Origin of the sequence: Antarcticibacterium flavum (assembly GCF_006159205.1) — a bacterium.
Taxonomy (GTDB): Bacteria; Bacteroidota; Bacteroidia; order Flavobacteriales; family Flavobacteriaceae; genus Gillisia; species Gillisia flava.
The window spans coordinates 2,306,854-2,364,524 of record NZ_CP040812.1 but is presented as its reverse complement, the minus strand read 5'-3'; the positions used below and the strand labels follow the sequence as shown (position 1 = coordinate 2,364,524).

The window sequence follows — 57,671 nt, the reverse complement described above, 5'->3', positions numbered from 1 at the left end:
CCTTCCCGCGAAAAACTGGCAGCCGATATTGATAAAGAAGAACTGTATGTACTGGAAGAGAAAAAGGAAATTCTGGGCATCGTTGTCCTTACAGCTCATATGGATGAAGAATATATTCCAATTGAGTGGTTAACCCAAAGCGGCAACAACCTTTACATTCACAGGCTGGCAACTCACCCAGGGGTTTGGGGACAGGGCTATGGCCAAAGTCTTATGGATTTTGCCGAAGATTTCGCCCGCCGGAATAATTATGATTCAGTAAGACTGGACACCTTCAGCCAGAACAAAAGAAACCATAGATTTTATGAAAGCAGGGGCTACAAACGCCTGGGGAATATCTTTTTTCCCAAACAAAGCGAAGATCCCTTTCATTGTTATGAACTGGTACTATAGCAGAAAGATTTCGGAAACCCGAGGAAAAGCCTCTGCCTCCCAATAAAAAAGCCCCGGTCACAGCGGGGCTTTTTCTATTTAATTAATTGATCTCTTCTCTCAATTCCAAAATAACAGGTCCAGACTCTAGACTCTAGCTTCTTTTTATAACCCAGTCTTGTCTCTTGTCTCTTGTCTCTTGGTTCTTGCTTCTTGATTCTTGTTTCCTGGCTCCTGGTTCTAACCCAATCATCCTCTCCACTCAGCCGTTCCTCCTTTGGCAGAATCTACATTGATCCTGTATTTTCCGTTTCCGGAAACTATCCAACGCACCTTTACTGCTTGCATTCCCGGGATGTTTGCTACTTTGATCGTTTCAGGATTGTGTTTTTGTTCTTCTACCTTATTAAAATCCTCGTCATTCACTACCATCCCTGTTACGACCCTGGCTCCGGAAATCGTAACAAAATCCGGTCTCTCTATTTTGTATTTCAAATCCTGGCTGGAGTGAGTTGGCATAAGTCTCTCATTGTAAATGGTAGCGGTAATTTGCTTTAATCCCCCTCCAATGTTTTCCTCCTTCACATCTGTAATACTCAATTTGGGAGTGTGAAAAGCATGATAGATGGTGAAAGCCATATTCCTGTGGGCATCCTGCTCCAGCAGGAATCCCGGGTGAGCCCTACCGAAGTTCTTTTTAAATCCGCCAATTTCAATCTTTCCGTATTGTGGATGGTCATATTCCTCCCAGGGCGCAAACGCATCTCCAAAGGTTAGGAACTTATCCACATCCATTTCCTCATCCTGGTTGCCGCGGCCCGCGTTCTTGTTGAAATAAAGATAGGACACCATAAGCTCATTAGTATATGTATAAATACCTCTTCCTCCGTAAAACCAATCCAGTTCCCCTCCAAAAACCGAGTAGAGGTCCTTATAAACCACCAGGTACCTGTAGCCGGGAATAAGTTCCTCACCTTTTTTTCCAATAGCATCGTAGATCTTCACATCCTCTGCATTATAGGTATCCTTATCCTCCTCTGCTCCGGGGCCGCGCAGGATCATCCCGCCGTAGTTGTGATAACTTTGTGCACCTGCAATATTGGGGTGCTTCATTACGAATTCCATTACCGCCCTATTCTCAGGAAGACTGAAGGGATATTTATAGGCTCCACGTTGAATATAATCCGGCTGCCATTTCCAGCCCCAGTCGCGGTTAGGGTCGTAATATCCTATCCCATCCTCATTTACCTCGCCATCTCCATCTGTGTCCTTTCCTTCATAGCCCAGCATTTCATATTCTCCTTTTTCCTCGGCGGCCACTCTTATAAGCTTTCTTGGGTCCATAGGGTCTTTGATATACCTCCCGGTAGGAGACTTCCTCACCATCATGGTAATGTGATTATCTCCATTAAGATCATCAAAACCGTCTTCTCCTGCTTTCCCATCCCCGTCGTTATCCAGCACCAGCATTCCCGAACGTGGTGAATGCGGAGTATTCGGCTCGTTCATGAAATTATTGCGGGCATCGGGGTTAATCGTAGGATTTATGTAAAAAGTTTTATCTGCCAGCAGTTCCTTAATAAAATCCAGTTCTTCAAACATCTCTGTTAAATACCAGGCTGTGTAAAGGGAAAATTCTGCCCCCTGTATCTCATTGGAATGTATATTCCCGTCAATATACATTGCCGGTTTTTTATCGGGATCACCGGTTTTATAATCTGAAATGGTTAAAAGAAAAATATCCTTTCCTTCATAGGATTTTCCAATGCTTTCCATCCTGGCAAGATCGGGATGGGCCTTTGCGATCTTTTGCATGATATCTACTATGCCTTCGTAGGTATAATACCTGTTCCAGCTAACCTGCACTTCGGGTTTATGTGGAGTCCCAATTGCGCGGAAGAATTTTTCCTGGCCCTGCATCACGCTAACGTTCATCAAGAAACTTAAAATTCCCAGAATTGCTGTAGTTCTTATATTCTTTAAATTCATCTTCTAAAAATTAAAGTTTTACATTCATTGTAGCATAACCTGTATGTGGTGCTCCTGCCCTGACCTCCAACGTACCTGAGCCGCGTACGATCCAGGAAACCGTTTCCTTCTCATAGGCACCAAGTTTTTCTGAAAGCTTGATGGTATTTCCTGCCAGGATATCTTTCTTATCCTTGTTAACGGTGATTTGCAACTTTTGTAACCATCTGGAACGCTCTCCAATTTCTGAATGAGTTGGCAAAGGAGAATTATTTAAGACATCAAGTGTAATACGGGTGAGACCACCACTTAATTTTTCTGTCTTTACATTATGAAACTCTATAGCAGGCTTCATTTCTGCCAGTTTTACCACGAAGTTTGTATGATTTATAGCTATGCTGTCTACCATGCTGTAGGGAGGATTTGTCATAAGAAAGGGCTTAATTCCTCCCACCTCAACGTTTTGATTTGGGAAATCCGGATGGCTCACAGTTGTCCAGGGGATAAATACATCATTTATTCCTTCATGCTCTGCCCAGTTGAGAAAATTAGTTTCAGGAGTTAGCTTCCCATTTTTGATTTGTGTTGAATCTTCTTTTGCCTTTACTTCGGGAACCCACCAGCCCGGGGTACTAAAACTTAGCCTGCCAAAATGGAAATATGCCCACTGGAAGAAATCCCCTCCTCTTCCCTGGTTGTCCTGGTTATAAGCTTTTTGGGAAATGGTTTCATTGTATATTTCAGAAACCATTCTATTGAGCTCCACATCTTTTTCCAACATTGATGATACCACACGTTTTTCTGCCCCGCTTTTATTGTATTTAAGAGGTGAGGACAGGTTATTCTCGGGTGCAAAAGTCACAAAAGCGAAGATATTCCATCGTTCAAATAAATAATCAAGAAGAGCCCTGCTCTCCTTTTGAGAAACCGGAAATTCCCCGGCGTAAGCTTCAAAAGCCGGGAATTGATAGGTAAGGCTTTTATTAAAAGCTATTCCTTCTGCAGGATCCTCATTAAAATCCCCGTCCTTGTCATTATCAATCCCTTCAGAATATTTAAGGAATCTTTTTTCTCCGTTTCTATTGCCTTCAGCTTTTACTAATAATTGCGGATAATCCTTATGAGCCACATAATTTCCCGTGGCGCTTTCAATGCGCATATCTGTTATATACCCATCCTTATTAAGGTCTTCATAGCCATCTTCACGTTTTTCTCCATCCCTGTCATTATCTACAACTGCTGCATTCCCACGACGTTCATATTTAAAATTGCTGTGGTACTGTGAATAAGCATCGGGTGACATATTTGGAAACACATAAAATGTATTGGTATCCAGTAATTCTGAATGCTCCCGCAGCAATCTCTGAGCCACCTGCAGCGCCAGTTCCACGCTTAGTACGTGATATCCCTCTACTCCCCCGGTGATGGCGATCGCAGGTTTATTTTCCAGGTCTCCCCTCCCAAGTTGCAGAGCCCAAATATCCTGCCCTCCTTCGGTTTTTGTAAGGGAGATCAATTGCGCATCTTTAGAAGAAGCTATTTGTTGAAGCCGCTGTGTAACCTCGCGGTTTGTAGGATAATCTTCCTGTGCAGCAGCAGGAAATGCTCCCAGGGAAATGGCTGCCAACAGGCATAAAAACTTATTTTTCATAAACTATTTACTTTGGTAGTATGTAATTTTCCAAAAATAAGACTTAAAACGAGCTTATAAGGGATTTCCCCTATTTTTTAAGACTCACTACTATTGAAATACTAACTTTGCTTTTTTTTAATAATTAGCCTTGAGTACAGCAGTAAGTTTCAGGAATATAAACAGGATCGCAATTCCCGCAATTATAGCAGGGATAGCAGAACCTCTCATTTCCCTTACAGATATTGCGATTATTGGGAATGTACAGGAAAATCCCATTGAGGCCCTCGCTGCGGCAGGGATCGTGGGCTCTTTCCTCTCTGCTATCATCTGGATCGTGGCACAAACAAAAACTGCCATATCAGCCATTGTTTCCCAACATTTAGGAGCAAGCAGGCTTCACGCGGTTAAAACCCTTATTCCTCAGGCCATTTATTTCAACCTGGCTTTTAGTCTGGTCATATATGCCACCACTGCTTTTTTTGCTGAAGCCATCTTCCGCGCCTACAATGCAGAAGGTCTTATCCTGGACTATTCCAGGGATTACTACCGGATTAGAGCGTTAGGATACCCCCTTACCCTGGTGACCTTTGCCATATTCGGGCTTTTTCGCGGACTGCAGAACACCCTGTGGGCTATGAAATGCAGCTTAACAGGTGCTTTGGTTAATGTGGGTCTTGATTTTCTACTGGTTTACGGGATAGAAGGTTATATTCCTGCTATGCACCTCAAAGGAGCCGCTTATGCCAGCCTTGCAGCCCAACTGGTCATGCTTTTGATGGCTTTATGGTTTTTTTTCAAAAAGACACCATTTCACCTGAAATTAAGTTGGAATGTAAATCCGCAGTTACGGGGACTGTTGCTTATGGCCGCCAATTTATTTGTTCGTACAGCCGCTCTTAATTTTGCCATCTACCTGGCTAATGCTTATGCCACAGATTACGGAAGGAATTACATAGCTGCCCAAAGTATCCTTATGAACATCTGGCTGTTCTTTTCTTTTTTTATTGATGGTTATGCCAATGCCGGGAATGCTATTGGCGGCAGGCTGCTTGGAGCAAGGGATTATATGAACCTTTGGGAGTTAAGCAAAAAAATAAGCAAATATGCCGTGCTTATAGCTCTCATTCTTATGGGAATTTGTGCGCTTTTCTATAATGAGATCGGCCTTATCTTTAATAAAGAAGGAAGTGTGCTAATTCTGTTCTCATCCGTTTTCTGGCTTGTGCTTTTAATGCAGCCTGTCAATGCCATCGCTTTTATGTTTGACGGGATCTTTAAGGGTCTGGGAGAAGCTAAATACCTGCGGAATCTTTTGGTTGGTGCTACATTTCTTGGATTTGTTCCAACTCTTTTAATTGCAGATTATTTCGGCATGAAACTTCACGCCATCTGGCTCGCATTTTTTGTTTGGATGCTTATAAGGAGTAGTGCGCTGGTGATACAATTCCGAAGGAAATATTTGAAGAAGGAGGTTTGATTTTCTATGGAGGGTGATGGTTTTTTTAGCCACGAATGCACGAATATTTTTTAGTTCTTCAGTTCCTTAAAAACAACTTGACCATAAATGATTCTCTTCTTTAATTCACTGGGTTCTTTATTGTTCTGCCACTTATTTGAGATGCCCGCAGTTCTTCGAAGATTGCACCTTACCAGCACGTTAGATCCTGAAACAAGTTACCATTGACGTATTCTATTTTTCTTACATTATCCAGGCGAGTTTATAGGCATTTCATAGGACCGCTTGTTCTTTTTTCCTGCAATCCTCTCCCTCTGGTCGTCGGTTGCAAGAAAAAGAACCAAAAAAGTCTAGGCTTACGAAAGCTTCTCTAAATTTTTCATTCGGTGGCTAAATTTTAGGAACTCGCGGGCAAATCCATTCTAGCGAGGTTATTCCGTTTCGCTCAAACAGCCTAAAATTCTTAACGCCCCTCTCATTTCAAATTTTACGAGAAGTTTTCGTAGGCCGGAAAAAACCTTCAAACAAAAATATTGACTCGCATTGATGATTCTAAAACGTCAACAACTAACGCTAATAAAAAAAAAATTATCAAGGTCTCAGGATGACGTCAAATTGAAGAGGTATAAAACTCTGTGTCGTACTCCCTTTAACTCCGTGGTTAAAACCGCCACAATTATAAAGTCATTCGTGCATTCGTGGCTTTTATAACCCGCCGGATCATTAGAATCTGCCATTATTTGAGATATTAAATACCGTGTATCCCTTTCTCGTACTCCAATTAACTCCGTGGTTAAACCCGCAACTATATTAAAAAACCATTCGTGCATTCGTGGCAATTGACACGTAATAAATTTTAAATCAGCTTCTCAGAATAACGTCATTTTGAAGAGATATAAAACTCCATGGAACTCCGTGCCGCACTCCTTTATAACTCCGTGGTTAAACCCGCAACTATATTAAAAAACCATTCGTGCATTCGTGGCTAACCTTTTCTATGAGCATACCCCAAATAGAAGATTGATAATCCTCCACAATATCTTTATCTTTGAACAAAACCAACTATTATGAGTACCAACCGCGAAAACGGAAGTTTATATACCAAGATTGAAAACAGGATCGCCACTGTTGAATTTGGGCACCCAGCCAGCAATTCTTTCCCTTCTGAATTATTGGAAAGACTGGAAAAAGAGATTGACAAACTCTCTGGTGATGACAGCGTAAGTGTGATCATTTTAAGGTCAGAAGGAGAGAAAGCCTTTTGTGCCGGTGCATCTTTTGACGAATTAATGGCAATTGAGAATATGCAGCAGGGAAAAGTCTTCTTCTCTGGATTTGCAGGGGTGATTAATGCAATGAGAAGATGCAAAAAAATCATTGTGGGCCGTATCCAGGGGAAGACCGTGGGTGGAGGGGTAGGACTCGCCGCAGCCTGTGACTACGCTCTTGCTACAGAGGCCGCTGCAATAAAATTATCTGAACTTTCCATAGGAATTGGCCCTTTTGTAATTGCCCCCGCCGTAAAACGCAAAATGGGTGTGGCAGCCCTGGCAGAACTCACTCTTGCAGCGACCGACTGGAAAAATGCCTATTGGGCAAAAGAGAAAGGACTCTATGCCCGGGTTTTTGATTCCATTAAGGAGCTTGACCGCGAATTAGAGCTCTTTACCGAAAAGCTAGCATCTTATAACCCGCAGGCCCTATATGAAATGAAAAAGGTTCTTTGGGAAGGAACAGATTCCTGGGACAACCTTCTTCAGGAACGGGCAGCAATTTCAGGCGAACTGGTACTATCAGACTTTACAAGGAATGCTCTTAACAAATTCAAAAAATAGAACCGGTTGGTTTGAAAATAAGTATCTTGTAAAAAAAGCAGGTTATGAGTTTTCAAATTCAGCATTTACCACAAGATAAAGATGCCACCAGGGAACAGGAATGGGGCTATACCTTTTGGGAGTTCATTAGCGGGAATATTTGGTACCTGCTGGGTATCCTAATAGTTTTGGGAATCTTTCTCTACGCCAGGTATTATTTTAAAAGGAACAACAGGTAATGGTACAGGACGATATCCCGGTGAGTGAGAACACCTACACAATTTTTAGTTATTTAAGCGGTATGGGTCTTTGGCTCATCATTGCAGTAATACTTATCGCTGTTGTTATTTACAAGAAATTCAAAAAATAATTAGCGGGTCTTCAACCAGCCGGTAATGCTGAGACGGGTGGTTTTGACAGGTTTCACCTCGTGCTCCAGTAACTGACTCTCAAAGATCACTACCCGCCCTGGAAATGGATATATGCTTTTTGCTGTCTCCACTCCATTCTCCTCCTTGTAGATTACCAGTTCCCCGCCATTTTCCGGTGCCCAGTCCTCATCATTGAGGTAACAAACCAGGGATAGTTTTCTCCTGTCGTCGTTCTGGAAGGTATCCAGGTGTCTTTTATAAAAAGTGCCTTCGGGATACACCGCGTAATGAAATTCCTTTTGAAGGATTCCCAGGAAACAGGTTTTATTAAGGTAGGAGACAAGGGAATTTATTTTATTAAAAAAGATTCTTTCAGCTTCCCCTGCATCGGCCTCATTGATCCAAAGTATAAAATCCCCGCGAACCGCCTTTTCGATGGTCTCATTCAGTTTGTTCCCAATCGCCGCTTTTTTAAAATTATCCTCCTCGTACTTTTGAAGCAGGGATCTTCTTAAGACCTGGATCTCTTCAGCATCAAAAAAATCTTCCACGATGCAATACTGGTCTTCCAGCAATCCAGATATTATTTTTTCGTAGAGGGGGTTCTCCTGAAATTCCAATTGCTCGAACAACTCTACATTTGCATCCATAGTTTGGGTTTTAAAAGCCGGCAAATATACATAAGCAAGCTTTTGTTCCTACTGAAAGCTGACGTTAAAAATCTATTATCTTTGCAGTAAATTTAAAGTTATGAATAAGATCCGGATCACCAAACAATTCTCTTTTGAAACAGGGCACGCCCTTTATGGATACGACGGGAAATGTAAGAATGTTCACGGCCACAGCTATAAACTCAATGTTACGGTAATTGGTACTCCTATAACCGATACTTCAAATGTAAAGTACGGGATGGTGATAGATTTTGGAGACCTTAAGCGAATCGTAAAGTCTGAGATCGTGGATAAGTTTGATCACGCCACAGTGTTTAATAAAAACACGCCCCACATAGAACTCGCGAGAGAGCTGGAAAGCCGGGATCATAGTGTTATTCTTGTGGATTATCAACCTACCAGCGAGAATATGGTGGTGGATTTTGCTGAAAAGATCAAAAGGCAATTACCCGCCAATATCCAGTTATTTTCCCTTAAACTGCAGGAAACAGAAACTTCATTTGCTGAATGGTTTGCGAGTGATCAAGCCCCCCGGCATAATAAATCCCCCAACCCCGAAGGGGGAGTAAAAAGGGAGTTGAACTACTTTTTTTCAAACAAAAGAGTTTTTTACAATTCAGCAATAAATACCAGCTCCTTTTTTCCTAAAAATGTCTTTCGGAAAAAACTTTATATTTACATCACACAAGTCTTCTATGAACATCCCGCAAGGTAAAAAGATCTATTTTTCAAGCGATAATCACCTTGGTGCCCCCACTATGGAAGAAAGCAGGCCCCGGGAGGCCAGGTTCGTGAAATGGCTGGATGAGATCAGGGAAGATGCAGCGGCTATTTTTCTTTTGGGAGACCTCTTCGATTTTTGGTTTGAATATAAGCATGTGGTACCAAAAGGATTTGTTCGCACTTTGGGAAAACTTGCAGAAATTAAGGACAGCGGTATTCCGGTTTATTTTTTTGTGGGGAATCACGACCTGTGGATGAAAGATTATTTTGAGGAGGAGCTTAATATCCCCGTTTACCACCATCCCCGTGAGTTTCAATTCAACGATAAGAATTTCCTGGTTGGCCATGGGGATGGCCTGGGCCCCGGAGATAATGGTTATAAAAGAATGAAGAAGGTTTTCACAAATCCTTTTTCAAAATGGCTTTACCGCTGGTTGCATCCTGACCTTGGAGTACCTCTAGCCCAATATTTTTCAGTCAAGAACAAGATGATCTCGGGAGAGGAAGATCAGGAATTTCTGGGAGAGGAAAAGGAATGGCTTATTCAATACTGCAGGAGGAAGCTGGAAACAAAACATTATGATTACTTCATTTTTGGTCACCGCCACCTGCCACTGGAAATTAACCTCAACGATAGCTCCACGTATATCAACACGGGTGACTGGATAAGCCACTATACTTTTGCAGTCTTTGACGGGGAGAAAGCAGTGTTGAAAAAATTACATTCTTCAAGTGATTAAATGCCTAGGCACTTACATCCTTCAATTTGAGCTGCAGACTTATATTCCCGTTCCATTCATTTTCATCTATGGTATAAACAGCTTTGAAAGTACTTCCCGGCCCTATAACATTTAGTTTGGGTCCAAGATTAAACCCAATAGCATCAATAGCAGCCGGTTTATTTCCCTGTTTAAGCCTGCATTTAAGATGAAGGTCATCCCCCCCAACACATTTTCCAAACCCGCAATCCTTTAAATTCCTGGTAAGGAATACAGGCGTCATATTGCCGGGACCAAAGGGTGCAAACTGCTTTAAAATACGATGAAACTTAGGGGTAATATCCTCCAGGTCGATCTCCTCATCAATAAGGATCTCTGGCGTAAGCAACCGGCTATCAATACTCCCTGCAACCACATCTTCAAATTTTTGCTTAAAATCCTCATACTGTGATTCCAGGAGAGTAAGGCCTGCTGCATATTTATGCCCGCCAAATTGTTCAATATATTCCTTACAGGCCTCGAGGGCATCGTATACATCAAAATCCCTGACAGATCTGGCAGAGGCTGCAAGTTTTTCCCCGCTTTTGGTAAAGACCAGAGTGGGCCTGTAGTAAGTTTCAGTAAGGCGGGAGGCTACTATTCCAATCACGCCTTTATGCCAGCTCTCATTGTAGACTACTGTAGTGAACCTGTCCTGCTCCTGCAATTCCTCAATTTGGGCCAGTGCCTCCACGGTAATGACCTTATCTGTATCCCTTCTTTCTGAATTATAGGTTTCTATCTCTGCTGCAAAGGCCTTGGCAGTCTCCTCGTTTTCCTCCACCAGCAGGTTCACGGCGTGCAATCCATGTTTCATCCTTCCGGCAGCATTGATACGGGGGGCAATAATAAAAACAACATCTGTTATGGTGAGGGTTTCTTTTTTGACCTGCTCAAGTATGGCTTTAAACCCCTGTCGCGGAGCGATATTTATCACCCGTAGCCCATGATAGGCCAGGATCCTGTTCTCTCCGGTTATAGGAACAATATCGGCACCAATAGCCGTAGCAACCAGGTCGAGGTATGGAAGCAGCACATCTATAGTCTTTCCTTCCTTTTGGATCCACGCCTGCATTAATTTAAAACCAACCCCGCAACCGCACAATTCTTTATAGGGGTACTTGCAATCTTCCCGTTTTGGATCCAGGATTGCGACAGCCTTTGGTATTTCTGCTCCCGGGCGGTGATGATCACAAATTATAAAGTCGATCCCTTTCCCGGTGGCATAGGCAACTTTTTCTATAGCCTTTATCCCGCAATCCAGAGCTATGATAAGGCTCATATCATTATCTGCCGCGAAATCTATTCCTTTATAGGAGACGCCATAGCCTTCATCATAACGATCTGGTATATAAGTAGCCACATTAGGGTAAAAAGTTTTAAGCCAGGAGGAAATAAGGGCGACGCTGGTAGTACCGTCTACATCATAATCTCCATACACCAAGATATTTTCATTTGTTGCAATCGCTCTCTCTATGCGCTCTATGGCCAGGTCCATATCCTTCATAAGAAAAGGATCATGAAGATCATCCAGGCTTGGCCTGAAAAATTTCTTTGCCTCTTCAAAAGTCTCTATTCCTCTTTGTACCAAAAGAGATGCAACAGGGGCTTCCACTCCCAGGCTTGAGGCAAGTTGAGCAACTTTAAGGCTATCTGGTTTTGGTTTTAAGGTCCAGCGCATATTCATTATTTCTTCCCGCCTACCACTACTACTATTTCCCCTTTTGGAGGTTTTGCAGTATAATGTTCGAGAACCTGTGTGGCAGTACCGCGAATTGTTTCTTCATGCATTTTTGTGATCTCCCTGGAAACCGAGACAGGCCTGTCTTCCCCAAAGTATTCTACAAACTGTGATAGTGTTTTCAACAACTTATGAGGCGATTCATAGAAAATGATGGTTCGTTCTTCTTCAGCCAAAAGGTTTAATCTCGTTTGTCTTCCTTTTTTGACCGGAAGAAAGCCTTCAAAGACGAATTTATCATTTGGGAACCCGCTGTTTACCAGGGCCGGCACGAAAGCCGTAGCGCCCGGCAGGCAATCCACTTCCACCCCTGCTTCCACACAGGCACGGGTGAGTAAGAATCCAGGGTCGCTTATTGCAGGGGTACCGGCATCACTTATGAGCGCGAAAGTTTCTCCTGCCTGGATGCGGTGCACTATCCCCTCTACCGTCTTATGCTCATTATGCATATGATGGCTGTGCATTGGGGTGGAGATGTCATAATGCTTAAGAAGCTTTCCGCTGGTCCTAGTGTCCTCAGCAAGAATATGATCTACTTCCTTTAAAATACGTATAGCCCGCAGGGTTATATCCTCCAGATTTCCAATGGGGTGGGTACCAGGTAAAGTTTTGACATGAAGGATCCTTATTGGCTGAATTTATTCTCTACAAGTTCCATGAATTTGTTCTCATATTCCTCCTTACCCTGCCAGTGTTTATAATCTGGTTTCACGACGAGCTGAATGAATTTCCTGGCCTCTTCGAGGGAATTAAATGTATTGAGTTGAGAAATCACCCTGTTATAGTCGGCCGTATTTCCTTCAAACAGATGTCTTATAAAAGCAAGCCTTTCATTAAGCCCTATATTAAAACCTTTCTTAAGCCTGTCGTTAAGAGACCTTGGGCGTTCCTTTTCCTGTTGCCTTTTAACAGGTTCAAAGGAGGGCAGGTTATCATAATCCACTCCAATATCCCGGAAGTCTTTCTTCTCCTCTTTCTTCTCCTCTTTCTTCTCCTCTTGCTTTATTTCGGGATTTGGTTCCTGCTTTGGTTCCTCTTTCTTTTCCTCTTGTTGCGTCTCTTCTATTTTCTGTTCCTGCTTTGCCGGCTGCTCCTGTTTAGGCTCCTCTCTTCGTGCTTCTTCTTTTTTAGGCTCTTCCTTAACCGGTTCCGGACTATGCTTTTCTTCTTTTGGGGAAACTTTCTCCTGTGAGAAAATATCCTGTACCAAAAAGTCCAGCTTTTGGGTTTCGGGAGGCATTTGTGCAACTATATCCTTGATCTTTTCTGTATTGGGTTCGGTGATGGCATCACTGTCATTATATTCGGTTCCATCGGGTAAATAATCATCCCTTTCAGCCGAAGCTCCATTGGAATATGCCTGGAAAGGTGACGGTTGTTTGGTTTTTGAAGCTGCCTCCTTCATATGGACAGGTTCTTTTTCAGAAGAATAGGCGCCGAGGTTTTCTTCTGTAAAGGCAAGAATGGTCAATTTCTCATATATTTCCCTTGCCTGTTTTTGAAGTCCTGCAATGGAAGAATCATCGCTTTCCTGTATTTTTTTCGCCAGTTCTTTAAGTTCGGCTTTCAGTTTATTTTTCATCACAGCGTATTTTTTAATTATGGTTATTCCCCCAAAGCCTTTAATTGCGCCCTATTGAATTAACACAAACTTTATTTTTCCCGGTTCACAAATTTAAACAACCAGCCTCCTGCCGGGGTTGGAATTTTAATAAATTTGTTCCAACTTTATGCGGAAGGGGATTTTTCCTTTTCGGCACTGAAAATTACAAAATGTTTCTCGAAAATACAGTAAATCATAAAGAGCAATTTGGCTGGATTGAAGTTATATGTGGCTCAATGTTCTCCGGTAAAACCGAAGAGCTTATAAGACGCCTTAAAAGAGCCAAATTCGCCAGGCAAAAGGTAGAGATCTTTAAACCGGCCATAGATAAAAGATATCATGAGGAAATGGTGGTCTCTCATGACTCCAACGAGATACGTTCTACCCCGGTGCCGGCTGCCTCCAACATCAGGTTGCTGGCAGATGGCTGTGATGTTGTGGGAATAGACGAGGCGCAATTCTTTGATGATGAAATTGTCACTGTTTGTAACGATCTTGCAAACCGTGGGGTAAGGGTAATTGTTGCCGGCCTGGACATGGATTTCAAAGGCAATCCTTTTGGGCCAATGCCCAATTTAATGGCCACTGCAGAGTATGTGACCAAGGTACACGCTGTTTGCACCCGCACAGGCAATCTGGCACAGTTTAGTTACAGGAAATCTGTGAATGATGACCTGGTATTCCTTGGGGAGAATGAAGAATATGAACCTTTAAGCAGGGGTGCTTATTATAAGGCAATGCTTCGGGAACGGGTAAAAGCTTTCCCGGTGACTGATGCCCGGCAAATAAAACCTTCTGAAAAAGAAGAAAAAGAATAGATGTTTAAAACAGGAGAGACCATACTTGAGATTGACCTTGAAGCACTGGCACACAATTACCATCATTTAAGATCCCGGGCAGCTGCAAATGTGAAATTCATGGCTGTGGTTAAAGCTTATGCATATGGAAATGAAGCCTCTACCCTTGCCAAAAAATTATCCAGCCTGGGAGTAGATTATTTTGCCGTTGCTTATACAGATGAAGGAGTGGCTCTAAGGGAAAAGGGAATTGAAGAACCTATTCTTGTCCTGCACCCGCAATCGGCAAATTTTGAGCGCATTATTGACCATTGTTTGGAACCCAGTATCTACAGCAGGTTCGTCCTGAATGAATTTGTAAAGACGGCTACAGGTAAAGCCCAAACAGATTATCCCGTACATCTTAAACTAAATACCGGGCTTAACAGGCTGGGTTTTGCTGAGGATGATATGGAATTCCTTCTGGACACCCTGCAGCAAACCAATACGATAAAACTCAAAGGTATTTTTTCTCATCTTGCTGCAAGCGAGGACTGGAGGGAACGCGAGTTTACCCTTAAGCAGCTTGACCGGTTTAGAAAAATGACTTATCATTTAGTTGAGACCATCAAGTATAAACCGCTGTTACATCTTTGCAATACCAGCGGGATAATCAATTATCCCGAAGCTCATTTTGATATGGTGAGAAGTGGGATAGGCCTATACGGTTTTGGGAATGACCCCGAACTCGATAAACAGCTTAAGCCAATTGGAACATTAAAAACCCTCATCTCCCAGATCCACCATCTTGACAAGGGAGAGACTGTAGGATACAACCGTGCTTTTAAGGCTAAGGAGAAAATAAAGATGGCTACCCTTCCTCTTGGGCATGCAGATGGGATCAACAGGCAATACGGCAATGAAAAGGCCGGGGTGTGGGTCAATGGGAATTATGCTCCAATCATAGGCAATGTATGTATGGATATGTTAATGATAAACATTACGGGAATAGACTGTGAGGAAGGGGATGAAGTGATCATTTTTGGAGAACCACAGCATGCGACAGATTTTGCAAAAAAGGGAAATACTATTTCCTATGAACTCATCACAGGGATCTCCCAACGCGTAAAACGCAAGTTTATAAACGAGAATTAATCTTACACGAATAAATTTATGTATATTAGACTCATACTAACCCCTCACATTTCAAAAAATGTCATTTTTTAAAGATTTTAAAACCTTTCTTATGAAAGGTGATATCATAGCCCTTGCAACGGCTGTGGTAATTGGTGCTGCCTTTAATAAAATAGTCTCCTCTGTAGTTTCAGATATTATTATGCCCATTATTGGCCTGCTCACCGGGGGAGAGGATTTTTCACAAAAGTTTATTTCCCTGGATGGCAATTACTATGAGACCCTGGAAGCAGCTATTGAAGCAGAGGCTGCAATTATAACCTATGGAAATCTCATTGATGCAATAATTCACTTTATAATAGTTGGATTTTTTATATTTCTTGTACTGCGGGCCTATGAGAGAACTAAAAGAAAGAAAGAAGAAGCACCTGCCGCACCAAAAGGGCCAACTCAGGAAGAATTACTTGTTGAAATTAGAGACGAATTAAAACGACAGAACAATAGAGGAACTGTCTAATGAAGAAATTGTCAATATATTATATAGCTCTATTCTTTCCTTTACTGCTTTTGGCAGCCGTATTTCAAAAGAGTTTATTACCGGCGTGGCTATCCATTTCTCTGTTGCTCTTGTATGTTTTATTGTACAGGACATGGCTGGACGGGCAAAGATTAATTGATAAAGGTTTAATAAATAAGCAGGAAAGGTGGAAGGTCATAACCCACGGGCTGCGGGCAAAATATTTCAGGGAACTTTACCTTGATAAATAAGAAGTACGCTTACCGCTACACTACATGTTTTAACCCTAAACCCCTCGATTTTCGGGGGGTCTTTTTTTTAACAAAAAAAACAAAGGTGTTCAATTATGGACATCCCTTTAAATTTAGCTTTTAGAAGCCTATTATTATAGTTTTGGTATAATACATTTGCAAAAAAATATAGCCTTAAGGGCAAAAATAAAATAATATGAGAATAGCAGTAGTTGGAGCAACGGGAATGGTAGGTAGAGTTATCCTGCAGGTACTGGAGGAAAGGAATTTCCCTGTTTCTGAATTATTCCCTGTAGCTTCTGAAAGGTCTATAGGCACAGAGATCACATTTAATAAAAAAAATTATAAGGTAATTGGCCTGGAGGAAGCGGTGAGCTTAAAACCAGATATCGCTTTATTTTCAGCCGGAGGGGAGACATCTCTCGAATGGGCCCCAAAATTTGCAGAAGCAGGAACAACAGTGGTGGATAACTCTTCTGCCTGGAGAATGGATCCTTCAAAGAAGCTGGTGATCCCGGAGATCAATGCCTCTTTGTTATCTTCAGAAGACAAGATCATAGCAAATCCAAACTGCTCCACTATACAACTTCTTATGGCTCTAAAGCCCCTGCACGACACCTACAGGATTAAAAGGGTAGTCGTTTCCACATATCAATCCATTACCGGAACCGGGGTAAAGGCGGTACAGCAGCTCGAAAATGAGTACAGGCAGGAAAAAGGAGAAATGGCCTATCCTTACCCTATCCACAGGAATGCCATTCCCCAATGTGATGTTTTTACAGAAAATGGATACACTAAAGAAGAAATGAAACTCACCAATGAGACAAAAAAGATCCTTGGAGATGACAGTGTACAAGTAAGTGCCACGGCTATCAGGATCCCGGTTGTAGGTGGACATAGCGAATCTGTAAACATAGAGTTTGAAAGGGATTTTGAAGAAAATGACGTTCGCAGGATCCTCCAGGACTTTCCCGGGGTAACAGTACAGGACAATACAGATGTTAATACCTATCCAATGCCAATTTATGCTGAAGGCAAGGATGATGTTTTCGTAGGCCGCATTAGAAGGGACTATTCCCAACCAAACAGCCTCAACATGTGGATTGTCGCAGATAATCTTCGAAAAGGCGCAGCCACCAATGCTGTCCAAATTACAGAATACCTGGTAGGTAAGAATTTGGTGTAATTATTGTTGCACAGATGTTAAATATAGGGAACGGGACTTGGAAATGTAAGCTTGTTCCCTATTTTTGCCATTAATGAAATTATTAAGCGCCCATATAAGCGGTCTTTTAGGCCTTATAATGATTGCAGCGACGCTGTTGCCCTCGTTGCATGCGCTGGGTCATGATCTTTCTACAAACGATAATGTTCAGGAGGCAAAAGTGATTCCTGTTACTGTTGACTGTGACCTTTGTGATTTTCATTTTTCTTCTTTAGACATCCCGGGATATAATAATTTCGACACCTTTATTCCCTTTAAGGAATTTGTACATAATTTGCCGGTTAAGGCGAACGTATATACTTTACCACAAAACCTGTTTTCCTTACGGGCACCCCCTGCAGTAATAGCCTAATTTGGCTACCTAAAAGAATTCCACTCTCTTGTTTAAAGCAAGAACAAAGAGTTTCCACCTTTTATTTAATTACTGCAATATGAAGCAAACCTTTTTTGTTTTCTTAGTTTTCTTAGCCATTCCTTCGCTGAGCCTAGCCCAGGATTTTGACCTGGAAGGGGAAATAAGAGACGCGCAGAATTCTCCATTGGAAGGGGCACATGTGCACGTAGAAAACAGTTTCACCTTAACCAATGCAGGAGGTTATTTTAGGATTGCCAATTTACCACGAGGCACATACAGGATGACGGTTACTTATTTAGGTTTTAAATCTATAGACACCCTTATCACTATGGATGAGGATAAAAAAATGAATCTTCGCCTGGAGGAGGACACCTCATCATTGACAGAGGTAGTGTTAAGTTCCACGGCGAGAAGAAGCAGCTCAGAGAACAGGGAAGTTGTGTCCCAGGCGTATATACAGGAGCAGTTCACAGGCTCCCTTGCCAAGACGCTCGAAAGGTTGCCGGGGATCAATTCCAGTGAAATTGGTGCAGGTACATCCAAGCCTATTATCCGGGGACTGGGATTTAATCGAGTGGCGGTAAGTGAAAACGGAATTAAACAGGAGGGGCAGCAGTGGGGTGCAGACCATGGACTGGAGATAGATGCCTTTTCTGTAGAAAACCTGGAGGTTATAAAAGGAGTGGGGGCTATTGAGCATGGTAGTGATGCCATTGCCGGGGTAATAAAGATCATCAATGACCGTATTCCAATGGAAGGTTTTAGCGGCGAAGTGATCGCCCTGGGAAAGACAGTGAATAACACTGTTGCAGCATCCACCAACCTCGCCTACAAAAAGGATAAGTTCTTTTATAAGATAAAAGCTACGGGTAGTGAATTTGGTGATTACTCTGTACCCACAGATAATATTGTTTATTTAAATTTTAATATACCGGTATATAACCAGCGCCTCAAGAATACCGCAGGAAAAGAGGTGGATCTGTATGGGCAAATTGGTTTTATAGACCATAACTACAAAGGTACTTTAAGCCTTAGCAATGTTTTTTTTAAAGGTGGTTTCTTTCCCGGTGCACATGGGGTACCTTCAATTAACAGGGTGCAGGATGACGGGGACCAAAGGAATATAGACCTACCCTTCCAGCAGGTTAATCATTTTAAGCTTATTAATAAAAATGAATGGTTTTTTGATAAATCCTCCCTCGATGTGATCTTAGGTTTTCAAAATAATCACAGGCAGGAATGGAGCAGGTTTCACACCCACTATGCAGGCCAAACCCCACCTGCAACAAATCCCGACCTCGAACTGGATTTCAACCTGAATACTTTTGATGTCCAGGCAAAGTATACCTATAATTTTTCCCCAAACCACACCTCTGCCATTGGTATACAAACCCAGATCCAGGATAATACAATAGGGGGATATAACTTCCTTCTTCCGCAGTATTTCAGGGCTGCTACAGGAATTTACCTTACCCACGAATACCAGGCATCCAATAAAATTAAATTAAACATTGGTGGGAGATTTGATTACAGCAGTATTGCAATAGAGGAAAATTATGATGATCTCCTGTTCTCCTACCTGGTGAACCGGGGTCAAAATGAAGTTATCGCGGCCCGGTATGCTACAAGAAGTGAGGAAATAAACCGGGATTTTACCAATTTCAACCTTATGGGTGGATTTTTGTATAATATCAACAGTAATTGGGATTTTTCTGCAAACGCGGGAACTAGTTTTCGCCTTCCCACTGCCATTGAACTGGGAGCCAATGGTATTCATCACGGCTCCTTTAGACATGAACAGGGGGATGCAACCCTGGATCCTGAAAAGGGATATGTTATAGATACCAAGGTAAATTATTCAAATAATGGCTTTAAGGCTTCCGTGAGCCCATATCTCTATTATTTTGACAACTATATATTTCTAAATCCCAGCGGTGTGTTCTCTGTACTGCCACATTCTGGACAAATCTATAAATTCACTCAAAGTGAGGCTGTTTTGACGGGAGTAGAACTGGAGATTGAGAAGACCTTTTTTGAAAAATTAAGGACCCTGGCCGTCTTTGAATATTTATATAACCGGCAGGTGACCTCGAGTCGCTCGAGGAACTATCCACTTCCTTTCTCCCCACCGGTGAATGGATTTGGAGAGGCAGGTTATTTATTTATGGAAAATTCAAAAACTTTTAATAATACAGAATTTTTCATAAATACCACTTTTGCCCTTGAGCAGGATAGGATCGCGCAAACCGAAGAGATCACCCCCGGCTACATGATCTTTGGAACGGGATTAAGGACAGGTATTACTGCAGGAAAATTTAAAGCCAGTTTGAATCTCCAGGTAAGCAATCTTTTTAACACCAAATATTTTAATCATACGAATTTTTACAGGGCATTGGAAATTCCTGAAATGGGAAGGAATATCCAGCTAATGATAAAGATCCCTTTAAATAAATGATGAACAGGTTTAATTTATATATAGCATATTTTCTTCTTACGGGATTTCTCTTCCCGCAGGCGGCAAATGCTATGCATTACCTGCTCATCCCCCATTCCTCACAGGATTCCACAGGGGAGTCTTACGAGCTTGCCAGCCCGCCCTATGATTATCATACTTGTGATTACCAATTCAACAGCTTAAAATACTTTTTAAATTTTGATCAGCCTTTTGATATCCCGGCTGTTCCATTAAATAAAGAAGAAGAAAAATATTTTTATTCTATTAGTTTTATTAATGAATTAGCCTTTCATTATTCCCTTAGAGGCCCACCACTGTTTAGTGATTAGTCCAAAGAATAATGCCTATTTATATTAAACACAAAAAAGTAATTAAAATGAAAATTAAATTAAATTCAATCCTAACATTATTGGTAGCAGCCTTAATATTCACATCTTGTAGTAGTGATGATGATGCTACTCCAGACACTCAAAAGCCTACAATTGCCATAATCGAACCTCATAACGATGATGAAATTGCACCGGGAGGAGAAATTCATTTTGAAGCCTTGTTTTCAGATAATGTAGAACTGGCTTCTTATAAAATTGAGATACATGATGACTTTGATGATCACACCCATGCGCAGCTAAAAAGCAGCCATGATCTAAACCCATGGAGTTTTGAGCAGGTATTCCAAATCCCTGCCGGTCAAAGGAGTTTTGAAGCAGAACAACATATTGATGTTCCAACTACATTTAACGGGGAACCAATAAGTGAAGGCATATATCATTTAGGGGTGTATGTTACCGATACTTCTGGAAATGAAGAGCAGGCCTTTCTTTCTATCCACATTGAAGGTGATCACGGGGACGAAGATCACGATCACGGTCACGACCACTAGATTTCATCAATTTTAGTATCTATAAAGGCTGCCTGTAAAGGCGGCCTTTTTAATTTCACACCTATTCTAATAATGCGGAAAAAATCCCTATTTTTGGGCGATTACCCTATAAACCCCTAATAATGAAAAAAATAATACCCGGAATTTTTGCAGTTGCGATCCTATTCTCCTGCGACGACGATTCCAAAAAAGAAAAAATGGCTTTGAATTACCCCGACACAAAAAAAGTAGATACCGTTACCAATTACTTTGGAACAGAAGTTAAGGACCCTTATCGCTGGCTGGAAGACGACCGCAGTGAGGAAACAGGGGATTGGGTTAAAAGGCAAAATGAAGTAACCTTTAATTACCTCGAGAACATCCCTTACAGGAAAGACCTTAATGACCGCCTCACCAGGCTTTGGAATTACGAAAAACTGGGAGCTCCCTTTAAGGAGGGAGATTACACTTATTTCAGCAAAAATGACGGTTTACAAAACCAGTATGTAGTGTATAGAAAAAAAGGAGAAAATGATGAGGCAGAGGTGTTTCTTGACCCCAATAAATTTAGTGAAGATGGAACTACCTCCCTTGCAGGTCTAAGCTTTTCTGAAGATGGCACGCGGGCAGCATATGCTATTTCTGAAGGTGGAAGCGACTGGAGAAAGATCATCATCCTTGATACCGAAACTAAAGAAGCTATAGAAGACACTATTAAAGATGTAAAGTTCAGCGGAATTTCATGGAAGGGAAATGAAGGCTTTTACTACTCGAGCTATGAAAAGCCGGAAGGAAGTGAACTTTCAGCAAAGACAGATCAGCACCGTTTGTATTATCATAAACTGGGCACTGCTCAAAGTGAGGACAAAGTGATCTTTGGCGATACTCCGCAACAAAAACATCGTTACGTAGGTGGTGGTGTTTCTGAAGATAACCGTTACCTGTTCATCTCTGCCAGGAATTCAACTTCAGGAGGAAAGCTCTTTATGATGGACCTCTCAAAGGAAAATCCAGAATTGGTAACTATTCTGGACAATGAGGATACAGATACCGGGGTGATGGATAATGAAGGAAGTAAATTATTCCTTGTTACAAATCTTGATGCCCCAAATATGAGGGTGGTAACTGTAGACGCTGCAAACCCTGCACCTCAAAACTGGAAAGACCTTATACCTGAAACCGAAAATGTACTTAGCCCTTCTACGGGTGGCGGTTACATCTTTGCCAAATATATGGTGGATGCTGTTTCACAAGTTAAGCAATATGACTACAATGGTGAGCTTGTAAGAGAAATAGAATTACCGGGTGTGGGAACTGCAGGAGGCTTTGGTGCAAAGAAGGATGACGATCACTTATACTATTCTTTTACCAATTATGTAACACCAGGGACTATTTATAAATATGATATCGAGGCTGGAACTTCTAATCTTTATAACAAGCCGGCTATAGACTTTAATCCGGAGGATTATGAAAGCAACCAGGTATTTTATACTTCCAAAGACGGCACTAAAGTTCCAATGATCATTACTCACAAAAAAGGTATCGAGTTGAACGGAAAGAATCCCACTTTACTGTATGCCTATGGTGGTTTTAACATTAGTCTTACTCCTTCATTCAGCACGGCAAATGCAGTCTGGATGGAACAGGGAGGTATTTATGCGGTACCAAACTTACGTGGAGGTGGAGAATATGGAAAGACCTGGCACGATGCAGGAACAAAGCTTAACAAGCAAAATGTGTTTGATGACTTCATAGCTGCAGCAGAATACTTGATTGATAACAATTATACCTCAAGTGAATACCTGGCCATAAGGGGAGGTTCGAACGGTGGACTTCTGGTAGGAGCTACAATGACCCAGCGCCCTGAACTTATGAAAGTAGCATTGCCGGCAGTAGGGGTAATGGATATGCTTAGATATCATACTTTCACAGCAGGTGCAGGATGGGCTTATGACTATGGTACTGCAGAGGACAACCCGGAAATGTTCGAATATCTTAAAGGCTATTCTCCTGTTCACAACGTCAAAGCCGGAGTGGAATATCCTGCAACAATGGTTACCACCGGAGATCACGATGACCGGGTGGTACCCGCACATTCTTTCAAATTTGCAGCTGAACTGCAGGAGAAACAGGCAGGAACAAATCCTACACTTATTAGAATTGAAACCAAAGCAGGACACGGGGCAGGAAAACCTACTTCAATGATCATAGATGAGTATGCAGATATTTTTGCATTTACTCTATATAATATGGGTTATGAAGTATTACCTGAGAATACGAACAAGAAGATCAAAGGATAAGAATAATTCTTTCCATTGAAAAAATCCCCCGGCTCCCCGGGGGATTTTTTGTTGGAATAATTCTGATATCAAATTAATTAAAAAACATTTGTGCTTTTGCGGCTTAATATCTGCCACTAATGCACGAATAATTTTTTATTGCATTTATTAAAACATAACCGTAGATCAATAGGAATCCAAAAAAACTCTCCCTTACAAATACTACCTTTTTATATTCATCTCTAAGGGAACGACCCAAAGAAAACATTCGTGCATTCGTGGCTAAATTTTTTCACCCTCTTAATTACCGAAATTGAAAGACATTTGATTCGTGGTAAGAATAACTATTCAGATTTTCCCATAGAAAAGTCCGCCCTCTTTTTTTCTTTGTAACTTTACCAAACCGCATTTCCTTATCTATGCTAAAGCTTAAAAATGTCACCTTTGCTTACGACAAAAAGCCCATTCTTCGCAATATTAATTTTAAGCTGGAAAAGGGAGAGCAGCTATCGATCATAGGAGAAAGCGGATGCGGCAAAAGCACCTTACTGCAGCTTATATATGGTTTACATCACACCCCCGGAAGGATATTTTGGGAGGAGAAGGAACTTCTGGGCCCTAACTTCAATTTGGTACCGGGAGAACCTTTTATAAAATATCTTGCTCAGGATTTTGACCTTATGCTCCCTTTAAGTGTAGCAGATAATGTAGGCAAATACCTTAGCAACATGTATCCCCGCAAAAAGAATCAAAGGATAAAGGAGCTCCTGGAGGTGGTAGAGATGAGTGAACTCTCTGCAGTTAAGGCGAAGCATCTTAGTGGGGGCCAGCAACAAAGGGTAGCACTTGCCCGTGCTTTGGCCCGTGAACCGGAAATACTGCTCCTTGATGAACCCTTTAGCCATATTGATCATTTCAGAAAAAACAATTTACGCAGGAGGATTTATTCCTATTTAAAAGAGAATGATATTACCTGTATTACGGCCACCCACGACAGCACAGATGCACTTTCGTTTGCCGACAGGACGATGGTGCTAAAAAATGGGAAGATCTTTGCAGAAGCCCCTCCTGCTGAATTGTACAAAAATCCGCCGAATAAATATGTAGCATCCCTTTTTGGGGATATTAATGAAATTGAAATAAGATTGTTAAGGCCTGCAGAAGAAAGCAGGAAGAAAGTGCTGCTTTATCCACATGAATTAAAACTATCATCCTCCAGCGGAGCAAAAGCGACCGTGATAGAAAGTTTTTTTAAAGGAAAGGACTACCTTATTAAAGCACGGCTAAATGGCCAAGTGATTTTTTTTGAACATCATATGCGGCTGGAAAAAAACATAGACGTTCTTGTTAACGTAGCAGATGATATCCTTAAATCCCGTCAAAAGCCTATAAAAAAAGGAGATTAAAATATTTTCTTGATTGTCGAGGTTTTCCCATTGATATTAAAAGCATCCCCTTCTTCCTTTCCCATAAGTTCCCTGGCTACCGGGGAATTGACACCTACCACATAAAAACTTTCTTCCTCCACCTTAATTTCTCCCGCAGGAATAGCTATAAAATAATTGGAAGTTGTGGTCTTAACCACACTCCCAAATCCCACTTTGGATAACACCGGTTGTTTGTCAATAAGGCTGGCGGTTTTGCGAAGCGTATTGAACTGTTCCATCTGTCCAGATACTTTTTCAAATTCCAAATGCAGCATGGCCCTGCTGGTTTCATACTTATCACCCATACAACTCCGGCTCTCAGGCTTAAGTGCCTCTTCCAGTTCCCGCATGGTTTCATTAAACCTTCCAATACGGCTTTCAACATACTCCACACTGGCTTTTATAAGCTTGCTTTTTATTTCTTTCATTACCTGCAGGGCTATTTTAATCTTATAGGTCCCATATTATTCATTTGCCTTACGATCCAGGACTTCCTGCCCTCGATATAAGAACTTGCAGGATTCGCCCTGTATTGTCTTGGGTTTGGCAAAATAGCTGCTATTGCTGCAGCTTCATAAGGTGATAATTGCGAGGCCGATTTCTTGAACCAGAATTGCGAAGCAGCTTCTGCCCCGTAAATTCCCTTTCCCATTTCTATACTGTTAAGGTAAACTTCCAATATCCGCTCCTTTCCCCAAATCGTTTCTATGAGAAATGTGAAATACACCTCAAAACCTTTACGCAACCAGCTGCGTTGAGGCCAGAGGAAAACATTTTTAGCAGTTTGCTGGGAAATGGTACTTGCTCCCCTAACTCTTTTACCTTTCTTATTATCTTCAATAGCTTTTTCAATAGCCTGTACATCAAAACCATTATGTACTGGAAAGTTCTGGTCCTCACTACCTATTACCGCCAGCTTAAGATTATTGGATATCTCCTCAAAAGGTACCCATTGGTGTTGGATGCTTTCTTCCGGATTCTCGAAATATCGAATGGCCATCAACGGTGTGAACGGCACAGGGACCCACTTGAATAAAATTACCAAAAGAATAGTGAAGGCAAAGAACCAGAGGACAAGCTTAAGAAGGAATTTAAAAAATCTTTTCATTGAGGTGCTATATAATTATGGCCAGGAGAAACATGTAGTTTCTTTCTGCTTTCTTTCTGTATTATTTAATTAGTTGTCCAAGTTCCCTACCCACAAGGCTGCCTATAGCAACTCCCATACCACCAAGCCTCACCCCACAAAAAATATTGTTTGATGTTTGTTTCACAACAGGCTTTTTAGTGTTTCCCACTCCCATTATGCCGGTCCAGCGATGATCAATCTCATATGCGGTTTGCGGTAGAATAGTTTTTTGCAACAGCTCTTCCAGTTTGTTCTGTATAAGAGCGGTAAGTTCCATCTCTGTTGTCTCCTCTGCTTTGAGGTCCAAATTTCTCCCCCCTCCTAAAAGTATCCTGCCATTGATATTCCGGAAGTAGTAATAACCTTTTTCCAGGTGAAATGTTCCCTGTATATGTAAATCTTTAATGGGTTTGGTGATCAATACCTGTGCGCGGGCCGGTTTAACTTCCATAATCCCCAATTGAGAGGCAAATCCATTATTTGCTATAAGAAGTTTTCCGGTTTTAAAACTGAATTCCTTTGTTACCACCTCCACATTATTTTCGTTCTCTGCAAATTCGTCCACGTTAACATTATTGAGAATTTTCACGCCGGTGGCCTGTACCTTGTGCAACAAAGCCGTCATCATCTTTCCTGTATCTATTTGTCCTTCAAAGGCACTGTAGACCAGTTTTTCTTTAATATTCTGGAATTTAAAGGTGTTTTCTTTCACCGAAAAGACAGACTTTTCAAAAACAGGCCGTAAAAGTTCATTTACCCGCTCCAATCCTTCAAGGCATTCGTTATATAACTCCTCATCAGTTTGGGTAAAAAGCTCATAGCCACCATATGACTGGTAATCAATATGATCATCTCCCAGGTTTTTTCGAAGCAATTCAAGGCCTTCCAATCGTTTTTTAACCAGCTCCACTATTTCCTCCTCGCTTTGATATTTAAGATCCTCAAGAATTTCAGAAATACTTCCAAAGCAGGCAAATCCGGCATTTTTGGTACTCGCCCCATTGGGTAACAGGCCGCGCTCAAGGACAAGTACTTTGGAATTGGGGAACCGCTGTTTTAGATCCAGCGCAGCATTAAGCCCTACGATCCCGCTGCCTATAATCGTGAAATCTACATTAGAGAACCAGCTTTGGCGCTCCCAGTATGAAAAAGTCATGCATTTAAATTTTTTATGAAATTACATAAATTAAGAATAGTAATTTTTTCCTCCCTTTATTTTGCAGTCATAAAACAAGAAGTAAATAATAAGCCCGGAAGATAATTCCCCCGGGCTATTTTATATTCTTTTAAATGATCTTATTCCTCTTTTATAGGATCCATCTTCCAGCTTTCCATGAACTTGGTGGTATAATTTCCATCAATATAGTCTGGATGGTCCATCAATTGCCTATGGAAAGGGATCGTGGTTTTAATACCTTCTATTACGAATTCATCCAGGGCACGTTTCATCTTATTGATCGCTTCTTCCCTTGTTTGGGCAGTGGTGATCAATTTTGCGATCATAGAATCATAGTTAGGCGGGATTGAATAGCCGCTGTAAACATGAGTGTCTATGCGTACACCGTGCCCACCCGGCGCGTGAAGGTTTGTTATCTTTCCTGGAGATGGCCTAAAGTTATTATAAGGATCCTCAGCATTGATACGGCATTCAATTGAATGCAACTGTGGCACATAGTTCTTACCTGAAATTGGCACCCCTGCAGCCACAAGGATCTGTTCCCTTATGAGGTCATAATCTATCACCTGTTCGGTAATAGGATGTTCTACCTGTATACGGGTATTCATTTCCATGAAGTAAAAATTCCGGTGTTTATCTACCAGGAATTCCACTGTACCTGCTCCTTCATATTTAATAAATTCAGCAGCTTTTACGGCTGCATCACCCATTTGCTTTCTTAGTTTGTCTGTCATAAAAGGAGATGGAGTCTCCTCTGTAAGTTTTTGGTGACGACGTTGTATGGAACAATCCCTTTCGCTTAAGTGGCAGGCTTTACCTGTACTATCCCCTACAACCTGTATCTCAATATGCCTTGGTTCTAGGATAAGTTTTTCCATGTACATCCCGTCATTTCCAAAGGCTGCACCGGCTTCCTGTCTTGCAGAATCCCAGGCCGCACGAAGATCTTTCTCCTCGTGAACAGCACGCATTCCTTTACCACCTCCACCTGCAGTTGCCTTAAGCATTACAGGGAATCCCATTCCTTTGGCAGTGGCAAGACAATCGTCATAATCTTTTAGTATCCCGTCGCTTCCGGGGATACAGGGTACTCCTGCGGCCATCATTGTTGCACGCGCAGAGGCTTTATCACCCATTTTATCGATCATATCTGGGCTGGCGCCTATGAATTTTATATTGTGTTCCTGGCAGATTTTAGAGAATTTCGCATTTTCTGATAGGAAACCATATCCCGGGTGAATTGCATCGGCATTAGTGATCTCTGCAGCTGCAATGATATTGGAGATCTTAAGATAGGATAAATTACTTGGAGGAGGGCCAATACACACGGCTTCATCAGCAAATCTTACGTGAAGGCTTTCAGCATCTGCGGTAGAATACACTGCAACCGTCTTGATCCCCATTTCCCTGCAGGTTCTTATAACACGCAGGGCAATTTCCCCTCTGTTGGCAATTAATATTTTTTTAAACATATACCTGTATATTTTCTACTGAGCGGTAAAGATTAATTTTCCTTAAATAAAGAAAAACCTATGACGGATCTACTAAAAATAGAGGCTGGTCAAATTCCACCGGCGATGAATCATCTACAATAACTTTTACGATCTTTCCTGAAACTTCGCTTTCAATTTCATTGAAGAGCTTCATAGCTTCGATCACACAAAGTACATCTCCTTCTTTAATAGTATCCCCAACTTCTACAAATGCAGGCTTATCTGGTGATGGCTTACGATAAAAAGTTCCAATGATTGGAGATTTTACGGTAACGTATTTGGAATCATCCTGAGATGCTGAATCCTGTTTCCCTCCTGAAGCAGGTGCTTCCTGATTTGATGGGGATTGCTGCTGTTGCTGTTGTTGTGGCATTTGCTGTTGCTGCTGCGGCATTTGTTGCTGCATAGGCACGTGCTGAATGTAGGTAGGCTCTCTGTCTTCTCCTCCTGTTTTAATGGTGATCTTTACATCATCCATTTCCAGCTTCACCTCACTGGCACCAGATTTTGCTACAAACTTGATTAAATTCTGAATTTCTTTTAAATCCATAATATTAGGGTGTTGGTTTATTAAGAATTATAAGCCCATTTAAGATAGATAGACCCCCAGGTGAATCCGCCTCCAAATGTGGCAAAGACTATATTATCTCCTTTTTTAAATTGTTGTTCAAAATCGCTGAGTAAAAGCGGTAATGTGGCAGAGGTGGTATTCCCATAACGTTCAATGTTCATAAGCACCTTTTCGTCTTCAAGTTTCATCCTGTTGGCGGTGGCACTCACGATCCTTTGATTGGCCTGGTGGGCAACCAGCCAGTTTATATCATTATTGGTAAGGTCATTCCTCTTCATAATGAGTTCACTTACATCGGCCATATTTGAAACCGCAAATTTGAAAACAGTTTTACCATCCTGTTGCACAAAATGCAATTTTTTGGCCACTGTCACTTCAGAAGGTGGCATCAAAGAACCACCCGCCTCAATTTTAAGCGAATGTCTTCCTATCCCATCACTTCTTAAATATTCATCCTGCAGTCCAAGCCCTTCATAATTTGGCTCAAAAAGCACAGCTCCTGCCCCGTCTCCAAATATGATACAGGTAGTCCTGTCTGTATAATCAATAATAGAGGACATTTTATCGGCCCCTATTAATAGTACCTTTTTGTACCGTCCTGCCTCGATATATGCGGCGGCAGTAGACATTCCATAGAGAAAACCCGAACAGGCAGCCTGCAGGTCATAGGCAAAGGCATTTGTCGCACCAATTTGAGTTGCGACATATACGGCAGTTGCCGCCACAGGAAGGTCGGGGGTTACAGTTGCAAGTAAAACAAGGTCGATCTCTGTTGGGTCTATACCCGATTTTTCGATCAAATTCTCGGCGGCCTTGATGGCCATATAAGAGGTTCCTTTTTCAGGATCCTTCAGGATGCGGCGTTCTTTTATTCCGGTGCGGGAAGTGATCCATTCGTCATTAGTATCAACCATTTTTTCCAGCATCTGGTTGGTCAATACATCTTCAGGGACATAAGCACCTACAGCGGTAATGGCTGCTGTGTTTTTACTCATAAAATTCTAATTTAAAGCCACCCGGAACAAAAAAAGCTTGCTTTTCAAGAAAAGTACTAAAATTTCTCTGAACCGGCGTGCAAATTAAGGCCTTTTTAGGACTTATTCAACTAAAAACAAAAAACTCCCACGAGGTGAGAGTTTGTATTCCAGCAAAGCTCTTTTTTAATTAAGCTTCTACTTCTTCTGTATTATCGATTAGAACCTGACCGCGGTAATAAAGTTTTCCTTCATGCCAGTGAGCCCTGTGATACAAATGCGCTTCTCCTGTTGTAGGATCTTTGGCGATTTGTGGAACAGAAGCTTTATAATGCGTTCTTCTTTTATCTCTTCTGGTTTTCGAGGTCTTTCTCTTAGGATGTGCCATTGCTACGTATTATTTATCGTTTAATAAGTTTTTTAATTTATTCCAGCGAGGGTCTATTTCTTCCTCGTTTTCCTTCTCATTTGATTCCCCGGCCTCTTTAGGGCTCAGTTCTTCCAGTTTTTCAAGTACATCAGACTCCAGACTCCCGTCCAGAACTCCCGGGTGCACCCTTTTTAAAGGTACAGAGAGAACGATCATTTCATAAATGTATTGAGCTACATTTATTTGATATTCTCCATGTGGCAGTATGAGCAGCTCCTCGTTATCTTCATTTAGTTCGTCTCCAAACTTTACTACAAGCCTAAGGTCTCCCTCTACAGGTTGGTCAAAGGGCTCATTTGTAAGATCACAATTCACATTTACAACTCCCGTGGCTGCAAAAGTAAGTTCCAGCATTGTTGGTTTTTTTTCAAGCACCAACTTAACCTTCACATCTGCATCATTAAAATCCTCATACTCAAAGTGCTCAAAGAACTCTTTATCCACCTGGTAATCAAACCCGTGGCTGCCTAGTTTCAATCCCACAAATGGAATTGTAAACGCTGCTAGTTTCCTCATAACATCTTCTTTTTCATGCATATGCCCTTCTCAGAAAGGCAGGTGCAAAGATATAAAATATAATGAATTACAACTTCCTTATAAACAATTTTTTGTTTATATCTTTTTTCCCTGTTTTTTAAGGGGATTCCTGGTGAGTTTTTTATATTCTTTCCTCGTTTTATAGATCTCCAGGGCTTTAAAAACCGCCTCCTTAAAACTGTTGATATTGGCGGTGTTCTTGCCTGCGATTTCAAAGGCCGTCCCGTGGTCTGGAGAAGTCCTTACTTTTTTAAGGCCGGCAGTGTAGTTTACTCCTTCTCCAAAAGAAAGGGTTTTAAAAGGGATGAGCCCCTGGTCATGATAGGAAGCTATAACAGCGTCAAAGTTCTCGTGGTTCTTTGACCCAAAAAAGCTATCGGCAGCAAAGGGACCAAATACCAGCTTCCCCTTATCTCTAATTTTTTGAAGTGTTGGTTTTAAGATCGTTTCATCCTCCTTACCAATAAGCCCGTTATCTCCACTATGCGGATTTATTCCCAGCACTGCGATCTTTGGCTTTGAGATCCTGAAATCCTGCTGCAGGGTTTTATGGATAATCTCTATTTTTTTCTCTATGAGTTGAGGGGTGATAACATTGGCAATATCTTTTAGGGCTACATGATCTGTAAGCAATCCCACCTTAAGTTTATCTGTTACCATGAACATAAGGCTGTCTCCTTCAAGTTCTTTAGCAAGATAATCTGTATGACCCGGGAAATTAAAATCTTCGCTCTGGATAGTATTCTTATTGATTGGAGCTGTTACCAGTACATCTATTTCATCATTTTTAAGGGCTTTGGTCGCAGCTTCCAGGGAGCGAAAGGCATATTTTCCAATTGCAGGATCTTCTTCCCCAAAATTGATATTCACATTTTCCTTCCAAACATTCACCACGTTGATCTTGCCCTCGATCACCTGGGAAACCTCGTCTACCCCGTGAATGTTAATACCAAGGTCAAAATGTTTCTTTAAGAAACTCAGGGTTTTTACTGAGGCAAAAATAACAGGAGTACAAAAATCCAGCATCCGGGAGTCGTCAAAAGTCTTTAGGACGATCTCTCCTCCAATTCCGTTTAGGTCTCCTATACTAATTCCAAGTTTTATCTTTTGACCAGACTTCATAATTTTTCCCCTTTTTTATTTCTATTTTTACCTCACAAATGTAAGAATAATCTACGACCATGTTTACCGGAATTGTTGAAGAACTAGGAGAAGTGATAGAAACCAGGAGAGAAAATGACAATCTCCATATAACAGTGGCAGCTCAAATGGCTTCAGAGCTAAAAATAGACCAAAGTGTAGCTCATAATGGGGTATGTCTTACTGTAGTTAAGGCCGATGCCGGTACTTATACAGTGACCGCCATTAAAGAAACCCTTGATAAGACAAACCTGGGAAAATTGGAAATTGGCCAGGCTGTTAACCTGGAGCGGGGAATGAAACTGGGAGCCCGCCTCGATGGCCATATAGTCCAGGGCCACGTTGACCAAACCGGGATCTGCAAAAGTATCAAAGAGGAAAACGGCAGCTGGGTTTTCACCTTTGAGTATGACCCCAGCTTATCCAATATCACCATTGAAAAGGGATCTATAACCATAAATGGGGTAAGCCTTACTGTGGTGAATTCTAAAAAGCATCAATTTAGCGTTGCCATTATTCCATATACCTACAACAACACCACCTTTAAACATCTTAAAGAAGGAGCTACTGTAAATCTTGAGTTTGATGTTATAGGGAAATATGTAAAACGGTTGACAGAGCTTTCCTAACCTATTTCTTCTTCAAATAGTAAACTCCTAAAATTAACCCACCTGCCGCAAGCAGGGAAATGTGGGTACAATTGGCACTACCAGACCCGGAGGAGGTGGGACCGCTGCTTTGGTATCGTCCATTCTTGGTTGTGGCAAATGATGCTCCTGAGCATATCCGTAAATCGATAAAAAGCATAATATAACCGATAAAAGTAATATTTTCTTCACTGAAGAATATTTTTATAGGCAATATACTACAAGATATATTTATCAGCAATAGCATTAACACACTTCTGAATTTGTATGTTTATACGCTGAAATTCAGAAAGATATCTCATAAAAGAGATCCTTATTTTTATTTGAATAAACTGAAGAGAAAATGTAACAACGCTGAACAGCGGAAGAATCAGGAATCGGCCTCCTTTTTTTTACCCGAAGATACCAGGAAATAAATACCAAGACCAAAACCGGCGGCAAGAAGAAGGCCAATATTAGTATCTATGGGCACTACAAGACCTGGAGGTGGTGGGCCTACCCCGCAATTCCTAGCAGGAATACACTCTGTACGGCCTCTACATTGCACAAAACCCGGTTCGCAAGGAGATTGACCATAGGAAGTATAACTCATTGAAAACAACAAGACAAGTATAACAATAATATGCCTTACAAATATTTTCATTTAGAATTTGGGGAATAACAAACTTATTCTATTTCGCAACGGTTTCAATAGATTTTCGATATAGGGCTTTATTTACTCGATGAAATACTGTGAGGGAGCTTTTCACCAATTGATTTCAAATATAAATTTTATTTTGGATATTAATAACTTAAATATTTATATCCCAATATATTACTTATAATTATTGCCGAATCTTCTTATATAATTGTAAAGACAAGCAAGACCTGACAAAAAAGACCTCACCGTACCTTCTATAGTGAGGAACAATTTGACAAGTTACCAGGCTGGGAGAAGTGGTGGATGATTAAGAAAATAATTCTCTAGATTTGAAGCTCATTTAAATTTAAATCAAAAGCCAAATGAAATTCAAAGCATTAGGTATCCCATTCTTCATTTTACTCTTACTCTTTACAACATCCTCACCTGCCCAGACCAGCATGCCAGCTTCCAACGAAAAATTAGTGATAGGTGTTACTCCCACCCCTCCCTTTATCACAGTGGAGAATGGCAGGTTCTCCGGCCTTAGTATATCCTCCTGGAAACTGGTCAACCAGCAACTGGATCTTGATTTTGAGTACAAGGTCTATTCTTCTTTGACAGCTTTGATGACAGCTGTAGAGACCGGGGAGGTTGATTTCAGTATTAATCCCATCACGGTAACAGACAGCCGCATGGAACGCCTGGACTTCTCCCAGCCTTACTTTATTTCTCATACGGGGGTTGCAAAAAAATCTGATACCAGCATATGGACCTACCTTGCCAATATTTTCAGCTGGAATTTCATCTCGGCCATTCTTATCCTTATTGGAGTGATATTCATTTTTGGATTCCTTGTTTGGATCTTTGAGAGAAAACGGAATCCGGAGCAATTTGGAGGTGGGACACGTGGCTTATTACAGAGTTTTTGGTGGAGTGCGGTTACAATGACCACGGTAGGATATGGAGACAAGGCTCCTTTGACCCTGGGAGGCCGGGTAATTGGGGTTATCTGGATGTTCATGGCCATAATAATGATCTCCAGCTTAACGGCTGGGATAGCCTCCTCACTTACCGTACAAAGCATTTATGATGAAATAAATTCTGTCCAGGACCTTAACCGGTTTGACGTGGTTACAGTTTCGGGTTCAAGCGCGCTGGAACTACTGGAACAGTATAATATCACCAGTGATGATGTCCCGAATGTTCAGGAAGGAATACAGGGGATTCTTGATGACAATTACAGCCTGTTCGTTTATGATCAACCTATATTAAAAGTATGAAATAGATCGCCGGGAGCTGGGAGATGAAATAGAAGTATTACCACGAACATTGAAAAGGGATTACTACAGCTATAGTTTCCCAAAGAACTCAGAACTGGTGGATGTTATTAACCCTATTCTTGTATCTACTCTTAAAACCATGGAATGGAATAATCTTGTAAGGGATTATAATTAGCTTTTATTTTTCCAGGGCATGAAAAAATCCCCGGTGATTTTATTCCGGGGATCTTAGGAAATTTAAAAAGATCTGTTCTCTAAAGTTTTTTTAATCCCCTGGTTTCACCTTTACCGGCTTCCATAATGCTAATAGCGTACCCACCACCCGGAACTGAAAGTTGATTTAATTTTGATCTATTGTTCACCACCACCTTACGTATTTCGTATGCCTGGGCATTGTTCCTGTAATGCGCGTCTTTAGCATCTGAATATATTGTGGCGATATAAGTTTTTCCCGGCTCCAGGAAGTCGAATTTAATCCTTGATGTTCTGCTCTCATTCCCATTCACGTTACCTACAAACCAGTTGCTGCTTCCCTTTTCTTTCCTGGCGATGGTCAGATAATAACCCGGTTCGGCTTCGAGGTAAACACTTTTTTCCCAATCTATGGCAACATCTTTAATAAACTGAAAAGCGTCCATGAAGCGCTCATAATTCTCAGGCAGGTCGGCAGCCATTTGCAATGGGGAGTACATAGTTACATATAATCCCAGCTGATTTGCAATAGTGCTGTTCACCCAGGAATTGTTTTCGGGATTCAGTTTACTAATGTCCATTTCAAAGATTCCCGGTGTGTAATCCATAGGGCCTCCAATTAAACGTGTAAAAGGCAGTACAGTCACGTGATTGGGTTTTGAACCTCCAAATGCCTGGTACTCCTGCCCCCGGGCACTTTCATTTGCTATAAGGTTTGGATAGGTACGTGCTACCCCTGTAGGACGCACAGCTTCGTGGGCATTTACCATCACTTCATATTCTGCCGCTTTTTCAATAGCATATTGATAATGGTTTACCAGCCATTGGCTGTAATGGTTCTCCCCACGTGGAAGGATATCCCCCACATATCCACTCTTAACCGCATTGTACCCGTTATCCTTCATGAACTGATATGCCTGGTCCATATGCCTTTCATAATTTCTTACTGAAGAGGAAGTTTCGTGGTGCATGATCATTTCGACTCCTTTACTTTTTGCATAATCCCTCACCTCTTCCAGGTCAAAATCTGGATAGGAGGTTACAAAGTCAAAAACGTAATCTTTGGAGTTCCCGAACCAATCTTCCCAGCCAACATTCCAGCCTTCTACCAACACCCCGTCAAAACCATGCTCTGCTGCAAAATCTATATGTTTCTTTACATTCTCTGTAGTTGCACCATGAGTCTCATTGGGTGTGGCTGCTTCAAAATTTGTTTCCCCAAGTTTTACTGCAGGGAAATCATTGGTATAATGCCAGGTGCTTTTGCCTGTGATCATTTCCCACCATACTCCTATATACTTCATGGGCTTTATCCAGGAAGGGTCTTCAATAGCAATTGGTTCATTCAAATTATAAGTGATCCTGGAGGCAAGAATGTCCCGTGCATCGTCACTTACAATAATAGTACGCCAGGGGCTTTTTCCAGGAGCGATCATATAAACCTTATCCCCGGTAACATCTGGCGTTAGCCAGGAGGTGAAAATAAAATTCTCATCGTCCAGGTCCAGGTGCATGGTAGAATAATCGATAAGGGCTGCTTCGTGCAAATTTATATATAGCCCATCATCTGTCTTTAGCATTAAAGAAGTTTGTACTCCTGTAGGTGAAAAAGAGGTTTGAGAAAGATTTGCTGTTACAGAGCTGCTCATTCTTTCTCTTATTTCTGAAAGTTTTGATTCTGTATAATCATATTCCTGGGTATCATAATCTCCCGCAATCCAGAAGGCGGTATGGTCACCAGTCATTGCAAATTGTGTCTTCTCTTCCTTTATTATAAAATGACCCAGGTTTTCCTGTGACGGGAATTCGTAGCGAAATCCAAGCCCGTCATCAAATAACCTGAAGCGTATGACCATTTGCCTATTGGTCTCTTCCTGCTCCAGGTATACCTCAAGCTCATTATAGTGGTTGCGTATTTCACTCTCTTCCCCCCAAACCGGTTCCCACACCTCATCAAAACTGGATTCCTTTGTTTCCAGAATAGAAAAATTATTCAACAGGGAATGTTCGTCATTCTTAAGTTCCAGTCCAAGAGTACTTTGTTTGATCACCTCCCTATTCTTGTAAGATAACTGGTAGGCAGGGGTTCCACTTTCTATAAGTGAAAATTCCATTTCAAGGTTTCCGTCTGGTGAGGTAAGGGTTTGTGCTATGGAAATGCTTATAGCACCAAGCCAGATAAGTGTGAAAAATATTAAGTTCTTCATAATAAGAGAATTATATTTAAAAGTACAAAAGAGATGAAAATTACGCTATTCCACCCGGAAAAAGTATGATATGGATCAGCCCCCTGCACAGTTCCGGGGTTTCCGGAAAACAGAAAGATAGATCTTCAGCAAAAGTAAGGAATCAAATGTGAAATTTACGGGATGCTGCTGTTTCCCTATAAGAGTTGACTTCAGGCTAACCATGTTTGAAACAAAAAAATAGCCGTAAATGTAACAAGTAGTCTCATTTTCAGTCAAATTGCTATATATTTAGCAAACTTTTAATCAAAATAAATACAATGAGACAATTTAAGTTTAGGCTAATGGCACTCATCATGCCCTTAGTATTTGTAGCTTTTGTTTCCTGTGACAAAGCTCAGGGGAATGAAAATGATACGCAGGATGAAGGTTTATCGGTCAAATTCGAAAAGTATGAACTGGAGAACGGGCTTAACATAGTCCTTCACCAGGACAAGTCAGATCCCATAGTATCTGTAGCCATACAATATGGTGTGGGATCCAACCGGGAGAAAAAAGGACGTACAGGTTTTGCCCATTTATTCGAGCACATGCTCTTCCAGGAGTCTGAAAATGTGGGACAGGACCAGTTCTTCAAGAAGATCCAGGATGTTGGAGGAACCCTGAATGGGGGAACCTGGCAGGACGGGACCATCTACTATGAGGTGGTACCAAAGAACGCTCTGGAAATGGTAATGTGGCTGGAGGCCGACAGGATGGGATATTTCATCAACACGGTAACAGAATCTGCTTTTGCAAATCAGCAGGAAGTGGTACAGAATGAGAAACGCCAGCGTGTGGACAATAATCCTTACGGCCATACCAACTGGGTAATCGACAAGCATCTATATCCAGATGGACACCCTTACAGCTGGCAGGTAATTGGAGAACTTGAGGATCTTCAAAGTGCTACCGTTGAGGACGTGAAGGAATTCTATGATAAATTCTACGGGCCAAATAACGCGACCCTTGTTATAGCCGGGGATTTTGAAAAAGCTGAAGCCAAGGAGCTGGTAGAAAAATATTTTGGTGAAATAAAAAGACGCCAGGAAGTAGAGCCAATGGAAGTACAATATGCTTCACTTAATGAGACAAAACGTTTATATCACGAAGACAATTTTGCCACCGCACCACAGCTTAATATGGTTTGGCCGGCAGTAGAACAATACAGCAAAGATGCCTATGCCCTGGATTTTCTTGGAGAGATCCTTTCCCAGGGGAAGAAGGCTCCTCTTTACAGGGTTCTTGTGAAGGACAGGAAGTTAACCTCGAGGCCTTTTGCTTACAACAATCCCGGCGAGATCGCAGGACAATTCAGGATATCTGTGACCGCAAATAGCGGAGTGGATCTGGATAGTATCGAGGCAGGGATCAATGAAGCTTTTGCTCTTTTTGAGGAAGAAGGAGTGACAGAGAGGGATATTGAGCGAATCAAAGCCGGCCTGGAAACAGACTTTTATAACGGTATAAGCAGTGTGCTTGGAAAATCCTTCCAGCTGGCACGTTATGATGTTTTTAAAAATGATCCGGGATTCATCACCCAGGACGTGGAAAATATCAAAGCTGTTACTAAGGAAGATGTAATTAGGGTTTATAATGAGTATATAAAAGGACAACCTTTTGTACTTACCAGTTTCGTTCCTAAAGGACAGCTGGAACTCATAGCTGCAAATTCTGAAAAAGCAGAAGTGGTAGAGGAAGAGATCACAGAGAATGTACAAACAGAGGTAGTGGATACCGAGCAGGAGATCGAGAAGACACCTTCAAAGATAGACCGTTCCAAACAACCTGAAGTTGGGGAAGCTCCCGGTCTTGATGTTCCGGATTCATGGAGAGAGGAATTGAGTAACCAAATGAAAGTATATGGTATTGAGCAAACAGAGCTGCCACTTGTTAATTTCAGTATTGTACTGGAAGGAGGGCATATGCTGGATGATCTTACCAAAAATGGGGTTGCAAACCTTATGACAGATATCATGATGGAAGGTACCGCCAATAAAACCCCGGAAGAGCTGGAGGAAGAGATTGACCTGCTGGGGGCCAATATCAATATGTACACTTCCAACGAATCCATCATTATTCGTGGTAATACCCTTAAGCGCAATTTTGATAAGACTATGGACCTTGTACAGGAGATCCTGCTTGAACCACGTTGGGATGAAGAGGAATTTGACCGCATCAAGACCAGCACCATAAATGGCATCAAGAGAAATGAGGCAAATCCTAACGTAATAGCCAGGAATGTCTATAATAAGATACTTTATGGTGAGGATCATCCTTTTGCACATCCTGTTTCGGGGACTGTAGAGAGCGTGGAAGCAATAACGATCCAGGATCTTAAGGACTTTTACAATCGCAATTTCTCACCTTCTGTGAGCCGTGCGCATATAGTTGGTGATGTTTCAAAAGCTGAAACACTTGCCGCTCTTAAAGGTCTGGAATCTGGCTGGGAAGCCAAAGAAGTGAACATTCCGGAATATGAGATCGCCGGTGACCGCGATAAGGCATCCTTATATTTCGTGGATGTGCCAGATGCCAAGCAATCTGTTATTCAAATAGGATATATAGCCCTTCCAAGGACCAGTGAGGATTTCTATCCGGCAGAGGTGATGAACTATAAACTTGGAGGTTCTTTCTCAGGGAATGTAAACCTCATCCTTAGAGAAGAAAAAGGATACACTTATGGGGCACGTTCAGGATTCAGCGGCTCCAAGATCCCGGGTACCTTTACAGCTTCTTCCAGTGTAAGGACAAATACCACAGGAGAGTCTGTAGATATCTTCAGAAATGCGATAAAGGAGTACAAGCAGGGTATTTCTGAAGAAGACCTTGAGTTTACGAAAAATGCGTTAATCAAATCCAATGCTTTGAGATTTGAGACCCAGGGATCGCTACTTGGAATGCTTCAGGAAATGAGTGCATATGGCCTGGAGCCAGATTATATCGAAAAGGAAGAAGAGATCGTGGGCGCTATGACCCTCGAGCAGCATAAGGAGCTTGCCAACAAATACCTGGATGAGTCCAAGATGGCTTACCTCGTAGTTGGTGATGCCGCCACGCAGTTTGAACAGTTCACAGATATGGGCTTTGATGAGGTGAAACTTCTGGATAAGAATGGCGAGGAAGTGGAACTCACGCAAGTAAAAATGTAAAATATCCATTTCTCATTTATACAAAGGACCTGCCCTCACCGGCAGGTCTTTTTATTTCTGAAAACCCCTAAAACCCTCTAACAACGGGATCCTGACAATTTTTACTGCGGAAAACTGACAACTTTTCATTTTTTCTGAACGGCACTTAATTTGCTGAAAATTAAATGGAAAGCCGAAGGATCTACGGACCTGAAGAAGGCCGTATCATATATATAGATTTGAATTGTTTAACCTTAAAAATTTTGAGCCATGAGCAATTTGATGAAGAGAAACGGATTTTGGCCTGCAACATCTACTGTAGACCAATTTTTAAATGACAGTTTTTTTAACTGGCGTAATGAGATGAGCGGGATCGCTGCCTCTCCCAAAACAAATATCAGGGAGACAGATGATGAATTCCTCGTAGAGATGGCAGCGCCCGGGATGAAACGGGATGATTTCCACGTAGAACTGGACAATGACATGCTAAAGATCTGGACAGAAAAAGAACAAACAAACGAGGATAATAATGAGTCCTATACAAGAAGGGAGTTTAGCTATGAATCCTTTTCCAGGTCCTTCTATCTGCCTAACACCGTGGAAGCAGATAAGATCAAAGCCAAATACGAGGATGGCATGCTGCGGTTGATGATCCCAAAAAAGGAGGAAGCTAAAAGAAAGCCTCCAAGAACCATTAAGATCTCCTAAGAGAGATGAAAAGGCCACCCAAAAGGGTGGTTTTTTATTTTGCCCGTTTCAATAAACAAAAAATTGCTACTCATTAAGGACATATAATATATGACTTGTGGCAATCATAAAGCTTCATCTGCCCTATATAGTATTCTGCGCTTCAATGAACGTTCTTTGTTCAATATGAATTGTGGGTCAATTGATAAGGTTCATAGATAATTTAAACCCATATTTATACAGATTCAAAATTTAACTCTAATTAAATTATTGTTTATGCAATATTCATTGTTTAAGCCGTACATTGCGTTGAACTTTTAACATAAAAAATATGATAAGATCTTATAAATTTTTAGCAGTTGCCCTTATTTCTATAATCTCTTTTACAGCCTGTGAGGACAAGGAGAAAAAAGAACAGGCAGAGAGTGAAAGAATGGAAATGGAGCAAATGGAAGCCGAAAGAGAGGCCGAAATGCGAGCCAATGAAGAAAAAATGGAAATGGAATCCAATTCCATCGCCGCCAAAGCAATGGGTACAGAGCAATTAAGCACTTTGGTAAGTGCGCTACAAGCTGCTGAGCTGGCACAAATGATGAAAGAAGAAGCGGGACCCTTCACCGTGTTTGCTCCTACCAATGATGCATTCGCTAAAATTGACCAGGCTACTTTAGAAAATCTTTTAAAGCCTGAAAATAAGGAGCAGTTGCAAACTGTTTTAAAATATCACGTTGTTTCCGGGGAAGTTATGGCTTCAGACCTTGCTCAACAAATTTCTGCCAACAATGGAACCTATAGTTTCTCAACAGTGGAAGGAGCTGAATTAACAGCGACCATGCAAGGTGACAATATCGTCATTAAAGATGGAAACGGTCAAACCGCCAACATCGTACAGGCAGATGTGGACGCTTCAAATGGTGTGGTACATATTATAGATGCAGTAGTTATGAAAAAGTCATAGTCTTCAAATTTAACTCTATTTAAAATCCCGCTGAGCGGGATTTTTTTATTTTTTACTGTGAACCTTATGACGCTGGAAGGTCCGTAGCCCGGGCTTCTCAACCTTCAAAAACAACAAACCCCCGCTAAAAGCGAGGGTTTTTATTTGTGGTCCCACCTGGACTCGAACCAGGGACCACCTGATTATGAGTCAGGTGCTCTAACCAGCTGAGCTATAGGACCGGCTCATTGGTGTTATGAGGGCGCAAATTTATGTAATTGCCGCTTAGTCTACAAACATTTTCTGAAAATAAATTAAATAGTAGTGAGTAGTTAGTATTGAGTAGTGAGATGTTAGACTTTAGACTTGAGATTTGAGACTTTAGAAAGGAGTGATTAGCGCGATAGAGCTAAGCTTCCAAAAGGTTTGCAAGCTATTTTTGTTTTTATGTAACTTACGGTTGCAGGAGGAATCTAAACAGGAAAGGATGGAAACCAACATATGAAAATAAGGAAAATTGCATTTTTGATCACCTTCTTGTTCCTGTGGAGAGGTGTTATGGCCCAGGAAAATTCTTCCAGTCTGGCATTTTCAGCTTATACAGATGTATATTACTCATATTTCAGCAATGAGATGGAGCCAAATGCGCTGCAGCCTTTTACAACTGTGTCTCCCAGGAGCGAGCGCTTCGGACTAAATGTCGCCCAAATAGGACTTGCCTATGATTCTCAATTTGTGAGAGCCAATCTTATTCTTCATTGGGGCGATATTGCAAAGGCTACCTGGAGCGAAGAGTACAATAATGTGCAGGAAGCAAACCTGGGGTTCAAACTGGCAAATGGCTGGTGGATAGATGCCGGGTTCTTTGCCACACATATAGGGACTGAAAGTTTTCTTCCAAAGAACGATTTCTTAAGCTCTACTGCCGTGGCTACCTATAATGAACCTTTCTACCAGGCCGGGGCGAAGCTGACATATGAAGGATCTGATGATTTTTATACAGAATTTTGGGTGCTCAACGGCTATAACAGGTTTCTGGACAACAATAATGCGAAATCTATCGGAGTACTGTTCAGCTACAATTTTTCTGAAAACACTTCTCTTACCTACACCAATTTGCTGGGTACAGAGTCTGCTGAAGGATCTGCAGTAAAGCAATACCGCATTTATCAAAACCTATATCTAAACACTGTATTAACCGAACGTCTCATATTGATCGTAGGAGGAGATGTGGGAACACAATCCAATTCCAAACTGCCAAATATGGAGGAGACAGCAATAATGTATAACGCCCTCACTACGCTACGCTATCTGTTCACCGATAAATGGTCTGTCACCGGGAGGGCAGAGGTATTCAATGACAGGCACGGCTTTATTAGCGGACTTATCCCTACACAAAATTCCGGTATGCAGGGATTGGAATTGTGGGGCCTCACTTTAGGAATTGAATATAAACCTGATCCCAACTCCTATATTCGGGGAGAGGCCAGGTTTTTAGACCTTGATGATAATGCAGCTCTTTTTTCCGGCAGCTATAGCCGGCATAAGCGTTGGGAATTGATGGTTACAATGGGCTATCAGCTTGACAGGGTATTTGGGTTTTAAAGCCTTACCTCATCCCATCCTCATACACTTCTTTTGTGGTTGGTCCTTTGTCCTGGCAGAGCTCTACCAATACGCCATGGCCGTTCTTGGGGTGCATAAAGGCAACGATCTTATTATCTGCCCCTGGCTTTGGAGTTTCGTTGAGGAGGGTGAACCCTTCAGCTTTTAACCTCTCAATTTCAGCTTTTATATCTTCCACATTGAAAGCGATATGGTGGATTCCCTCTCCTCGCTTTTCAATGAATTTCGCGATTGGACTGTCTTCTTTCGTTGCAGCCAGCAGCTCTATCTTACTTTCCCCTATCTTAAAAAACGAAGTGCTCACGCCCTCAGTTTCTACTTCTTCGGTTTTATAATGCTCACTGCCCAATATGGCTTTGTAGGTCTTGTTGGCTTCTTCGAGGTTTTTTACTGCAATTCCAATATGTTCTATGTTTCTCATATTTCTGTTTTCTGTTTTCCGTTTTCTGTTTGCTGTTTAAAAAAGTTAGTCACTAATGCACGAATATTTTCTAAGGGTTTCGCGAGTTAAGGATTATAATCTCACTCATACCCGGTTTAACCACAGAGTTTAAAATGAGTTTTAAATGGAGTTTCACGGAGTTGGTTTTTCTGAACTTTTCCTTTTTTAACACGCCCTGACTATCCTCTCTCCTCTTTCCACTTTCCACCTTTTATTAGCCACTAATGCACGAATATTTTCTAAGGGTTTCGCGGGTTAAGGATTAAAATCTCACTCATACCTGATTTAACCACAGAATTTTAAAATGAGTTTAAAATAGAGTTTCACGGAGAAAAAGGATTTCGCGGATTTTAGCGGATTACATTGAAATTTAAACATCGAGTCATTTTTTCCCCCTTTGGGGGCTAGGGGGCTCTGCCCTGACTTTCCTCTCTCCTCTTTCCACTCTCCACTTTTTCCAACTGACAACTGACAACCGACAACCGACAACCGATAACCGACAACCTACAACCTACAACTTACAACCTACAACATCATCCATTCAAATTTAACCATATTTATACTACTTTTGTAACATGGAAGAAACAAACAGACAGAAAAAGATAGGCGGGGTTTTGCAGAGAGACCTGGCAGAGATCCTTCAGAATCATTTGAGGGACGCGGGGAAGACGGGAATTTTGATCTCGGTTTCTAAAGTAAAGGTCACTACAGACCTTTCTATTGCGAAGGCATACTTAAGTATATTCCCTTCGAGTCACGCACAGGATATCCTTAAGGAACTTAACCTTATCAAGAATAAGATCAAGCACGAGCTGGCGCAGCGTACCAAGAACCAGCTAAGAAGAATGCCAGACCTGGACTTTTTCGTGGATGATTCCCTTGATCATATCGAGAAGATCGAAAAGTCTATTAAAGGAGAGGATAATCCAATTAATAACCCCGATTTGCTGGATCGCAGGAAAAAGTCATAAGGTGAATTTTTCCCTCTACATTGCCAGGCGATACCTTTTTACAAAAAGCAGCAATAATGCTATCAACATTATTACGATCATTGCCGCCATTGGAGTGTTTGCAGGGGCATTTTCTCTTTTCATCGTCCTTTCAGGATTTTCAGGACTTAAGGAATTCAGCTTAAGTTTTACCAATGAATTTGACCCCGATCTAAAGGTGTTTCCTGTAACGGGAAAAACCTTCAGCTTTGATGAAGAAAAGAAAGAGCAACTTAAAAACCTGCAAGGGATAGCGTCTTTTTCAGAAGTCATTGAAGAACGCATTTTCCTGGAATATAAATCCAAAACCCATACAGCCTTTATTAAAGGGGTTGACCCTGGTTACAGGGAGGTGAATAATGTAGAGAATTCCATTATTTTTGGCAGCTGGCTTACGCAAAATGAATACCAGGTAGTTGCCGGCACCGGGATCACCCGTCTTCTTTCGCTTAGTGTGAATGATTACCAGAATCTTCTAAGTATTATGGTGCCCCGCCCGGGAAGGGGACAAATCACAGATCCTACCAATGCTTTTAACCGGGAGCGGGTCGTGGTAACCGGCGTTTATAGTGTGAATGAGGACCTGGATAGTAAATATGTCTTTGCCACTACAGGCTTTACCAGGTCTCTGCTAAATCTGGCAGAGGATGAGGTAACAAATATCGAAATAAAACTTTCCCCGGGGGCTAAACCAGCTGAAGTAAGCGAGGCCTTAACAAAGTTATTTGACAACCGGGTACAGGTACGTAACCGTGCACAGCTCAACGAAACTCTCTATAAAATGCTTAATACCGAAAACCTGGCGGTATATCTTATTTTCACCCTGGTGGTGATCATTGCACTTTTTAATGTTGTGGGTTCTATAATTATGGTGATTCTGGATAAAAGGGAAAATATTAAAACCCTTCACAGCCTGGGTGCTTCCCCGGCTGAAATCAGGAACATTTTCTTTATGCAGGGTGCGCTTATGACCGTCGTGGGTGGGATCATAGGAATTCTGGGTGCCCTGTTGGTGGTATACCTGCAGCTAAAATTTAACCTGGTGATGATCACTCCAAGCCTGGCTTACCCGGTGCAAATAAGATTGGAAAACCTCCTCATAGTATTTCTCACCATTGGCAGCCTTGGGATCCTGGCGTCCTGGATAGCAGCTACCAGAAGCAAAAAAGCTTTGGAAGCCTAAGCGAATTCGTAACCGGCAAACTCCTTTTCCACCTCATCAAAGGCAGCAAAAACATCTACCGCGTCATCGCTGGTCACCATTTTTTGTCGGAACTCCTTAAAGTGCGGAATGCCTTTAAAGTAATTGGTATAATGTCTTCTGGTTTCGAACACCCCAAGCTTCTCCCCTTTCCAGTCTATGGACATTTGAAGATGCCTTCTGGCAGCATTCACCCTTTCTTCTAAAGTTGGAGGAGCCATATGTTCCCCTGTCTCAAAGAAGTGTTTCACTTCCCTGAAGAACCACGGGTAGCCAATACTTGCCCGGCCTATCATTGCGCCGTCCAGGCCATAACTGTCACGCATTTCCATAGCTTTCTCCGGGGTATCCACATCCCCGTTTCCGAAGACAGGAATATGCATACGCGGATTGTTCTTTACCTCTGCAATAGGCCTCCAGTCTGCCTCTCCTTTGTACATCTGGGCACGGGTACGGCCGTGAATGGAAATTGCCTTTGCCCCCACATCCTGAAGCCTCTCTGCCACCTCTACTATCTTAATGGAATCATGGTCCCACCCAAGTCGGGTCTTAATAGTAATAGGTAGATTTGTGTGTTTAACCATCGCGGCTGTAAGAGAGACCATAAGGTCAATATCCTTCAGGATTCCCGCTCCGGCACCTTTGGATACCACCTTTTTTACCGGACAGCCAAAATTAATGTCGATCATATCAGGCCCCGACTTCTCGACGATCTCCACGCTTTCCAGCATAGATTCCAGGTTTGCGCCAAAGATCTGTATCCCAACAGGACGTTCCTTCTCGTAAATATCCAGTTTCATCACGCTCTTTGCCGCGTCACGAATAAGCCCTTCAGAAGAAATGAACTCTGTGAAAACAACATCTGCCCCCTGCTCCTTGCATAACGCACGAAACGGCGGATCACTCACATCTTCCATTGGTGCTAGCAACAACGGAAATTCCCCTACATCTATGTTTCCTATTTTGGCCACAGTTTTTTATTTGAGGATGCAAAATTAGCAAATTAAAGTTCTAATGGCAACTCTATTCTGAGAGTCTGGAATCTAGAGTCTGGAGTCTAGACCTTTGACTATGAGGATAGGAAGACATAAGAATTGAAGAAAAAGAGTCTGGAGTCTGGAGGCTGAACGTTTTGCATTAGACCAGAGACCAGAGAACAGAGAGAAGAGAAAAACGAAAAGCACCAAGCACCAAGCACCAAGCACCAAATTTCAAAAAAGATTAATGAATTTCCTTTTACAAAGGACTAAAAAAAGAGAGTATCCCGCCCCAACTTTCCACATTACACTCTCCTCTCTCCACTTTGTTCAACCTACAACAAAGAACTGCGCAGCAGTCTTTTTTCTTTTCTCCCCCTTAGGGGCCGGGGGCTTTTCCATATCCTCTAAACAGTCTAACAGCGAAGCGGTTTAAAAAATTAGACCCCAGCAGCACAAGCGATTTGTTTTCTCCCTCCCCCTTTGGGGGCCGGGGGGCCTTTCAACTCTCCTCTCTCCACATTTGTTCAACCTACAACTTACAACCATACAACCTACAACTAAGAACTGCGCAGCGGTCTATTCTTTCTCCCCCTTAGGGGGCCGGGGGCTTAATTACTCCCCAACCTCTTTCCTTCTTCCGCTTCAATCGCGCGGCTGTTGTCTCTAAGTTTAAAGTTTCCAAATTTATAGATCACTCCAAACCTAACTCTCCTGGTTTCGCCCTCTCTCACAAAATAGGAATTGTTCTGGTTAAGATAGTTGGAAACAAGAGGAATGTTTTGTCCGTTGAAGATATCATCGACATTAATAGTGGCCACCAGCCTGTCATTGAGAAAGCTTTTCCTAAGTCCCACGGAAAGAATTGTTTGAGGTTCATCAAAGTTATACGATCCTTCGATATATCCGGGAAGAAAGGAGCCTGTAACTTCTGCTGAAAATGTTCCGTCTTTTGAAAGGGTAAGGAAATTCTGCGCCTGAATATAGGCAGTATAAATATCATTCGTTACGACCTGATTGCCACTCTCCAATGCTACAAAATCATTCTGCATATAGAACATAGATGCATAGGCATATAAATACCACCACTCTGTTACGTAATCATAGTACATGATATCCAGGCTAAACTGTTCTGAAAAATCCATGTTGGCATAAACAGATCGCAGCTGCCTGTTTTCATTGTCCTGGAAAGGCAGGGTGGCCATAGCATTATCTGCTTTATCCCAGTAAAGATCGAACGAAAGCTTATTCTTATATGTATAATTGAAATTTATCCTGTTGGCTATAGATGGCCTTAAATTTGGATTTCCTTCCTGGAAGTTGTTCTCATTTATAAAATACCTGTAAGGATTAAGACTCTGGAAGCGCGGGCGGCCAATGCGGCGGCTGTAATCCAAACCGAAAGAATGATCTTCACCCGGCGAGTGCATCAAATAAAAGGTAGGAAAAAGTTCAAAATACTCCTGGGTGTTCACCAGTCCCATGGAAATGGAATTCCCTGTAACATCTGTATATTCCCCTCTTAAACCTCCTTTTATGCTCCAGGCATCCCATTCCTTTGACCAGCTTAAATAGGCTGCATAGATATCCTCATCATAATCAAAATGATCTGAAAATTCTTCTACAAACCCTCCCCCTGCATTGGTGTCAAAAAAATCCATACCGCTTTGAGATCTTATTCCCGAATACTTCACCCCGGTCTCCAGGCTGGAACCTGCCACAGGAGTGGAATAATCTATTTTACCTGTATAAATATCGGTGTTTTGACCCGAGATGGTTGAAAAGGAATTTCTATTAAGTAAATCTCCTCCCGGCGAGCTGTAACGGGTAAGCAAGTCCTGTAGCTGTTCATCATCATATTTTAAATAATTTGCCACCGCAGAGAGTGACCCGCCATTTTCTCCTACTTCAGTCGTATAGGTTGCACTTAACAGGATATTATCCTGCTCATTTCTTAGATCACTCCTGGTTGTAAAAAGAGAGTCCAATTGGCCCTGCGGATTGTAAATTTGGGTTAACCCCCGAATATCTGAATCAGATTTTGGGGTCAGTTGCAAATTTGCACTAAGGCTTAGGGAACTTCTTTCGCTTAGGGTGAAATCTATGATGGTATTAAGATTATGGGAGATCCTCCTGCTATCTTTTTCGAAATCATTGAACCAGCGGGAATCAACACCCCCACCCGGTTCATAGAATTCAATGAAGCCTTCGTCATTTTTGTAGTCAAACCGGGAATTAAAATTATAACTGGCAAAAACATTCACCCAGTCATTTTTATAGTACTGGCTTGTACCAAGTAAATATTTAGGTACCACAGCAACTGTATTGGAAGCATTAAGGCTCCCTTTATATCCAACAGAAATATTCTTGCTGGTCTTTATATTAAGGATGGCACCACCTTCTGCATCATATTTTGCCGGGGGATTGGTGATCACTTCAACAGACTTTATATTGGCACCCGAGAAGCCTTCCAAAAGCTGCTGCAGCTCCTGCTGGGTGAGATAAACCCTGCGATCATTAATGTAAACCGTAGCCGGCCTGTTCTTTACCAGAAGTTGCCCCTGACTTTCAATCACCCCGGGTGTTCTCTTTAGCAATTCGTAGGTACTGCCGGTGGAAAGCGTAGTGTTCTCTACATTAAACACCATCCTGTCAATAGTTTTGGTAACCGTGGGATTGCGGCCATTAATTGTTACTTCTCCAAGTTCTCCCGCGTCCTCATTCAGGATCAAAGTAGGTATAGTGGTGTTTTCTGTCACATTTACTCTGGTGACATAGCGTTCAAAACCAATGAAGCTCACCGCCAGCACATAGTCATTGGGAGCTATATTTTCAAAAACGAACTCTCCTTCCTCATTGGAAACAGCCCCGCGGTATACGGTAACTGAGTCTGTTTCAAAAAGGACCACATTTGCAAAAGCCACCGGCGCCGACTCTTTGTCCTGCAGGTTACCTTTAACTTCGTGTTGAGAGAATATATATGTAGGGAAGAGTAGGGTTAGTAAAAACAGGGGACTGAAGCAGAATTTCTTCATTAGTGGGGGCAGATATTTAAGGATATGATTTGGTTTAGCTCAAACAAATATACCATTTCCCTAAAAACATCTAAATTTTTCCTGAAAAACTTAAATTATTCCTACAAAAATTTAATTCTAACCTACAGCAGCCCTTTGTTAGTCAAGGATGGCATCATAAATCACCTGGTGAATATTTGTTCGTGTATTAAGGCGATATAATCGTGAGTTATCACGGGTGGGAGCAACCCGGTTTGAAAGAAAAATATACAGCAGGTCCTCCTCGGGGTCCATCCAAACCATAATACCTGTAAACCCGGTGTGGCCATAACTGGCAAGGGAAGCGTCCTGCGCGGTATTCCTGCTTATCCCCTCCTCATTATAATTTGGTTTGTCAAATCCCAGGGCACGGTGGTTATCGCTATCTGGAAAAGTACGTTTGGTGAATTTTTCAATGGTCCCTGCTGAAAGATATCGCTCCCCGCCATATTCCCCTTTATTAAGGTACATCTGTAATAATTTTGCCAGATCATTGGCATTGCTGAATAATCCCGCGTGCCCCGAAACCCCTCCAAGCATTATCGCTCCCTCGTCGTGAACCGTCCCGTGAATTGGCTCACGCCTAAACTTATAATCATTCTCTGTAGGTACTATCCTGTCTTTCGGAAATTCAGGATTGAAACCCAGGGTGGTGGCTCCCAGGGGATCGTAAAAATTTTGTTGTAAATAATCAGCAAAATCCGGTTCGGTCATACTCTCCACCACCCGTGGGGCGAGTATGAAGAAGAAATCTGAATACACATACTTCTTCTCACCGCTCACCGGAGATTTTCTTATTTCCTTTACGATCTTATCTGGGTAATTACGATGCAGGTACATCTCCTCTGTAATTTTAATAGGATATTTTGCTGAAGAATCCTTCTTAATGGTAAACCAGCGGTAACTGCCATTCTTCCTGCGGGTGTTTTTCCAGAAAGGGATCCAGGGTTTAAAACCTGCCTGGTGCGTGAGGATATCGTGATAAGGAATATCTGCCTTATTAGACCTGCGGAAGGATGGAAGATGACTGGCCAGGGTTTGGTCCAGCTCAAATTTCCCCGCATCATGCAACTTCATAAGCGCTGCCATGGAAGCTGAGATCTTTGTAACCGAAGCCAGGTCGTAAAGGTCTTCCTTTTTCACTTTTAGGGTGTCATGATATACATGTTCCCCGTAAGCTTTGTGAAAGAATACTTTCCCTTTCCTTGCCGCCAGCACCTCCCCTCCCGGTATAGCCTTTGCGTTAATTGCCTGCTGCATAAGGGAATCTATTCTTTTGTTCAAAATACCTGAGTCCATTCCTACTTCTTCAGGCAAAGTATAGGATAACCTTATTCCACCCTGCACCGGTAGTCCTTCTCCTGCTTTAAACTTTTCTCCAACGCTCACAGGTAATTTTCCGGTTGCACCTACCCCTCCAAATATGACCTGTGCCGCCAGTTCCTGAGCATTCCTGCTATCCTGATAAGTAAGTATCAATCCAGTTGCATCTTCAATATTCTGCAGCTTATCCATCACATAAGGATTTTTGAAAAGGCTTACTAGCGTTACTTTTTGTTCTATTAGTTCCCTTAGAAATTCCTGTACTTCCGCAGTCATTTTAATAGTATTTCGCGGAAATTTGCTGTCATCGTGGATACCCGCTATCACGAGATTATAATCCAGTAATTTTGCCTTTACCACGGTAATTTCTTCCGGGGAGGCATCATTTTTTAAATTGAAGTGCTCTATCCCGGTGTAAAGAGATAAGGTTTTCTGAAAAGGAGTGACTTCCTCTGCGCCTATGGAGACGGAAGCTATCCTTAAATTTGAAAGTTGCCTTAGTGGAAGGATATTCAGCTTGTTTTTAAGAACAGTGAGGGAAGCCTCAGTGAGTTTCCGGTTAAGGAGATTTGCATCCGGGGTGTTCAGTTCTTCAATAATATTTTCAAGAGAGGTAGGTTCAAAGTCCTTAAGCCCCACCCAATACTTCACCGCCAGTATTTTACGGCAACGCCTGTCTATTTCTTCCTGACTTATTAAACCCTGATTGATGGCTTTCCTTATCTCGGCGATGGCTTTGGGCACATCTTCAGTAAACTCCAGCAGGTCATTTCCTGCAAGAATGGCGTCCTTGTCCACCACCCCGGGTTCATTCCCGTCTGTAACCCCTTTCATATTCATCGCATCTGTCACGGTAAGGCCTTTAAAACCCAGCTCTTCTTTTAGAAGGTTAGTGATTATTGGCCTCGACAAAGTAGAAGGAACGCCTGTGGAGTCAAGGGCAGGAATATCGAGATGGGCTACCATCACCCCGCCAATCCCGGCTTTCACCACTTCCCGAAAAGGATAAAGTTCCAGGGAATCCAACCTGGCCCTGTCGTGGTTTATTTGTGGCAGCGCGTAATGGGAATCTGTATCTGTATCTCCATGCCCGGGGAAATGCTTGGCGGTGGTGAGCAGGCTATTGTCCTGCATTCCTCTCATGTAGGCGATGGATTTGCTGGTTACATTATACTTATCCTCACCAAAAGACCGAAAATTTATCACCGGATTATTAGGATTATTATTCACGTCCAGTACCGGTGCAAAATTAAGGTGCAGGCCGGTTCTTTTAATCTGCCGGGCAACTTCTGCTCCCATATCGTAGATAAGCGATTCATCCTGTATTGCACCAAGTGTCATTTGGAATGGATAACTTATGGTGGTATCCAGCCTCATCCCCAGTCCCCACTCAGCATCTATTGCGCCCAGCAGCGGCACTTTTGACGCTGCCTGGTATTCATTCATAAGCCGTACCTGCCTCACGGGTCCACCCTGGAAGAAAATGAGCCCGCCAATCTTTTGTTCTCTTATCAACTTCAGGATCTCCTGCCGGTGCTCCTCTCCCCTGTTGGAATAAGCGGCCACCATAATAAGCTGCGAGATCCTTTCATCTGGAGAAAGGGTTTCCATTATGGAGTCTACCCATTTGTGGTGTTCATATTTAAGAAATTCGGGTGTCTTCGTTTCCGTGGATTGGGCGATTAACTGGTGATTGCATATTAAGAGTATTAATAATAGCCAGGGTAATTTTTTCATTGTAAAGAGGGTTTGGAAGCATTTTTTCTCCAGCAGAAAATTAAACTTTTTTATATAAGTAAGAAGCACATTACCCGGAGGTAAAAATTGGAAGAGGCTTTCTTAGTTGTTCATGTATTTTCCGTAAATATAGTTTTTTGAAATGTGGGTTTCAATATAAAAATCTTACAACACTTTTCTATGCAGGGTCTTTTAGAAATCAGGAAAAAATTGTTTAAAATTATCGCTTTATAGAATTTATTTCTTAAGTTCATTGGTTAATGCTTACCCGATGTGAAATGGTGCCTTTAAATTCAACCAGGACCTGAAATTCAATGAGAACTTAAAATACCAGTAAACTTATGGCGAGATTAAACCTGCTCGAAGAAACAAGATTTGAAAGATTACCGGTCACTGTTTATAAAGACCAGCAGGAGGCGGCAGAGGAGATTGCACAGCAAATTGGGACGATTATAAAATTGAAGCAGGAGAAAGGAGAGAATGCTGTCCTGGGCCTCGCCACAGGAGCAACTCCTGTAGAAGTCTATGCCAGACTGGTAAGAATGCATAAGGAGGAAGGACTTAGTTTTAAAAATGTAATAACCTTCAATCTGGACGAATACTACCCAATGCAACCAGATGCCAAACAAAGCTACGTGGCGTTCATGGATGAGCAACTCTTTAACCATGTGGATATAGACCGCAAGAACATCCATATCCCCGATGGTACTTTGGCAGCAGAAGAGATAGCGGGATACTGTCTTTCTTACGAGCACAAAATTGAAGAAGTGGGCGGCCTGGACCTGCAGATACTTGGAATAGGAAGGACCGGCCATATAGGCTTTAATGAACCGGGTTCTGCTCCAAATTCAGGTACAAGGCTGGTAACACTTGATGACCTTACCCGCAGAGATGCTGCAAGGGATTTTGGTGGAAAGGAAAATGTACCCACCAAGGCTATTACTATGGGAATTGGAACCATCTTCAAGGCAAAGGAGATCATTCTTATGGCCTGGAGCAAGAAGAAAGCTTCAATTATTAAAAAGGCTGTAGAGGGGGAAATTTCCGGCAATGTACCGGCTACCTACCTGCAGCTTTCAGATAATGTCAAATTTGTATTGGATGAGGATGCAGCATCAGAACTTACTCGCTTTGATACTCCCTGGCTGGTTAAGGATTGCGACTGGAATAAAGCCCTGATCAAAAAAGCGGTAATATGGCTTTCTTCTGAAACAGGAAAACCCATCCTTAAGTTAACAGATGAGGATTATAACAATCACGGTATGGCCCAGCTGGCCACAGAACAGGGGCCGGCCTATGACATCAATATACATGTCTTCAACCAGCTGCAGCACAGTATAACCGGCTGGCCCGGAGGTAAACCAAATGCCGATGATTCCCAGCGACCCGAACGGGCGGAACCCGCAAGGAAACGTTCTCTTATATTCTCACCACACCCGGATGATGATGTAATTTCTATGGGAGGTACTTTCATACGGCTGGTAGACCAGGGGCACGATGTTCATGTAGCATATCAAACCTCGGGAAACACTGCGGTTTGGGATACAGATGTTTTAAGGTATGTGGAGTTTGCTATAGACTTTAACAAGAGTATTGGAAAGGACACGAAAGAACTTGAGTCCACCTATGAAAAAATGCGTTCTTTTTTAAGTAAAAAGCAGCCAAATGAAATTGACATTCCGGAAATTAGAGATGTAAAGGCATTTATAAGAAAAACTGAAGCCTATGCGGGAGCCAGATATGCCGGACTTAATGACAGCAATATCCATTTTATGGCCCTGCCTTTTTACGAAACCGGCAAGACAGTTCGCAACCCTGTTAAGGAAAAGGATATAGAAATTACCATGGATTTGCTTCAGGAAATAAAGCCCCACCAGGTTTTCGCTGCCGGGGATTTTGATGACCCCCATGGCACTCACATTGTTTGTTTCAGGATCATTCTTGCTGCTTTGGAAGGTTTAAGGGAAACCGAAGAGTGGACCAAAGATTGCTGGCTATGGATGTACAGAGGGGCCTGGAATGAATTTGAGACCCATGAGATCGAAATGGCAGTACCTCTCTCTCCAATGGAAGTAAAAAAGAAACGGCAGGCTATTTTCCAGCACCAGTCGCAAAAAGACCACCCTGTATTTCCCGGGGATGATGAAAGGGAGTTTTGGGTAAGGGCTGAACAAAGGAACAGGGAAACTGCAGTTAACTATGACAAATTAGGATTGGCAAACTACGAGGCTATGGAAGCTTTTGTAAGGTGGAAATTTAGTGACGAAGTAAGGTAATGGAGGAAGTGCTGGGAGTGGATATTGGAGGGACCTCATTAAAAACCGGCAGGGTGAAAAATGGTGCCGTAGATGGGACATTTACAATTGCGGTTGAAAGGGCGGCCGCTTCTCAAAAAACCCTTGAAGACCTGTACCGCTGTATTGAAGCTGTTATTACAGAAAATACTACAAAAATAGGAATAGGTGTACCTGCAGTAGTAGATCCTGTCACAGGAATTGTTTACGACGTTCAAAATATACCCGCCTGGAAGAAGATAGCTTTAAAGGATATTATAGAAGATCGATTTGCATTGCCGGTTACTATTAACAATGATGCAAACTGTTTTGCCCTGGGAGAAAAAATCTACGGCCAGGGAAGGGATTTTAATAATTTTATAGGCTTGTCCCTTGGGACGGGAATTGGAATGGGCATCATTATTAATGGCCACCTGTACAATGGCGTATTATGCGGTGCCGGGGAGGTGGGAATGTTGCCTTATAAAGATGGTATCCTTGAGGATTATACCGGGAGTTTCTTCTTTTCTTCTCATTATAATGCAACCGGGGAGGAATTGTTCCGTCTAGCTGCAAAAGGAGAAAAAACAGGTATTGAGGCCTTTACTGAATACGGCCGGCATTTAGGAGAGGCAATAAAGAGCATTCTTTACCTTTTCTCCCCGGAGGCTGTTATTTTGGAAGGGGCAATAAGTAACGCCTTTCCTTACTTTATCAATCCTGTTAATGACAGCCTTAAATCCTTTGCTTATCAAAAACAATTGGAAAATTTTAAGCTGATAAATTCTAATTTGCATCATCCTGGTATACTTGGTGCGGCAGCATTATGCTTTGAAGATTAACATTATACTTATGATAAAGATTGCACGGTTCCTTACACTGGTTTTACTCATTCACACTGCAATTTCTTGCGGAAGTAACCCCTATGCAACTACCAATAAACAGCACCAGGATCAATCCCGGCAACTCACCCGGCAATTAAATACTTTTCCTCCTGATCGAACTCCTGCAGAGGCGGGCTTAAAGCACGCTGAAGATTGGGTAGGTACTACAAACTTCAATCTGCGAAAACCAAATTTTGTTATTATCCATCACACAGAGCAGGATTCTGTTGCCCAAACCCTGTACACTTTTACACTGCGCCGCACCCAGGTAAGTTCCCATTATGTGATAAGCAGGGATGGAGATATATACCAAATGCTCAATGATCATTACCGCGCCTGGCACGCAGGGGTAGGTAAATGGGGAAATGTCACCGATCTTAACTCCTCTTCCATCGGCATAGAACTGGATAACAACGGCTTTGAAGAATTTACCCCGGCAATGCTGAACAGCCTTCTGGAACTGCTGCAAGTACTTAAGGAAAAGCATAAGATCCCTACCGCCAATTTCATTGGACATTCAGATATCGCGCCGGGACGTAAGGTTGATCCCAATCCCACCTTCCCGTGGGAATTATTAGCTAAGGAGGGATTTGGCCTTTGGTATGATGACCTTGATGAGGAAGAACCCGTAGTAGTTATCGATGGCAGACCTGCAGTGAGAAGATGGAATCCTGATTCAAAAAATGGCACTACATTGGTTGAGGCTGTGGAGGACAGTCTGCAATCACAGTTTATAGATGTAGATCCCGAAATTGCCCTGCGCATTATTGGATATGATACCAGTAACCTTGAAGCCGCCATCCAATCTTTTAAACTCCACTTTATACAAACAGAGGTAAATTCTGATTTAACTGCACGGGACCTGAAGATCCTGAATAATCTTTATAAGAAATATATGTAGAGCCCTCTCCTATCAGGAAAGTGGAGAAGGAAATGAAATCCCGGAAGACAACTTTAAAAATAAACAGAGGGAATAGATGAGCTATCTACTCCCTCTGTTCACTTTCTCTTCTAATTGACAGGATTTCTATTCTGTTTTTTTCAGGAAAAGATCACTTTGTGTTAACTGGATGAGCTTCTCATCTTCCTCCCCCAGCACCCTCTTGGTCCTTAGGTATCTATTGTAATTGTATTCGTCAAAATCTTCGGCATTGGGATCCATGTTGCTTATATGCACATCTCCCATCGCGTGGATGAATTTATTGTCCCCAATCCACATCCCCACGTGGATCACTCTTTCCGGGGAAGTTGCCGTGGCTTTCCTTCCGAAGAATAATAGATCCCCGGGAATAAGGTTTTTGAAATTTCTTGTAGAATCCACCTCTACTCCTGTATGTATTTGCTGGGAAGCATCACGCGGAAGGATGATCCCGTTAAGGAAGAAAATAGTTTTTGTATAACCACTGCAATCCACTCCCTTGGCTGAAGTTCCTCCCCACAGGTAAGGGATTCCCATAAAAGCTTTTGAGGTCTCAATTAAGGTCTCTCCTGTAGGCTGTAAACCTGCAAGCCACTGTTCGTAAGGTTGAGCGTGGTTTTTTTCTACATAACCTTGTTTGCCATGAGGATATTTTACTTTATAAAATCCATTCTCCTCTCCCAGGAT

General features: G+C 42.0%; 49 protein-coding genes, 1 tRNA gene and 2 pseudogenes (2 of these 52 only partly in view). 29 read left to right on the top strand and 23 right to left on the bottom strand.

Annotated elements, in window-relative coordinates:
- Positions 1-393 carry the 3' portion of a GNAT family N-acetyltransferase gene (locus FHG64_RS09980; RefSeq protein ID WP_168191348.1) on the top strand. It extends 111 nt beyond the left edge of the window, so only the last 393 of its 504 coding nucleotides appear in the window; the start codon falls outside the window, past its left edge; it ends in the stop codon at positions 391-393.
- 228 nt (positions 394-621) lie between these two features.
- On the opposite strand, the gene FHG64_RS09975 is transcribed toward FHG64_RS09980, so the two are convergent.
- Together FHG64_RS09975 and FHG64_RS09970 are read right to left on the bottom strand one after the other, a co-directional pair.
- Positions 622-2,361, bottom strand: a complete 1,740-nt coding sequence (locus FHG64_RS09975) for a M14 family metallopeptidase (RefSeq protein WP_139066263.1) — start codon at positions 2,359-2,361, stop codon at positions 622-624.
- A 10-nt stretch (positions 2,362-2,371) separates the two neighbouring features.
- Complete coding sequence (locus tag FHG64_RS09970; protein ID WP_139066262.1) at positions 2,372-3,991, bottom strand: M14 family metallopeptidase; 1,620 nt, start codon at positions 3,989-3,991, stop codon at positions 2,372-2,374.
- A 130-nt stretch (positions 3,992-4,121) separates the two neighbouring features.
- On the opposite strand from FHG64_RS09970, the gene FHG64_RS09965 reads away from it, so the two are divergent.
- The 4 genes from FHG64_RS09965 to FHG64_RS19805 all read left to right on the top strand — a co-directional run bounded on the left by FHG64_RS09965 (position 4,122) and on the right by FHG64_RS19805 (position 7,613).
- Positions 4,122-5,450, top strand: coding sequence for an MATE family efflux transporter (locus FHG64_RS09965; RefSeq protein ID WP_139066261.1), 1,329 nt, complete (start codon positions 4,122-4,124; stop codon positions 5,448-5,450).
- A gap of 1,046 nt (positions 5,451-6,496) precedes the next feature.
- Entirely contained in the window at positions 6,497-7,264 is a 768-nt protein-coding gene (locus FHG64_RS09960) for an enoyl-CoA hydratase/isomerase family protein (protein WP_139066260.1), read from the top strand.
- 44 nt (positions 7,265-7,308) lie between these two features.
- Positions 7,309-7,482, top strand: coding sequence for a hypothetical protein (locus FHG64_RS19195; RefSeq protein ID WP_168191347.1), 174 nt, complete (start codon positions 7,309-7,311; stop codon positions 7,480-7,482).
- Positions 7,482-7,613, top strand: a complete 132-nt coding sequence (locus FHG64_RS19805) for a hypothetical protein (RefSeq protein WP_262710262.1) — start codon at positions 7,482-7,484, stop codon at positions 7,611-7,613. The genes FHG64_RS19195 and FHG64_RS19805 overlap by 1 nt, the downstream gene beginning before the upstream one ends.
- Here FHG64_RS19805 and FHG64_RS09955 read toward each other — a convergent pair whose 3' ends face one another.
- The gene (locus FHG64_RS09955) at positions 7,614-8,264 is read right to left on the bottom strand and encodes a 2OG-Fe(II) oxygenase (RefSeq protein WP_139066259.1); all 651 of its coding nucleotides are present in this window, start codon (positions 8,262-8,264) and stop codon (positions 7,614-7,616) included. It abuts the gene before it with no gap.
- 100 nt (positions 8,265-8,364) lie between these two features.
- Here FHG64_RS09955 and FHG64_RS09950 point away from each other — a divergent pair.
- Together FHG64_RS09950 and FHG64_RS09945 are read left to right on the top strand one after the other, a co-directional pair.
- Positions 8,365-8,808: pseudogene (locus tag FHG64_RS09950) on the top strand (6-pyruvoyl trahydropterin synthase family protein); the annotation flags it as partial.
- 172 nt (positions 8,809-8,980) lie between these two features.
- On the top strand, positions 8,981-9,748 hold the full coding sequence (locus FHG64_RS09945) for a UDP-2,3-diacylglucosamine diphosphatase (RefSeq protein WP_139066258.1): 768 nt from the start codon (positions 8,981-8,983) through the stop codon (positions 9,746-9,748).
- Between the two features lie 4 nt (positions 9,749-9,752).
- On the opposite strand, the gene recJ is transcribed toward FHG64_RS09945, so the two are convergent.
- From recJ to FHG64_RS09930, 3 genes and pseudogenes are all read right to left on the bottom strand, one after another.
- Entirely contained in the window at positions 9,753-11,447 is a 1,695-nt protein-coding gene (gene recJ, locus FHG64_RS09940) for a single-stranded-DNA-specific exonuclease RecJ (RefSeq protein WP_139066257.1), read from the bottom strand.
- 5 nt (positions 11,448-11,452) lie between these two features.
- A pseudogene (gene rsmI / locus FHG64_RS09935) lies at positions 11,453-12,123 on the bottom strand (16S rRNA (cytidine(1402)-2'-O)-methyltransferase).
- Positions 12,124-12,132: 9 nt separating this feature from the next.
- Positions 12,133-13,089, bottom strand: coding sequence for a hypothetical protein (locus tag FHG64_RS09930; protein ID WP_246054063.1), 957 nt, complete (start codon positions 13,087-13,089; stop codon positions 12,133-12,135).
- Positions 13,090-13,280: 191 nt separating this feature from the next.
- Here FHG64_RS09930 and FHG64_RS09925 point away from each other — a divergent pair, with 191 nt between their 5' ends.
- From FHG64_RS09925 to FHG64_RS09875, 11 genes are all read left to right on the top strand, one after another.
- The gene (locus FHG64_RS09925) at positions 13,281-13,928 is read left to right on the top strand and encodes a thymidine kinase (protein WP_139066256.1); all 648 of its coding nucleotides are present in this window, start codon (positions 13,281-13,283) and stop codon (positions 13,926-13,928) included.
- Complete coding sequence (gene alr / locus FHG64_RS09920; RefSeq protein ID WP_139066255.1) at positions 13,929-15,041, top strand: alanine racemase; 1,113 nt, start codon at positions 13,929-13,931, stop codon at positions 15,039-15,041. It begins immediately after the preceding gene.
- Between the two features lie 58 nt (positions 15,042-15,099).
- Complete coding sequence (gene mscL / locus FHG64_RS09915; RefSeq protein WP_139066254.1) at positions 15,100-15,537, top strand: large conductance mechanosensitive channel protein MscL; 438 nt, start codon at positions 15,100-15,102, stop codon at positions 15,535-15,537.
- Positions 15,537-15,788, top strand: a complete 252-nt coding sequence (locus tag FHG64_RS09910) for a hypothetical protein (RefSeq protein ID WP_139066253.1) — start codon at positions 15,537-15,539, stop codon at positions 15,786-15,788. The genes mscL and FHG64_RS09910 overlap by 1 nt, the downstream gene beginning before the upstream one ends.
- Before the next feature lie 196 nt (positions 15,789-15,984).
- Positions 15,985-16,974, top strand: coding sequence for an aspartate-semialdehyde dehydrogenase (locus FHG64_RS09905; protein ID WP_139066252.1), 990 nt, complete (start codon positions 15,985-15,987; stop codon positions 16,972-16,974).
- A 73-nt stretch (positions 16,975-17,047) separates the two neighbouring features.
- Positions 17,048-17,365: a hypothetical protein gene (locus tag FHG64_RS09900; RefSeq protein WP_139066251.1), complete on the top strand. Its 318-nt coding sequence runs from the start codon at positions 17,048-17,050 to the stop codon at positions 17,363-17,365.
- 79 nt (positions 17,366-17,444) lie between these two features.
- Positions 17,445-19,823, top strand: coding sequence for a TonB-dependent receptor (locus FHG64_RS09895; protein ID WP_139066250.1), 2,379 nt, complete (start codon positions 17,445-17,447; stop codon positions 19,821-19,823).
- The gene (locus FHG64_RS09890; RefSeq protein WP_139066249.1) at positions 19,820-20,152 is read left to right on the top strand and encodes a hypothetical protein; all 333 of its coding nucleotides are present in this window, start codon (positions 19,820-19,822) and stop codon (positions 20,150-20,152) included. Before FHG64_RS09895 ends, FHG64_RS09890 begins: the two co-directional genes overlap by 4 nt.
- A 47-nt stretch (positions 20,153-20,199) precedes the next feature.
- Entirely contained in the window at positions 20,200-20,703 is a 504-nt protein-coding gene (locus FHG64_RS09885) for a DUF4625 domain-containing protein (RefSeq protein ID WP_168191346.1), read from the top strand.
- A 122-nt stretch (positions 20,704-20,825) separates the two neighbouring features.
- Positions 20,826-22,982, top strand: a complete 2,157-nt coding sequence (locus FHG64_RS09880; protein WP_139066247.1) for a prolyl oligopeptidase family serine peptidase — start codon at positions 20,826-20,828, stop codon at positions 22,980-22,982.
- A 398-nt stretch (positions 22,983-23,380) separates the two neighbouring features.
- On the top strand, positions 23,381-24,367 hold the full coding sequence (locus tag FHG64_RS09875; RefSeq protein WP_139066246.1) for an ABC transporter ATP-binding protein: 987 nt from the start codon (positions 23,381-23,383) through the stop codon (positions 24,365-24,367).
- Here the strand turns inward: FHG64_RS09875 and FHG64_RS09870 are convergent.
- From FHG64_RS09870 to pdxA, 9 genes are all read right to left on the bottom strand, one after another.
- Entirely contained in the window at positions 24,364-24,816 is a 453-nt protein-coding gene (locus FHG64_RS09870; protein WP_139066245.1) for a GreA/GreB family elongation factor, read from the bottom strand. The two genes, FHG64_RS09875 and FHG64_RS09870, sit on opposite strands and share 4 nt — an antisense overlap.
- 11 nt (positions 24,817-24,827) lie before the next feature.
- A complete protein-coding gene (gene mtgA, locus FHG64_RS09865) occupies positions 24,828-25,496 on the bottom strand; it encodes a monofunctional biosynthetic peptidoglycan transglycosylase (RefSeq protein ID WP_139066244.1) in 669 nt (222 codons plus the stop codon).
- 61 nt (positions 25,497-25,557) lie between these two features.
- Positions 25,558-26,673, bottom strand: coding sequence for an NAD(P)/FAD-dependent oxidoreductase (locus FHG64_RS09860; protein ID WP_139066243.1), 1,116 nt, complete (start codon positions 26,671-26,673; stop codon positions 25,558-25,560).
- Between the two features lie 140 nt (positions 26,674-26,813).
- Complete coding sequence (gene accC, locus FHG64_RS09855) at positions 26,814-28,166, bottom strand: acetyl-CoA carboxylase biotin carboxylase subunit (RefSeq protein WP_139066242.1); 1,353 nt, start codon at positions 28,164-28,166, stop codon at positions 26,814-26,816.
- A gap of 58 nt (positions 28,167-28,224) precedes the next feature.
- On the bottom strand, positions 28,225-28,737 hold the full coding sequence (gene accB, locus FHG64_RS09850) for an acetyl-CoA carboxylase biotin carboxyl carrier protein (RefSeq protein WP_139066241.1): 513 nt from the start codon (positions 28,735-28,737) through the stop codon (positions 28,225-28,227).
- 20 nt (positions 28,738-28,757) lie between these two features.
- Positions 28,758-29,753: a beta-ketoacyl-ACP synthase III gene (locus FHG64_RS09845; RefSeq protein WP_139066240.1), complete on the bottom strand. Its 996-nt coding sequence runs from the start codon at positions 29,751-29,753 to the stop codon at positions 28,758-28,760.
- A 169-nt stretch (positions 29,754-29,922) separates the two neighbouring features.
- Positions 29,923-30,120, bottom strand: coding sequence for a 50S ribosomal protein L32 (gene rpmF / locus FHG64_RS09840; protein ID WP_139066239.1), 198 nt, complete (start codon positions 30,118-30,120; stop codon positions 29,923-29,925).
- 9 nt (positions 30,121-30,129) lie between these two features.
- The gene (locus FHG64_RS09835) at positions 30,130-30,678 is read right to left on the bottom strand and encodes a YceD family protein (protein ID WP_139066238.1); all 549 of its coding nucleotides are present in this window, start codon (positions 30,676-30,678) and stop codon (positions 30,130-30,132) included.
- Between the two features lie 96 nt (positions 30,679-30,774).
- Entirely contained in the window at positions 30,775-31,821 is a 1,047-nt protein-coding gene (gene pdxA / locus FHG64_RS09830) for a 4-hydroxythreonine-4-phosphate dehydrogenase PdxA (protein ID WP_139066237.1), read from the bottom strand.
- A gap of 59 nt (positions 31,822-31,880) precedes the next feature.
- Here pdxA and FHG64_RS09825 point away from each other — a divergent pair, with 59 nt between their 5' ends.
- Positions 31,881-32,468, top strand: a complete 588-nt coding sequence (locus FHG64_RS09825) for a riboflavin synthase (protein ID WP_139066236.1) — start codon at positions 31,881-31,883, stop codon at positions 32,466-32,468.
- Positions 32,469-32,856: 388 nt separating this feature from the next.
- Here the strand turns inward: FHG64_RS09825 and FHG64_RS09820 are convergent, their stop codons facing one another.
- Entirely contained in the window at positions 32,857-33,129 is a 273-nt protein-coding gene (locus FHG64_RS09820; RefSeq protein WP_139066235.1) for a hypothetical protein, read from the bottom strand.
- A 359-nt stretch (positions 33,130-33,488) separates the two neighbouring features.
- On the opposite strand from FHG64_RS09820, the gene FHG64_RS09815 reads away from it, so the two are divergent.
- The gene (locus FHG64_RS09815; RefSeq protein WP_246054061.1) at positions 33,489-34,388 is read left to right on the top strand and encodes a transporter substrate-binding domain-containing protein; all 900 of its coding nucleotides are present in this window, start codon (positions 33,489-33,491) and stop codon (positions 34,386-34,388) included.
- Positions 34,389-34,642: 254 nt separating this feature from the next.
- Here FHG64_RS09815 and FHG64_RS09810 read toward each other — a convergent pair whose 3' ends face one another.
- Entirely contained in the window at positions 34,643-36,787 is a 2,145-nt protein-coding gene (locus FHG64_RS09810; protein ID WP_139066234.1) for a glycoside hydrolase family 97 protein, read from the bottom strand.
- Between the two features lie 299 nt (positions 36,788-37,086).
- Between FHG64_RS09810 and FHG64_RS09805 the strand changes: the two genes are divergently transcribed.
- The 3 genes from FHG64_RS09805 to FHG64_RS09795 all read left to right on the top strand — a co-directional run bounded on the left by FHG64_RS09805 (position 37,087) and on the right by FHG64_RS09795 (position 41,581).
- A complete protein-coding gene (locus FHG64_RS09805; protein WP_139066233.1) occupies positions 37,087-39,957 on the top strand; it encodes a M16 family metallopeptidase in 2,871 nt (956 codons plus the stop codon).
- 249 nt (positions 39,958-40,206) lie between these two features.
- The gene (locus tag FHG64_RS09800; RefSeq protein ID WP_139066232.1) at positions 40,207-40,644 is read left to right on the top strand and encodes an Hsp20/alpha crystallin family protein; all 438 of its coding nucleotides are present in this window, start codon (positions 40,207-40,209) and stop codon (positions 40,642-40,644) included.
- A 310-nt stretch (positions 40,645-40,954) separates the two neighbouring features.
- Positions 40,955-41,581, top strand: a complete 627-nt coding sequence (locus FHG64_RS09795) for a fasciclin domain-containing protein (protein WP_139066231.1) — start codon at positions 40,955-40,957, stop codon at positions 41,579-41,581.
- A gap of 147 nt (positions 41,582-41,728) precedes the next feature.
- On the opposite strand, the gene FHG64_RS09790 is transcribed toward FHG64_RS09795, so the two are convergent.
- Positions 41,729-41,802 (bottom strand) — tRNA-Ile (locus FHG64_RS09790).
- A gap of 259 nt (positions 41,803-42,061) precedes the next feature.
- Between FHG64_RS09790 and FHG64_RS09785 the strand changes: the two genes are divergently transcribed.
- Complete coding sequence (locus tag FHG64_RS09785) at positions 42,062-43,165, top strand: outer membrane beta-barrel protein (protein WP_139066230.1); 1,104 nt, start codon at positions 42,062-42,064, stop codon at positions 43,163-43,165.
- A gap of 4 nt (positions 43,166-43,169) precedes the next feature.
- Here the strand turns inward: FHG64_RS09785 and mce are convergent, their stop codons facing one another.
- Entirely contained in the window at positions 43,170-43,607 is a 438-nt protein-coding gene (mce, locus tag FHG64_RS09780) for a methylmalonyl-CoA epimerase (RefSeq protein WP_139066229.1), read from the bottom strand.
- 596 nt (positions 43,608-44,203) lie between these two features.
- Between mce and rbfA the strand changes: the two genes are divergently transcribed.
- Entirely contained in the window at positions 44,204-44,599 is a 396-nt protein-coding gene (gene rbfA, locus FHG64_RS09775; RefSeq protein ID WP_139066228.1) for a 30S ribosome-binding factor RbfA, read from the top strand.
- Position 44,600: 1 nt separating this feature from the next.
- Positions 44,601-45,800 carry an ABC transporter permease gene (locus tag FHG64_RS09770; RefSeq protein ID WP_139066227.1) on the top strand — a complete coding sequence of 400 codons (1,200 nt, stop codon included), beginning with the start codon at positions 44,601-44,603 and terminating at the stop codon, positions 45,798-45,800.
- Here the strand turns inward: FHG64_RS09770 and dusB are convergent.
- The 3 genes from dusB to FHG64_RS09755 form a co-directional block, all read right to left on the bottom strand.
- Positions 45,797-46,789, bottom strand: coding sequence for a tRNA dihydrouridine synthase DusB (dusB, locus tag FHG64_RS09765; protein WP_139066226.1), 993 nt, complete (start codon positions 46,787-46,789; stop codon positions 45,797-45,799). The genes FHG64_RS09770 and dusB overlap by 4 nt on opposite strands.
- Before the next feature lie 617 nt (positions 46,790-47,406).
- On the bottom strand, positions 47,407-49,830 hold the full coding sequence (locus FHG64_RS09760; protein ID WP_139066225.1) for an outer membrane beta-barrel protein: 2,424 nt from the start codon (positions 49,828-49,830) through the stop codon (positions 47,407-47,409).
- Between the two features lie 138 nt (positions 49,831-49,968).
- Positions 49,969-52,908 (bottom strand): glycoside hydrolase family 3 N-terminal domain-containing protein, encoded by a 2,940-nt coding sequence (locus FHG64_RS09755; protein ID WP_139066224.1) that lies wholly within the window; start codon positions 52,906-52,908, stop codon positions 49,969-49,971.
- Between the two features lie 341 nt (positions 52,909-53,249).
- On the opposite strand from FHG64_RS09755, the gene nagB reads away from it, so the two are divergent.
- Genes nagB through FHG64_RS09740 form a run of 3 tightly spaced genes read left to right on the top strand, consistent with a single transcriptional unit; the run spans position 53,250 to position 56,966 of the window.
- Positions 53,250-55,184: a glucosamine-6-phosphate deaminase gene (gene nagB / locus FHG64_RS09750; protein ID WP_139066223.1), complete on the top strand. Its 1,935-nt coding sequence runs from the start codon at positions 53,250-53,252 to the stop codon at positions 55,182-55,184.
- Positions 55,184-56,023, top strand: a complete 840-nt coding sequence (locus FHG64_RS09745) for an ROK family protein (RefSeq protein WP_139066222.1) — start codon at positions 55,184-55,186, stop codon at positions 56,021-56,023. Before nagB ends, FHG64_RS09745 begins: the two co-directional genes overlap by 1 nt.
- A gap of 10 nt (positions 56,024-56,033) precedes the next feature.
- Complete coding sequence (locus FHG64_RS09740) at positions 56,034-56,966, top strand: N-acetylmuramoyl-L-alanine amidase (protein WP_139066221.1); 933 nt, start codon at positions 56,034-56,036, stop codon at positions 56,964-56,966.
- Positions 56,967-57,092: 126 nt separating this feature from the next.
- Here the strand turns inward: FHG64_RS09740 and FHG64_RS09735 are convergent, their stop codons facing one another.
- Positions 57,093-57,671, bottom strand: the end of a protein-coding gene (locus tag FHG64_RS09735; RefSeq protein WP_246054059.1) for a C40 family peptidase. 663 nt of this gene lie beyond the right edge of the window; only the last 579 of its 1,242 coding nucleotides appear in the window; its start codon lies off the right edge, out of view; the stop codon is at positions 57,093-57,095.

Excerpts from the sequence above, each read along its gene's own strand:
- FHG64_RS09785 (WP_139066230.1), top strand. The coding sequence starts at position 42,062 with ATGAAAATAAGGAAAATTGCATTTTTGATCACCTTCTTGTTCCTGTGG.
- FHG64_RS09955 (WP_139066259.1), bottom strand. The coding sequence starts at position 8,264 with ATGGATGCAAATGTAGAGTTGTTCGAGCAATTGGAATTTCAGGAGAAC.
- FHG64_RS09800 (WP_139066232.1), top strand. The coding sequence starts at position 40,207 with ATGAGCAATTTGATGAAGAGAAACGGATTTTGGCCTGCAACATCTACT.
- nagB (WP_139066223.1), top strand. The coding sequence starts at position 53,250 with ATGGCGAGATTAAACCTGCTCGAAGAAACAAGATTTGAAAGATTACCG.
- FHG64_RS09925 (WP_139066256.1), top strand. The coding sequence starts at position 13,281 with ATGTTTCTCGAAAATACAGTAAATCATAAAGAGCAATTTGGCTGGATT.
- FHG64_RS09895 (WP_139066250.1), top strand. The coding sequence starts at position 17,445 with ATGAAGCAAACCTTTTTTGTTTTCTTAGTTTTCTTAGCCATTCCTTCG.
- FHG64_RS09875 (WP_139066246.1), top strand. The coding sequence starts at position 23,381 with ATGCTAAAGCTTAAAAATGTCACCTTTGCTTACGACAAAAAGCCCATT.
- FHG64_RS09845 (WP_139066240.1), bottom strand. The coding sequence starts at position 29,753 with ATGAGTAAAAACACAGCAGCCATTACCGCTGTAGGTGCTTATGTCCCT.
- FHG64_RS09930 (WP_246054063.1), bottom strand. The coding sequence starts at position 13,089 with ATGAAAAATAAACTGAAAGCCGAACTTAAAGAACTGGCGAAAAAAATA.
- FHG64_RS09745 (WP_139066222.1), top strand. The coding sequence starts at position 55,184 with ATGGAGGAAGTGCTGGGAGTGGATATTGGAGGGACCTCATTAAAAACC.
- accB (WP_139066241.1), bottom strand. The coding sequence starts at position 28,737 with ATGGATTTAAAAGAAATTCAGAATTTAATCAAGTTTGTAGCAAAATCT.
- FHG64_RS09835 (WP_139066238.1), bottom strand. The coding sequence starts at position 30,678 with ATGAGGAAACTAGCAGCGTTTACAATTCCATTTGTGGGATTGAAACTA.
- FHG64_RS09825 (WP_139066236.1), top strand. The coding sequence starts at position 31,881 with ATGTTTACCGGAATTGTTGAAGAACTAGGAGAAGTGATAGAAACCAGG.
- alr (WP_139066255.1), top strand. The coding sequence starts at position 13,929 with ATGTTTAAAACAGGAGAGACCATACTTGAGATTGACCTTGAAGCACTG.
- FHG64_RS09970 (WP_139066262.1), bottom strand. The coding sequence starts at position 3,991 with ATGAAAAATAAGTTTTTATGCCTGTTGGCAGCCATTTCCCTGGGAGCA.
- FHG64_RS09910 (WP_139066253.1), top strand. The coding sequence starts at position 15,537 with ATGAAGAAATTGTCAATATATTATATAGCTCTATTCTTTCCTTTACTG.
- recJ (WP_139066257.1), bottom strand. The coding sequence starts at position 11,447 with ATGCGCTGGACCTTAAAACCAAAACCAGATAGCCTTAAAGTTGCTCAA.
- FHG64_RS09810 (WP_139066234.1), bottom strand. The coding sequence starts at position 36,787 with ATGAAGAACTTAATATTTTTCACACTTATCTGGCTTGGTGCTATAAGC.
- FHG64_RS09760 (WP_139066225.1), bottom strand. The coding sequence starts at position 49,830 with ATGAAGAAATTCTGCTTCAGTCCCCTGTTTTTACTAACCCTACTCTTC.
- mtgA (WP_139066244.1), bottom strand. The coding sequence starts at position 25,496 with ATGAAAAGATTTTTTAAATTCCTTCTTAAGCTTGTCCTCTGGTTCTTT.
- FHG64_RS09805 (WP_139066233.1), top strand. The coding sequence starts at position 37,087 with ATGAGACAATTTAAGTTTAGGCTAATGGCACTCATCATGCCCTTAGTA.
- FHG64_RS09755 (WP_139066224.1), bottom strand. The coding sequence starts at position 52,908 with ATGAAAAAATTACCCTGGCTATTATTAATACTCTTAATATGCAATCAC.
- FHG64_RS09795 (WP_139066231.1), top strand. The coding sequence starts at position 40,955 with ATGATAAGATCTTATAAATTTTTAGCAGTTGCCCTTATTTCTATAATC.
- FHG64_RS09740 (WP_139066221.1), top strand. The coding sequence starts at position 56,034 with ATGATAAAGATTGCACGGTTCCTTACACTGGTTTTACTCATTCACACT.
- FHG64_RS09880 (WP_139066247.1), top strand. The coding sequence starts at position 20,826 with ATGAAAAAAATAATACCCGGAATTTTTGCAGTTGCGATCCTATTCTCC.
- FHG64_RS09860 (WP_139066243.1), bottom strand. The coding sequence starts at position 26,673 with ATGACTTTTTCATACTGGGAGCGCCAAAGCTGGTTCTCTAATGTAGAT.
- accC (WP_139066242.1), bottom strand. The coding sequence starts at position 28,166 with ATGTTTAAAAAAATATTAATTGCCAACAGAGGGGAAATTGCCCTGCGT.
- FHG64_RS09960 (WP_139066260.1), top strand. The coding sequence starts at position 6,497 with ATGAGTACCAACCGCGAAAACGGAAGTTTATATACCAAGATTGAAAAC.
- FHG64_RS09820 (WP_139066235.1), bottom strand. The coding sequence starts at position 33,129 with ATGAAAATATTTGTAAGGCATATTATTGTTATACTTGTCTTGTTGTTT.
- FHG64_RS19195 (WP_168191347.1), top strand. The coding sequence starts at position 7,309 with ATGAGTTTTCAAATTCAGCATTTACCACAAGATAAAGATGCCACCAGG.
- FHG64_RS09900 (WP_139066251.1), top strand. The coding sequence starts at position 17,048 with ATGAAATTATTAAGCGCCCATATAAGCGGTCTTTTAGGCCTTATAATG.
- FHG64_RS09890 (WP_139066249.1), top strand. The coding sequence starts at position 19,820 with ATGATGAACAGGTTTAATTTATATATAGCATATTTTCTTCTTACGGGA.
- pdxA (WP_139066237.1), bottom strand. The coding sequence starts at position 31,821 with ATGAAGTCTGGTCAAAAGATAAAACTTGGAATTAGTATAGGAGACCTA.
- FHG64_RS09870 (WP_139066245.1), bottom strand. The coding sequence starts at position 24,816 with ATGAAAGAAATAAAAAGCAAGCTTATAAAAGCCAGTGTGGAGTATGTT.
- FHG64_RS19805 (WP_262710262.1), top strand. The coding sequence starts at position 7,482 with ATGGTACAGGACGATATCCCGGTGAGTGAGAACACCTACACAATTTTT.
- FHG64_RS09975 (WP_139066263.1), bottom strand. The coding sequence starts at position 2,361 with ATGAATTTAAAGAATATAAGAACTACAGCAATTCTGGGAATTTTAAGT.
- FHG64_RS09885 (WP_168191346.1), top strand. The coding sequence starts at position 20,200 with ATGAAAATTAAATTAAATTCAATCCTAACATTATTGGTAGCAGCCTTA.
- FHG64_RS09945 (WP_139066258.1), top strand. The coding sequence starts at position 8,981 with ATGAACATCCCGCAAGGTAAAAAGATCTATTTTTCAAGCGATAATCAC.
- rbfA (WP_139066228.1), top strand. The coding sequence starts at position 44,204 with ATGGAAGAAACAAACAGACAGAAAAAGATAGGCGGGGTTTTGCAGAGA.
- FHG64_RS09815 (WP_246054061.1), top strand. The coding sequence starts at position 33,489 with ATGAAATTCAAAGCATTAGGTATCCCATTCTTCATTTTACTCTTACTC.
- rpmF (WP_139066239.1), bottom strand. The coding sequence starts at position 30,120 with ATGGCACATCCTAAGAGAAAGACCTCGAAAACCAGAAGAGATAAAAGA.
- FHG64_RS09905 (WP_139066252.1), top strand. The coding sequence starts at position 15,985 with ATGAGAATAGCAGTAGTTGGAGCAACGGGAATGGTAGGTAGAGTTATC.
- mce (WP_139066229.1), bottom strand. The coding sequence starts at position 43,607 with ATGAGAAACATAGAACATATTGGAATTGCAGTAAAAAACCTCGAAGAA.
- mscL (WP_139066254.1), top strand. The coding sequence starts at position 15,100 with ATGTCATTTTTTAAAGATTTTAAAACCTTTCTTATGAAAGGTGATATC.